At 70.1% G+C, this 54,954-nt stretch carries 59 protein-coding genes, 1 tRNA gene and 3 pseudogenes (1 of these 63 only partly in view); 45 read left to right on the top strand and 18 right to left on the bottom strand.

The genetic code is table 11. The annotated features are described in order from the left end of the window. The 6 genes from ACFYY2_RS32435 to ACFYY2_RS32410 all read left to right on the top strand — a co-directional run. Position 1 carries a 1-nt sliver of a hypothetical protein gene (locus tag ACFYY2_RS32435; protein WP_388749685.1) on the top strand. 1,313 nt of this gene lie to the left of the window's left edge, so only 1 of the gene's 1,314 nt is visible here; its start codon lies beyond the left edge, outside the window; its stop codon straddles the left edge of the window (only 1 of its three bases is visible, at position 1). Between the two features lie 154 nt (positions 2-155). Beyond that, positions 156-851: a DUF2993 domain-containing protein gene (locus tag ACFYY2_RS32430; protein WP_388749683.1), complete on the top strand. Its 696-nt coding sequence runs from the start codon at positions 156-158 to the stop codon at positions 849-851. Between the two features lie 251 nt (positions 852-1,102). Further along, positions 1,103-1,183: a putative leader peptide gene (locus tag ACFYY2_RS32425; protein ID WP_350310325.1), complete on the top strand. Its 81-nt coding sequence runs from the start codon at positions 1,103-1,105 to the stop codon at positions 1,181-1,183. 141 nt (positions 1,184-1,324) lie between these two features. Next, a complete protein-coding gene (locus tag ACFYY2_RS32420; RefSeq protein WP_388749681.1) occupies positions 1,325-2,164 on the top strand; it encodes a sulfurtransferase in 840 nt (279 codons plus the stop codon). Between the two features lie 48 nt (positions 2,165-2,212). Continuing rightward, positions 2,213-2,500 (top strand): DUF1416 domain-containing protein, encoded by a 288-nt coding sequence (locus ACFYY2_RS32415; protein WP_014154938.1) that lies wholly within the window; start codon positions 2,213-2,215, stop codon positions 2,498-2,500. Between the two features lie 118 nt (positions 2,501-2,618). After that, a complete protein-coding gene (locus ACFYY2_RS32410; protein WP_388749679.1) occupies positions 2,619-2,879 on the top strand; it encodes a DUF3099 domain-containing protein in 261 nt (86 codons plus the stop codon). A gap of 19 nt (positions 2,880-2,898) precedes the next feature. On the opposite strand, the gene ACFYY2_RS32405 is transcribed toward ACFYY2_RS32410, so the two are convergent. Further along, a complete protein-coding gene (locus tag ACFYY2_RS32405) occupies positions 2,899-3,261 on the bottom strand; it encodes a DsrE family protein (protein ID WP_327116260.1) in 363 nt (120 codons plus the stop codon). 107 nt (positions 3,262-3,368) lie between these two features. Between ACFYY2_RS32405 and ACFYY2_RS32400 the strand changes: the two genes are divergently transcribed. The 6 genes from ACFYY2_RS32400 (at position 3,369) to ACFYY2_RS32375 (ending at position 8,249) form a co-directional block, all read left to right on the top strand. Further along, the gene (locus ACFYY2_RS32400) at positions 3,369-4,160 is read left to right on the top strand and encodes a hypothetical protein (protein WP_388749677.1); all 792 of its coding nucleotides are present in this window, start codon (positions 3,369-3,371) and stop codon (positions 4,158-4,160) included. Beyond that, positions 4,157-4,990 carry a hypothetical protein gene (locus ACFYY2_RS32395; protein ID WP_388749675.1) on the top strand — a complete coding sequence of 278 codons (834 nt, stop codon included), beginning with the start codon at positions 4,157-4,159 and terminating at the stop codon, positions 4,988-4,990. Before ACFYY2_RS32400 ends, ACFYY2_RS32395 begins: the two co-directional genes overlap by 4 nt. Further along, positions 4,987-5,895, top strand: coding sequence for a hypothetical protein (locus tag ACFYY2_RS32390; protein ID WP_388749674.1), 909 nt, complete (start codon positions 4,987-4,989; stop codon positions 5,893-5,895). Before ACFYY2_RS32395 ends, ACFYY2_RS32390 begins: the two co-directional genes overlap by 4 nt. 252 nt (positions 5,896-6,147) lie before the next feature. Further along, a complete protein-coding gene (locus tag ACFYY2_RS32385) occupies positions 6,148-6,720 on the top strand; it encodes an FABP family protein (protein WP_327116252.1) in 573 nt (190 codons plus the stop codon). Between the two features lie 65 nt (positions 6,721-6,785). After that, the gene (locus ACFYY2_RS32380) at positions 6,786-7,253 is read left to right on the top strand and encodes a Fur family transcriptional regulator (RefSeq protein WP_388749671.1); all 468 of its coding nucleotides are present in this window, start codon (positions 6,786-6,788) and stop codon (positions 7,251-7,253) included. Positions 7,254-7,283: 30 nt separating this feature from the next. Further along, a complete protein-coding gene (locus ACFYY2_RS32375; protein ID WP_388749669.1) occupies positions 7,284-8,249 on the top strand; it encodes a YgfZ/GcvT domain-containing protein in 966 nt (321 codons plus the stop codon). Positions 8,250-8,288: 39 nt separating this feature from the next. Here the strand turns inward: ACFYY2_RS32375 and dtd are convergent, their stop codons facing one another. After that, positions 8,289-8,738 (bottom strand): D-aminoacyl-tRNA deacylase, encoded by a 450-nt coding sequence (gene dtd, locus ACFYY2_RS32370; RefSeq protein ID WP_388749667.1) that lies wholly within the window; start codon positions 8,736-8,738, stop codon positions 8,289-8,291. Positions 8,739-8,853: 115 nt separating this feature from the next. On the opposite strand from dtd, the gene ACFYY2_RS32365 reads away from it, so the two are divergent. From ACFYY2_RS32365 to ACFYY2_RS32355, 3 genes are all read left to right on the top strand, one after another. Then, positions 8,854-9,522, top strand: coding sequence for an ABC transporter substrate-binding protein (locus tag ACFYY2_RS32365; protein ID WP_388749665.1), 669 nt, complete (start codon positions 8,854-8,856; stop codon positions 9,520-9,522). 53 nt (positions 9,523-9,575) lie between these two features. Further along, positions 9,576-10,553 carry an asparaginase gene (locus ACFYY2_RS32360; protein ID WP_388749663.1) on the top strand — a complete coding sequence of 326 codons (978 nt, stop codon included), beginning with the start codon at positions 9,576-9,578 and terminating at the stop codon, positions 10,551-10,553. Positions 10,554-10,662: 109 nt separating this feature from the next. Continuing rightward, entirely contained in the window at positions 10,663-11,916 is a 1,254-nt protein-coding gene (locus ACFYY2_RS32355; protein ID WP_388749661.1) for a GNAT family N-acetyltransferase, read from the top strand. A gap of 25 nt (positions 11,917-11,941) precedes the next feature. On the opposite strand, the gene ACFYY2_RS32350 is transcribed toward ACFYY2_RS32355, so the two are convergent. The 4 genes from ACFYY2_RS32350 to ACFYY2_RS32335 all read right to left on the bottom strand — a co-directional run bounded on the left by ACFYY2_RS32350 (position 11,942) and on the right by ACFYY2_RS32335 (position 14,100). After that, positions 11,942-12,211, bottom strand: coding sequence for a DUF6510 family protein (locus ACFYY2_RS32350; protein ID WP_388749659.1), 270 nt, complete (start codon positions 12,209-12,211; stop codon positions 11,942-11,944). A 61-nt stretch (positions 12,212-12,272) separates the two neighbouring features. Continuing rightward, positions 12,273-12,977, bottom strand: coding sequence for an FAD-binding oxidoreductase (locus ACFYY2_RS32345; protein ID WP_388749657.1), 705 nt, complete (start codon positions 12,975-12,977; stop codon positions 12,273-12,275). A gap of 3 nt (positions 12,978-12,980) precedes the next feature. After that, complete coding sequence (locus ACFYY2_RS32340) at positions 12,981-13,580, bottom strand: molybdopterin-dependent oxidoreductase (RefSeq protein WP_388749655.1); 600 nt, start codon at positions 13,578-13,580, stop codon at positions 12,981-12,983. 355 nt (positions 13,581-13,935) lie between these two features. Beyond that, positions 13,936-14,100, bottom strand: coding sequence for a hypothetical protein (locus tag ACFYY2_RS32335; protein ID WP_388749653.1), 165 nt, complete (start codon positions 14,098-14,100; stop codon positions 13,936-13,938). 259 nt (positions 14,101-14,359) lie between these two features. On the opposite strand from ACFYY2_RS32335, the gene ACFYY2_RS32330 reads away from it, so the two are divergent. The 4 genes from ACFYY2_RS32330 (at position 14,360) to ACFYY2_RS32315 (ending at position 18,134) form a co-directional block, all read left to right on the top strand. Next, on the top strand, positions 14,360-15,289 hold the full coding sequence (locus ACFYY2_RS32330) for a GntR family transcriptional regulator (protein WP_388749651.1): 930 nt from the start codon (positions 14,360-14,362) through the stop codon (positions 15,287-15,289). 51 nt (positions 15,290-15,340) lie between these two features. Beyond that, positions 15,341-16,120 (top strand): HAD family hydrolase, encoded by a 780-nt coding sequence (locus ACFYY2_RS32325; RefSeq protein WP_388749649.1) that lies wholly within the window; start codon positions 15,341-15,343, stop codon positions 16,118-16,120. A 66-nt stretch (positions 16,121-16,186) separates the two neighbouring features. Next, positions 16,187-17,287 (top strand): phosphotransferase, encoded by a 1,101-nt coding sequence (locus tag ACFYY2_RS32320; RefSeq protein WP_388749647.1) that lies wholly within the window; start codon positions 16,187-16,189, stop codon positions 17,285-17,287. 217 nt (positions 17,288-17,504) lie between these two features. Next, positions 17,505-18,134, top strand: a complete 630-nt coding sequence (locus ACFYY2_RS32315) for a TetR/AcrR family transcriptional regulator (RefSeq protein WP_388749645.1) — start codon at positions 17,505-17,507, stop codon at positions 18,132-18,134. A 52-nt stretch (positions 18,135-18,186) separates the two neighbouring features. On the opposite strand, the gene ACFYY2_RS32310 is transcribed toward ACFYY2_RS32315, so the two are convergent. Further along, positions 18,187-18,780, bottom strand: a complete 594-nt coding sequence (locus ACFYY2_RS32310) for a DinB family protein (RefSeq protein ID WP_388749643.1) — start codon at positions 18,778-18,780, stop codon at positions 18,187-18,189. A 171-nt stretch (positions 18,781-18,951) separates the two neighbouring features. Here ACFYY2_RS32310 and ACFYY2_RS32305 point away from each other — a divergent pair, with 171 nt between their 5' ends. The 4 genes from ACFYY2_RS32305 (at position 18,952) to ACFYY2_RS32290 (ending at position 21,909) form a co-directional block, all read left to right on the top strand. Then, positions 18,952-19,488, top strand: a complete 537-nt coding sequence (locus tag ACFYY2_RS32305; RefSeq protein ID WP_388749641.1) for a hypothetical protein — start codon at positions 18,952-18,954, stop codon at positions 19,486-19,488. A 110-nt stretch (positions 19,489-19,598) separates the two neighbouring features. Further along, complete coding sequence (locus ACFYY2_RS32300; RefSeq protein WP_388749639.1) at positions 19,599-19,940, top strand: PadR family transcriptional regulator; 342 nt, start codon at positions 19,599-19,601, stop codon at positions 19,938-19,940. Further along, positions 19,937-20,896: a hypothetical protein gene (locus tag ACFYY2_RS32295; protein WP_388749637.1), complete on the top strand. Its 960-nt coding sequence runs from the start codon at positions 19,937-19,939 to the stop codon at positions 20,894-20,896. The genes ACFYY2_RS32300 and ACFYY2_RS32295 overlap by 4 nt, the downstream gene beginning before the upstream one ends. Positions 20,897-20,997: 101 nt before the next feature. Beyond that, positions 20,998-21,909 carry a phosphatase PAP2 family protein gene (locus ACFYY2_RS32290; RefSeq protein WP_388749635.1) on the top strand — a complete coding sequence of 304 codons (912 nt, stop codon included), beginning with the start codon at positions 20,998-21,000 and terminating at the stop codon, positions 21,907-21,909. Between the two features lie 142 nt (positions 21,910-22,051). Here the strand turns inward: ACFYY2_RS32290 and ACFYY2_RS32285 are convergent, their stop codons facing one another. After that, complete coding sequence (locus tag ACFYY2_RS32285; protein WP_388749633.1) at positions 22,052-23,131, bottom strand: protein phosphatase 2C domain-containing protein; 1,080 nt, start codon at positions 23,129-23,131, stop codon at positions 22,052-22,054. 436 nt (positions 23,132-23,567) lie between these two features. On the opposite strand from ACFYY2_RS32285, the gene ACFYY2_RS32280 reads away from it, so the two are divergent. The 5 genes and pseudogenes from ACFYY2_RS32280 (at position 23,568) to ACFYY2_RS32260 (ending at position 29,205) form a co-directional block, all read left to right on the top strand. Next, a complete protein-coding gene (locus tag ACFYY2_RS32280; RefSeq protein ID WP_388749771.1) occupies positions 23,568-24,362 on the top strand; it encodes a TnsA-like heteromeric transposase endonuclease subunit in 795 nt (264 codons plus the stop codon). Then, positions 24,359-26,629, top strand: coding sequence for a transposase (locus ACFYY2_RS32275; RefSeq protein WP_388749631.1), 2,271 nt, complete (start codon positions 24,359-24,361; stop codon positions 26,627-26,629). Before ACFYY2_RS32280 ends, ACFYY2_RS32275 begins: the two co-directional genes overlap by 4 nt. A gap of 1 nt (position 26,630) precedes the next feature. Continuing rightward, positions 26,631-27,896 (top strand): hypothetical protein, encoded by a 1,266-nt coding sequence (locus tag ACFYY2_RS32270; protein WP_388749629.1) that lies wholly within the window; start codon positions 26,631-26,633, stop codon positions 27,894-27,896. Next, a pseudogene (locus ACFYY2_RS32265) lies at positions 27,889-28,335 on the top strand (TniQ family protein); the annotation flags it as partial. The gene ACFYY2_RS32270 and the pseudogene ACFYY2_RS32265, both read left to right, overlap by 8 nt. Before the next feature lie 255 nt (positions 28,336-28,590). Then, positions 28,591-29,205, top strand: a complete 615-nt coding sequence (locus tag ACFYY2_RS32260; RefSeq protein WP_388749777.1) for a hypothetical protein — start codon at positions 28,591-28,593, stop codon at positions 29,203-29,205. A gap of 110 nt (positions 29,206-29,315) precedes the next feature. Here ACFYY2_RS32260 and ACFYY2_RS32255 read toward each other — a convergent pair whose 3' ends face one another. Next, positions 29,316-30,998: a hypothetical protein gene (locus ACFYY2_RS32255; RefSeq protein ID WP_388749627.1), complete on the bottom strand. Its 1,683-nt coding sequence runs from the start codon at positions 30,996-30,998 to the stop codon at positions 29,316-29,318. A 213-nt stretch (positions 30,999-31,211) separates the two neighbouring features. After that, positions 31,212-32,477, bottom strand: coding sequence for a DNA sulfur modification protein DndB (locus tag ACFYY2_RS32250; protein ID WP_388749625.1), 1,266 nt, complete (start codon positions 32,475-32,477; stop codon positions 31,212-31,214). 249 nt (positions 32,478-32,726) lie between these two features. Between ACFYY2_RS32250 and ACFYY2_RS32245 the strand changes: the two genes are divergently transcribed. The 3 genes from ACFYY2_RS32245 to ACFYY2_RS32235 all read left to right on the top strand — a co-directional run bounded on the left by ACFYY2_RS32245 (position 32,727) and on the right by ACFYY2_RS32235 (position 35,330). Continuing rightward, positions 32,727-33,053 (top strand): hypothetical protein, encoded by a 327-nt coding sequence (locus ACFYY2_RS32245; protein WP_388749623.1) that lies wholly within the window; start codon positions 32,727-32,729, stop codon positions 33,051-33,053. Positions 33,054-33,270: 217 nt separating this feature from the next. Further along, positions 33,271-34,584 carry a TniQ family protein gene (locus ACFYY2_RS32240; RefSeq protein WP_388749621.1) on the top strand — a complete coding sequence of 438 codons (1,314 nt, stop codon included), beginning with the start codon at positions 33,271-33,273 and terminating at the stop codon, positions 34,582-34,584. Continuing rightward, the gene (locus ACFYY2_RS32235; RefSeq protein WP_388749619.1) at positions 34,581-35,330 is read left to right on the top strand and encodes a hypothetical protein; all 750 of its coding nucleotides are present in this window, start codon (positions 34,581-34,583) and stop codon (positions 35,328-35,330) included. Before ACFYY2_RS32240 ends, ACFYY2_RS32235 begins: the two co-directional genes overlap by 4 nt. Positions 35,331-35,333: 3 nt before the next feature. Here the strand turns inward: ACFYY2_RS32235 and ACFYY2_RS32230 are convergent, their stop codons facing one another. Beyond that, positions 35,334-35,651 carry a hypothetical protein gene (locus tag ACFYY2_RS32230; protein ID WP_388749617.1) on the bottom strand — a complete coding sequence of 106 codons (318 nt, stop codon included), beginning with the start codon at positions 35,649-35,651 and terminating at the stop codon, positions 35,334-35,336. An 84-nt stretch (positions 35,652-35,735) separates the two neighbouring features. Next, the gene (locus ACFYY2_RS32225; protein ID WP_388749615.1) at positions 35,736-36,833 is read right to left on the bottom strand and encodes a barstar family protein; all 1,098 of its coding nucleotides are present in this window, start codon (positions 36,831-36,833) and stop codon (positions 35,736-35,738) included. Positions 36,834-37,086: 253 nt separating this feature from the next. Here ACFYY2_RS32225 and ACFYY2_RS32220 point away from each other — a divergent pair, with 253 nt between their 5' ends. The 3 genes from ACFYY2_RS32220 (at position 37,087) to ACFYY2_RS32210 (ending at position 38,847) form a co-directional block, all read left to right on the top strand. Beyond that, positions 37,087-37,590, top strand: a complete 504-nt coding sequence (locus tag ACFYY2_RS32220) for a helix-turn-helix domain-containing protein (protein ID WP_388749613.1) — start codon at positions 37,087-37,089, stop codon at positions 37,588-37,590. Between the two features lie 27 nt (positions 37,591-37,617). Continuing rightward, complete coding sequence (locus ACFYY2_RS32215) at positions 37,618-38,292, top strand: hypothetical protein (protein ID WP_388749611.1); 675 nt, start codon at positions 37,618-37,620, stop codon at positions 38,290-38,292. Positions 38,293-38,511: 219 nt separating this feature from the next. Further along, positions 38,512-38,847: a DUF2516 family protein gene (locus ACFYY2_RS32210; protein ID WP_388749609.1), complete on the top strand. Its 336-nt coding sequence runs from the start codon at positions 38,512-38,514 to the stop codon at positions 38,845-38,847. On the opposite strand, the gene ACFYY2_RS32205 is transcribed toward ACFYY2_RS32210, so the two are convergent. The 3 genes from ACFYY2_RS32205 to ACFYY2_RS32195 all read right to left on the bottom strand — a co-directional run bounded on the left by ACFYY2_RS32205 (position 38,829) and on the right by ACFYY2_RS32195 (position 42,664). Continuing rightward, positions 38,829-40,166 carry a PP2C family protein-serine/threonine phosphatase gene (locus tag ACFYY2_RS32205; protein ID WP_388749607.1) on the bottom strand — a complete coding sequence of 446 codons (1,338 nt, stop codon included), beginning with the start codon at positions 40,164-40,166 and terminating at the stop codon, positions 38,829-38,831. The two genes, ACFYY2_RS32210 and ACFYY2_RS32205, sit on opposite strands and share 19 nt — an antisense overlap. Before the next feature lie 310 nt (positions 40,167-40,476). After that, positions 40,477-41,544 (bottom strand): NlpC/P60 family protein, encoded by a 1,068-nt coding sequence (locus tag ACFYY2_RS32200; RefSeq protein WP_388749605.1) that lies wholly within the window; start codon positions 41,542-41,544, stop codon positions 40,477-40,479. 334 nt (positions 41,545-41,878) lie between these two features. Beyond that, complete coding sequence (locus ACFYY2_RS32195; RefSeq protein WP_388749603.1) at positions 41,879-42,664, bottom strand: class I SAM-dependent methyltransferase; 786 nt, start codon at positions 42,662-42,664, stop codon at positions 41,879-41,881. 188 nt (positions 42,665-42,852) lie between these two features. Between ACFYY2_RS32195 and mshA the strand changes: the two genes are divergently transcribed. Both mshA and ACFYY2_RS32185 read left to right on the top strand, forming a co-directional pair. Continuing rightward, positions 42,853-44,202, top strand: coding sequence for a D-inositol-3-phosphate glycosyltransferase (gene mshA, locus ACFYY2_RS32190; RefSeq protein WP_388749601.1), 1,350 nt, complete (start codon positions 42,853-42,855; stop codon positions 44,200-44,202). 136 nt (positions 44,203-44,338) lie between these two features. After that, entirely contained in the window at positions 44,339-44,845 is a 507-nt protein-coding gene (locus ACFYY2_RS32185) for a YbjN domain-containing protein (protein WP_388749599.1), read from the top strand. A 167-nt stretch (positions 44,846-45,012) separates the two neighbouring features. Here the strand turns inward: ACFYY2_RS32185 and ACFYY2_RS32180 are convergent. Then, positions 45,013-45,192: pseudogene (locus ACFYY2_RS32180) on the bottom strand (aminoglycoside phosphotransferase family protein); the annotation flags it as partial. 244 nt (positions 45,193-45,436) lie between these two features. On the opposite strand from ACFYY2_RS32180, the gene ACFYY2_RS32175 reads away from it, so the two are divergent. Beyond that, on the top strand, positions 45,437-46,216 hold the full coding sequence (locus tag ACFYY2_RS32175; protein ID WP_388749595.1) for a hypothetical protein: 780 nt from the start codon (positions 45,437-45,439) through the stop codon (positions 46,214-46,216). Between the two features lie 225 nt (positions 46,217-46,441). On the opposite strand, the gene ACFYY2_RS32170 is transcribed toward ACFYY2_RS32175, so the two are convergent. Next, positions 46,442-46,684, bottom strand: coding sequence for a hypothetical protein (locus tag ACFYY2_RS32170; RefSeq protein WP_327116199.1), 243 nt, complete (start codon positions 46,682-46,684; stop codon positions 46,442-46,444). Beyond that, a complete protein-coding gene (locus ACFYY2_RS32165; protein WP_388749593.1) occupies positions 46,681-46,929 on the bottom strand; it encodes a hypothetical protein in 249 nt (82 codons plus the stop codon). Before ACFYY2_RS32165 ends, ACFYY2_RS32170 begins: the two co-directional genes overlap by 4 nt. A gap of 580 nt (positions 46,930-47,509) precedes the next feature. On the opposite strand from ACFYY2_RS32165, the gene ACFYY2_RS32160 reads away from it, so the two are divergent. The 8 genes and pseudogenes from ACFYY2_RS32160 to ACFYY2_RS32125 all read left to right on the top strand — a co-directional run bounded on the left by ACFYY2_RS32160 (position 47,510) and on the right by ACFYY2_RS32125 (position 54,778). Further along, positions 47,510-49,699, top strand: a complete 2,190-nt coding sequence (locus ACFYY2_RS32160) for a tetratricopeptide repeat protein (protein WP_388749591.1) — start codon at positions 47,510-47,512, stop codon at positions 49,697-49,699. 119 nt (positions 49,700-49,818) lie between these two features. Beyond that, positions 49,819-50,265 carry a hypothetical protein gene (locus tag ACFYY2_RS32155; RefSeq protein ID WP_388749589.1) on the top strand — a complete coding sequence of 149 codons (447 nt, stop codon included), beginning with the start codon at positions 49,819-49,821 and terminating at the stop codon, positions 50,263-50,265. A gap of 337 nt (positions 50,266-50,602) precedes the next feature. Then, on the top strand, positions 50,603-50,902 hold the full coding sequence (locus ACFYY2_RS32150; RefSeq protein WP_388749587.1) for a hypothetical protein: 300 nt from the start codon (positions 50,603-50,605) through the stop codon (positions 50,900-50,902). A 280-nt stretch (positions 50,903-51,182) separates the two neighbouring features. Further along, positions 51,183-51,256: transfer RNA gene (locus ACFYY2_RS32145), tRNA-Ala, on the top strand. Positions 51,257-51,389: 133 nt separating this feature from the next. Further along, positions 51,390-51,764, top strand: coding sequence for a hypothetical protein (locus ACFYY2_RS32140; protein WP_388749585.1), 375 nt, complete (start codon positions 51,390-51,392; stop codon positions 51,762-51,764). 503 nt (positions 51,765-52,267) lie between these two features. Continuing rightward, the gene (locus tag ACFYY2_RS32135) at positions 52,268-52,543 is read left to right on the top strand and encodes a ribosomal protein L7/L12 (protein WP_388749583.1); all 276 of its coding nucleotides are present in this window, start codon (positions 52,268-52,270) and stop codon (positions 52,541-52,543) included. Positions 52,544-53,672: 1,129 nt separating this feature from the next. Continuing rightward, a pseudogene (locus ACFYY2_RS32130) lies at positions 53,673-54,489 on the top strand (IS5 family transposase). Between the two features lie 67 nt (positions 54,490-54,556). Beyond that, positions 54,557-54,778, top strand: coding sequence for a hypothetical protein (locus ACFYY2_RS32125; RefSeq protein WP_388749581.1), 222 nt, complete (start codon positions 54,557-54,559; stop codon positions 54,776-54,778). The last annotated feature ends 176 nt before the right edge of the window (positions 54,779-54,954 follow it).

Raw genomic sequence — 54,954 nt, 5'->3', positions numbered from 1 at the left:
ACCCGGCGGTCATTTTCGGCCGTCTCCCGGCCGGGCCCGCCCTCGGCGGGAACCGGCCGGGCACCCCGCTCGTCGATCACCTCGGGTGTGCCGTCCGCGGAAGTACGCTCACGTGCTGCAGAGGTCCGGTCGGTCCGAGTGGGGGAGCAACAGGCATGCGCGCACTGCGAATACTGCTGATCATCGCCGTCGTCCTCGGCGGTGTCTTCGTCGCCGCGGACCGTGTCGCCGTGCACTTCGCGGAGTCCGAGGCCGCGGACCGGATCGGTTTCGCCGGTGCCGAGGCGGGCTCGACCGACGTGTCGATCAAGGGCTTCCCCTTCCTGACCCAGGTGGCCGACTCCCGGCTCGACGAGGTCGACGTGAAGGTCGAGGACATCCGGGCCAGTGCGGCGGGCCGGGACATCCGGATCAGCGAGATCCGCGCCCGGCTGCGCGACGTGACGCTGGGCGCCGGCTACACGAGCGCCACGGCCGCCCGGGCGACCGGGACGGCCGTCCTCTCGTACGCCGCCCTCACCGAGGCCGCCGACGAGGGCGTCACCGTCGCCTACGGCGGCGACGGCAAGGTCAAGGTCACGGGAAGCGTCCGGATCCCCCTGGTGGAACGCACGGTCACGCGCACGGTGCTGTCCACCGTCACCCTGGTCGACGGGGACACGGTCCGGGTGCGCGCGGACGAGGTACCGGGTGAGGGCATCCCCGGTCTGGAGGGCCTGGTCAGGAGGAAGACCGACTTCGAGCGCGGCATCGGCGGCCTGCCGGACGGCCTGCGACTGGAGAGGATCGAGGTCGCGCCCGGCGGTCTGGAGGTCTCGGTGAGCGGCGCCGACATCGCACTCGCCGGCTGACGGCTCCCCGGGGCCGTGCGTGCGGATGGAAGGCGGCGGGCCGGGGTAGGGGTCCGTGGAGGCGGGCCGGACAGTCGATCCGGATGATGAGACGTACGCGTCCGTTCCTCAGATCACCGGAGGGCCGCGAGGGCCTGTGACGCATGCGGGGTGCGGCCCGACCCCTCCCGCATCTCATCCAGCGGACGATCGCGTCTCATCATCCGACACGGCGGTGACATCTCCGCCCGTACCTCCCTACGATCGGACGTATGAAGCGACAGGCGGACCTCACGAAGCGGCGGGCAGTAGACCTGTGCCGCGTCGCCGCCATGCTCTGTCGCACCTTCTGAGCGGGACCTCTCCCGTTTCCCCCGGCCCTTCGACTTCGTCAGGGCCACACCGTGCCTCCCGTACGCGCCCCGCCGCAGGCACTCCGCGTACCTCTCGCACACCGCACCATGCCGCCGCAGACTGCCCCGGAGGAGAAACGCATGAGCCGCGCAGACGTTCTGGTCGACGCCGACTGGGTCGAGGCCCACATCGACGACCCGCAGGTCGCCATCGTCGAGGTCGACGAGGACACCTCGGCGTACGAGAAGAACCACATCAGGAACGCGATCCGGATCGACTGGACCAAGGACCTCCAGGACCCGGTCCGCCGTGACTTCATCGACCAGGCCGGCTTCGAGAAGCTCCTGTCGGAGAAGGGCATCGGGAACGACACCACGGTCGTCCTCTACGGCGGCAACAACAACTGGTTCGCCTCCTACGCGTTCTGGTACTTCAAGCTCTACGGTCACCAGGACGTCCGCCTCCTCGACGGCGGCCGCAAGAAGTGGGAGCTCGACTCCCGCGACCTGACCGACGCCGTCCCGGCCCGCCCGGCCGCGCAGTACGAGGCCAAGGCGCAGGACGAGTCGATCCGCGCCTACCGCGACGACGTCGTGAAGGCCATCGGCAGCCTGAACCTCGTCGACGTGCGCTCGCCCGACGAGTTCAGCGGCAAGCTGCTCGCCCCCGCGCACCTCCCGCAGGAGCAGTCGCAGCGCCCCGGCCACGTGCCGAGCGCCCGCAACATCCCGTGGTCGAAGAACGCCAACGACGACGGCACCTTCAAGTCGGACGACGAGCTCAGGGCCCTCTACGAGGACGAGCAGGTCGACCTGGCCAAGGACACCATCGCGTACTGCCGCATCGGTGAGCGCTCCGCGCTCACCTGGTTCGTCCTGCACGAGCTGCTCGGCCAGGAGAACGTCAAGAACTACGACGGTTCGTGGACCGAGTACGGCTCCCTCGTGGGCGTGCCGATCGAGCTCGGCGCCAACAAGTAACCCCGCAGGACCCGATCAGCAGGACCCCGACCAGAAGGACTGAACACCATGTGTGGAGCACAGGCCGGCGGCCCCGACGCTTCGACGATCAAGCCGGGCGAGACGACCATCCAGGGCAGCGTGACCCGCGACGGCGAGCCGGTCACCGGCTACGTCCGTCTGCTGGACTCGACCGGTGAGTTCACCGCGGAGGTCCCGACCTCGGCGACCGGTCAGTTCCGCTTCTACGCGGCCGAGGGCACCTGGACGCTCCGTGCCCTGGTTCCCGGCGGCACCGCCGACCGCACGGTCGTCGCGCAGACCGGTGGCCTCGCCGAGGTCGCCATCGCCGTGTAGTTCGCGCGCGAATCCGGCCGGAGGGCCGCACCCCAGGGGGTTGGACGCCACCTGGACAGGGGTGCGGCCCTTCGCGCCGTCCGCGGACGTTCCGCGCCCCGGGTCCTACGCTGGAGTCATGTACGCGCGGCGCAAGCGCACCTATTTCCTGATGATGGGCGGCTGCATCGTCCTCTTCGTGTCCGCCTGGGCCTTCGTGCGCCTGTGGTCGGTGCCCGCCGCCGTGGCGATGTGCGTGGTCGCCGCCGTCATCCCGCCCGCCGCGGCGGTGATCGCCAACCGCCGGGGCCCGGAGGACCGTTGGTGGGACGATCCCTCGGGCGACCCGGAGTCGGACGAGTGGTGGGACGAGCTGGACGGCAGGAAGCGCCGCGGGTGACGGCCCCGGGCCGGGCGCGTCAGTAGACGAGCGCCTGCGTGCCGTCGGCCATGGCCTCCTGCACGAAGACCTGGGCCCCCGCGATCCGCACGCCGTCCAGGACGTCCTTCTCCGTGATGTCCCGGCGTGCCGCGCACTGGGTGCAGAGCGTGATCCGCCCGCCCGCCAGGATCGAGTCGACCAGGTCGGGCAGGGGCGCGGCGTGCGGGAGTTCGAACTCCGCGGCGCGCCCCGGCAGGGCGAACCAGGCGGACTCGCCGGTCAGCCAGAGCGACACCTCGACCCCGCTGGCGACGGCGACGGCCGCCACGGTGAAGGCCTGTGAGCAGCGCTCGGGGGAGTCGGCGCCTGCAGTCACCTTGATCACGAGCTTCTTCGACATGTATCGAACTGTAATCCTCCGGTGTGCAACCTCCCCGGTGATCTGTGGGTCAGCTGTGTGCACGGATGAACGAACACCTGTGCCTCAGGTCTCATGGGGGGACCCTTTTGGAACAGAACGACACCATGGGCGACATGCCGGCCGGTCCGCCGGCCGTCGTGGTGCAGCCGCGCCGGCGCGGACGTACGGCCCTGCTGATCGCGACGGCCGCTCTGCTCGGCGTCTCCGCCGGCACGGCCGTCGGTTACGGAGTCCAGGCCGGGCGGCCGCCGACACCGCTGCCCGCACTGTCGCAGGCGCAACTCGCCTATCCGGCGAAGGCGCTTCCGGCGGACAAGGCCCCGGCGCCGCTTCCCGCTTCGCAGGACCACCAGGTGCGGACGGACGGGGATCTGCGCGATCTGATCATGAAGCGTCCGGCCGGCTGGAGCGACGACGAGGACGCGGGCGCGCTGAACGACGGCTGGATGAGCGTGGACGGTTACGCGCGCGAGTTCGACGAACCGGACTCCCACCTCGAATACCTCCTGGAGTCCGACATCCGCCGGGTCGCGGGCGCCGCCTGGAAGAAGGGCGCACACCGCGAGGCCAACGTGCGGCTCGTCCAGTTCCGCTCCGGGCCGCTCGCCGAGGCGGAGGGGTACGCCGAAGGCCAGCGGTCGTACATGCCCTGGAAGGAGCACGGAGCCGGCAACGAGGGCGATCCGGTGAAGGGCAGCGGCAGTGGCCGCTACTACCTGTACCCGGTCGTCACGAAGGCCGGATACATGCCGCTGTACCGGGCCAGGGCCGTCATGCACCGCGGCGACATCATGGTCGAGGTCAACGTGTTCGACACCGTGCCGATCGGCAAGAAGGACATCCGCACGCTGGCCGAGCGACAGCTGGAGCTCCTGTGAACGACATCAGCCCGCCCGCCGCCGACGCACCCGCGGCTCCCGGGACGCCCGACGTGTCCCCGCTCCCCGCCGACGCCCCGGCGCGCCCGGGGAAGGTCCGACGGATCCTGCTCACCGCGCTTCCCGCGGTCCTCGTTGTCGGCTGCGTCGGGGGCGCGGCCGCGTTCACGGCGATCACGGTCGACGGTGCGGACCGGACCGTGGCGACGACGGTCTGGGGCGGAGCCGGGCACGGGGCCGGCAAGGACCCGGCCGGCGACTCCACCCGGGGCCGGACCGACACGGAACTCGGCAAGCTGCTGCTGCCCGTTCCCGCCGACTACCGGCTGGGGCCCGACATCGAGGAACTCGGCAACGACGGCGAGGTCACCGGCAGGGAGGCGGCCGCCGCGATGAAGCAGTCCAACCGGGGGCTCGCCGGGAAGCAGCGCCGGGAGTTCGACAAGCGGGTGGACAAGCTCCGCGTGCAGGGCCTCGCCGCCCGTTCGTACGTGTCGGACACCAACGACCTGGTCGTGAACACCCAGATCGTGCGGATGAAGGACAAGAAGGCCGTCAGGGATCTCCACACCTTCCGGGCGGAGCTGTTCGACGCCGTCGGCGTCCTCCGCGAGGGGCCGAAGATCAAGGGCCAGACGCGCAAGGCCAAGTGCTTCCTGTTGCCCAAGGACAGCAAGAGCGGGATCGAGAACATGTTCTGCACCGCCTACGACGGCGAGCTGGTCATCAGCGTCTCGGCGGCCGGCGCCAAGCCCTTCGACAAGGCCGCCGTCGCCGAGCTGCTGAAGGACCAGCTGGAGCACATCACGTCCCCGGGGGAGTACGTATGACCGAGAAGACGGCCGAACCGGCAGGCGGGGCCGCCCTCGTCGGGGACCTCCCCCCGCTGCCCCCGCCCCCCGTGCCGCAGGACCCGCCGCAGCAGGAGGACCCGCCGCGGGAACCCGGGCACGACGATCTCCCGCCGACCCCGCCCCGGCCGCCCCGCAGGGCCCTGCGGGCCGTCGCCCGGTGGACGGCGGCCGTGCTGGTCCTCGGCGGTCTCGGCGCGGGCACGGTCGCGGGCATCACCTCGATGTCGCGCACCGACGTGCCCGGGCTGGCCACCGAGGACGACGGCCGCTGGGACTACCCCCGGCTGACCCTGCCGGCCCTCCCGGCCGGCGCGCCCCGCCCGTTCGGCGACGCCAACGCCGCGGAGGTCCACCACGCCGACCTGCGGCGCCTCCTGCTGCCGGCCCCGGCCGGGGCGAAGACGGATGCCAAGGCCGACGGCTGGGTCACCACCGCGCAGTACGTCTCCGAGTACCCGAAGGGCGACCGGGCGGCTCTCACCCAGCGGCTGAAGGACTCGGCGCTCCGGCACATCGCGGCCCGCTCCTGGACCATGCCGGACGGGACGTCCTCCCGGGTCTACCTGCTCCAGTTCAACTCGGTGGCGTTCTCCACCGAGTTCCAGGACCAGCTGTTCGGCACCGGGTCGTACCCGCAGCCGCTCGCCGGGATCACGGACATCGCCACCGACGACGACTGGCCGGCGACGGGCGGCGTGGAGTACACCACGCCCCGCGTGTACACGGAGGCGAAGCCGTACGGCGGGGAGCAGGTCCGGCACGCGTACGTGCTGGCCGGGGACACCGTCGCGCTCGTGATCCACGCGCGGAAGGGCGCGGCGGGCACGGACACCGTTCCGTTCCACCAGACGCTGATCCTGCAGAACCAGCTGCTGGGCTGACCGCGCCCGGGAAACCCCCGGACGCCGTGCCGGGCCCCCACCCATTAGGCTGGGGGCCCGGACGCGTACTGCCGTCGTGTCGTTCGTTTCGAGGAGCTCCCGTGCTTGAGGCTTTCTTCTCCGCCCTGCTGGTCCTGGTCTGCGTCGGCGTTCTCGCCTTCGCGGCGGTGACCGTGAAGAAGCTGTACCAGGGCCAGCGCTGACCCTCGCCGAACTCCTTCCGTACACCCTCACAGATCGTCTGAGCCGCTCATGATCGAGATTCCGTCCGACCTCCACCCGGACCTCGTGCCGCTGGCCTTCCTCCTCGGGAACTGGGCGGGCGCCGGCGTGTCCGACTTCCCCGGCGCCGAGAAGTGCAACTTCGGGCAGGAGGTCACCTTCAGCCACGACGGCCGTGACTTCCTGGAGTACGTCTCGCACTCCTGGGTCCTGGACGCCGAGGGCAACCAGGTCAAGCCGCTGGAGACCGAGTCCGGCTACTGGCGCATCGACAAGGACCGCAACGTCGAGATCGTCATGGTCCGCGACCAGGGTGTCGTCGAGGTCTGGTACGGCGAGCTGGCGAAGCAGAAGCCGCAGATCGACGTGGTCACCGACGCGGTGGCCCGCACCGCGGCCTCCGGCCCCTACAGCGGCGGCAAGCGGCTCTACGGCTATGTGAACAGCGACCTGATGTGGGTCGGCGAGAAGTCCACCCCCGACGTGGAGATGCGGCCGTACATGTCCGCGCACCTGAAGAAGGTCGTCACCCCGGAGGAGGTCGCCGAGATGGCCAGGGGCCTCGGGGACCTGCCGGACGACGGCATCGCCTTCTTCAAGTAGCCGGTCCCGGGCCCCGTTCCGCGAGGAACCGCGGGCCCGTGCCCGCCCCGCCCTACACTGGGGCTGTGGTGAGCACCGACTGGAAGACGGATCTTCGGCAGCGCGGCTACCGGCTGACGCCTCAGCGACAGCTCGTCCTGGAGGCGGTCGACAAGCTGGAGCACGCGACTCCCGATGACATCCTCGGCGAGGTGCGCAGGACCGCGGCCGGGGTGAACATCTCCACCGTCTACCGGACCCTGGAGCTCCTGGAGGAGCTGGGTCTGGTCAGCCACGCCCACCTGGGGCACGGCGCCCCGACGTACCACCTGGCCGACCGCCACCACCACATCCACCTGGTCTGCCGGGACTGCACGGACGTCATCGAGGCCGACGTCGGCGTCGTCGAGGACTTCACCGCCAAGCTGCGGGACACGTTCGGCTTCGAGACCGACATGAAGCACTTCGCGATCTTCGGCCGCTGTGCCGCGTGCGCGGCGAAGGCGGCCCGGGGCGCCGGCGGTCCGGCGGAGGACGCCCACGGCGAGCGGTAGTCCGGTCCGTACGAGTCGTACGCTGGTCGCATGAAGAGCCCCCTGCTGTCCCTGCCCGGCGCCGTCCCCGCCGAGGGGCGCGACGAAGGCGTCGCCGCGCATTACGGCGACCTGTTCCGTGAGCAACGCGCACTCGCCGACGGCAGCGGCCTCGTCGACCTCTCGCACCGCGGTGTCGTCACCGTCACGGGCGAGGACCGGCTGGCCTGGCTGCACCTGCTGCTCACCCAGCACGTCAGCGACCTCGCGCCGAACCAGGCCACCGAGTCGCTGATCCTCTCCGCGAACGGGCACATCGAGCACGCCCTGTACCTGGTCGACGACGGCACGACGGTGTGGACGCACGTCGAGCCGGGGACCCAGGGCGATCTGATCGCGTACCTGGACTCGATGAAGTTCTTCTACCGCGTCGACGTCGCGGACCGCACCGGGGACTTCGCCGTCGTCCACCTCCCGGCCGGTTCGATCGCCGAGGCCCCGGAGGGCACCGCCGTGCGCGAGACGGCGCACGGCCGCGACCTGTTCCTGCCCCGGGCGGACCTGGAGGCGTTCGCGGACGCCCACGGCCCGGCCGTGGGCATCCTGGCGTACGAGGCGCTGCGCATCGAGGCGCACCGGCCGCGCGTGGGCTTCGAGACCGACCACCGGACCATCCCGCACGAGCTGGGCTGGATCGGCACCGCCGTGCATCTCCAGAAGGGCTGCTACCGGGGTCAAGAGACGGTCGCCCGCGTCCACAACCTGGGGAAGCCGCCGCGCCGCCTCGTCTTCCTGCACCTGGACGGCAGCGAGGTCCACCTGCCGGGGCACGGGACGCCGGTCCGGCTCGCCGCCGACGGTGAGGAGGGCCGCCAGCTCGGCTTCATCACGACGTCCGCCCGCCACCACGAGCTGGGCCCGATCGCCCTGGCGCTGGTGAAGCGGAACGTCGCCGTGGACGCGGAACTGATCGCGGGTGACACCGCGGCGGCACAGGAGACGGTCGTCGAGCCGTAGAAGTCCTACGCGCGGCCGTCCAGCCGGAGCGGCCGCGCGCTACACCTCGACCAGCACGGTGAACGGGCCGTGATTCGTGAGCGTGACGCGCATGTCCGCTCCGAACCGGCCCGTCTCCACCCGGGCGCCGAGCGCCCGCAATTGCGTCACCACCTCGTCGACCAGCGGTTCGGCGACCTCGCCGGGTGCGGCGGCGTTCCACGTGGGCCTGCGGCCCTTCCTGGCGTCCCCGTAGAGAGTGAACTGCGAAATGACCAAAAGCGGTGCATTCACGTCCGAGCAGGACTTCTCGCCCTCAAGGATCCGCAGGGTCCACAGCTTGCGGGCGAGCTGCGCCGCCTTCTCCGCGGTGTCCCCGTGAGTGACTCCGACCAGCACACACAGTCCCTCGCCGACGATCTCGCCGACCGTCCCCGGCCCCGGAGCGCCGTCCGGGCCGCCCGCCACGGCGACGCTCGCGCCGTCCACCCTCTGTATCACTGCACGCATACAGACCAACCTATCTTGGGCTGAACGGGTACAGAGCACCTGCATGAACACCGTGCGTAGTGGCACCATGCACGATGTCGGTGTGCCGACGCACCGGTCGAGGGGACGGAACATCATGACCACACAGGGAACCGGGCCGTCGCCCGGTGCCGCACCGGTGCCGTGCACGGCCGGCAGCCTGCGGCCACCGGTCCAGCGGAACGGTACTTCGCCCGCCCACCCGCCCGTGACGCCTCCCGCGCGGCTGCCGGGCGCGGTGTCCGTGCCGGGGCAGACGGCGGGGGCGGGACTCGCCTCCGTGCGCCCGCAGGCCGAGTTCGGCGGGCTGCGGCTGCCGGATCTGCGCACGCTGCGCCGTGACGCCCAGCGCGACGAGGCGGACCTCAGTTACGTACGCCGTCTGGTCCAGGGCCGGATCGACATCCTGCGGGCCGAGCTGGCCCGCCGTTCCGGCCCCGAGTCGCCCGTCGTGGACCGGCTGTCGGAGATCCTCGCCGACACCCCGTCCGTCCACCGCTCCTCGGCCCGGCACGTCACCCTGACCACTCCGCGCAGCGACGAGTACCGGCAGCTGGCGGCGGACACGCTCGCGGAGGTCGAGCTGTCCGACCTCGATGCCCGGACGGACGAAGAGCTGCTCACGGCCATGGGACGGCTCGTGCGCTACGAGCAGCGGGTCTCCCGGCGGCGTCACCGGCTCCAGCGGACCGTCGACGATTGCAGCGCGGAGATCGCCCGCAGGTACCGTGACGGAGAAGCACAAGTAGAGGACCTGCTCGCCTGAAGCGACCCTTCCGGGGGCGGGTCACGCCCCGCCCCCGGAAGGCCACCCGCCCCATGACCTCCTTCATAGCCCCGTCGACGTCCCCGTCCCCCGCGCACCCGGTACTCGCCGAGGTCGTGCGGTCCGGGTTCACCGAGGGCCATCACCGGGGATCCCTGGTCGTCCTGGCCGCGGACGGGAGCGTGGAGCTCGCACTCGGCGACCCGGCGGCCCCGGTCTTCCCGCGCTCGTCGAACAAGCCGATGCAGGCCGCCGCGATCCTGCGTGCCGGGCTGGATCTCTCGGGCGAGCGGCTGGCGCTGGCCGCCGCGAGCCACTCGGGGGAGGACTTCCACCTCGACCTGGTGCGCACGATGCTCGCCGAGCACGGGCTGAAGCCGGACGACCTCCAGACCCCGCCGGACCTTCCGCTGGACCCCGTCCAGGCGGAGGCCTACCTGGCGGCGGGCGGGGTGCGGGAACCGCTCACCATGAACTGCTCGGGCAAGCACGCGGCGATGCTCGCGGTCTGCGTCCGCAACGGCTGGGACACCGCCACGTACCTCGACCCGGCCCATCCGCTGCAGCGCCTGGTCGGCGAGGTCGTCGCGGAGTCGGCGGGCGAGCCCGTCGCGGCGCTCGGCACGGACGGCTGCGGGGCCCCGCTGATGGCGATCGGCCTGGTGGGGCTGGCCCGCGCCTTCCGGACGTTCGTGCTGGCGGAGCCCGGTTCGGCGGAGCGCAGGGTCGCGGACGCGATGCGGGCGCACCCCGAGTACGTCGCGGGCACCCGGCGCCCGGACACCTGGCTGATGCGGGAGGTGCCGGGCACGCTCTCCAAGATGGGTGCCGAGGCGGTGCAGGCGGTCGCGCTCCCCGACGGCAGGGCACTGGCCTTCAAGATCGACGACGGTTCCACGCGGGCCCTGGGTCCGGTGCTGGCCCGCGCTCTCGGCCTCCTCGGCGTCGACGCACCCGTGGTGGCCCGCATCGGCAGCGCGCCGCTGCTGGGCGGCGCGGCCGAGGTGGGGGAGATCCGGGCGGCATTCTGAGCCCGGCGGCCCGGCCGCCGGGCTCAGAACGCCCGGCGGCCGGGCCGCGGCCGCGTGGCCGCGGAAATGCGGGCGACACGGCGAGCTGCTTCTGCCTAGCGTGGCGGGCATGAACCATGATCCGCGTACCGTGACCGCCGCCGAGTACCCCGACTGGCTGCGCGCCGTGGGAACCGGATTCCTCCGGGCGCCGTCGGTGCCCGGGGACGAGGAGGTCGCCTGGCGCCTCGCCCAGACCGATCTCACCCGCACCCAGGGTGTGTTCGACGCGGGGCGCTGCGTGGCCACCTTCCGGTCTTTCGCGCAGGAGCTGACCGTCGTCGGCGGTGCCACGGTGCGGGCCGACGCGATCACGGCCGTCACGGTGACCGCCACGCACCGGCGGCGCGGGCTGCTCAGCCGGATGATGGCCGCGGACCTCGCGGCGGCCAAGGAACGCGGCGACGTGGTCGCCTCACTGATCGCCGCCGAGTACCCGATCTACGGGCGGTACGGATTCGGGCCGGCCGCCTGGGCCGCCGAATGGGAGATCGACGTCCCGCGGGCCGGATTCGACCCGCGGCGGCGGGTGCCGTCCGGGGCGGACGGCGGCCGGATCGAGCTGGCCGACGGCGCCGAGGTGCGCGCGCTGGGCCCCGGTCTCCACGCGCGTCTCGCCGGCAGGCAACAGGGGGTGGTGTCCCGTGACGAGCGCTGGTGGAAGCGGAACACCGGCATGGACGTACCCGCGTTCGAGAAGTGGACGGAGCCGTTCCATGCGGTGTACCGGTCCGCGGACGGGGAGACCGACGGGGTGATGACGTATCGCGCCGACGACCGCTGGGGCGACGGGAAGCAGCCGCTCAACAAGGCGACCGTGGCCGGCATGATCGCCGCGACCCCGGCGGCGGAGCGGGCCCTGTGGGAGTTCGTCTGCTCCATCGACTGGATCACCACCGTGCGCTCGGGCCACCGCGCCCCGGACGACCTGCTGCCCCTGTTCCTCCCCGATCCCCGCGCCGCCCGGCTCGTGACGCTGGCCGACTTCCTGTGGCTGCGCGTCCTGGACGTCCCGCGCGCGCTGGAGGCGCGTACGTACGGTCGCGAGGGCGCCCTGGTCCTGGAGGTGCGTGATGCCGCGGGCCTCGCGGGCGGCCGCTTCCTGCTGGAGGGCTCACCGTCGGGTGCCTCCTGCACCCCCACGACGCGGGAGGCCGACCTGACGCTGGACGTGGCGGAGCTGGGCACCCTCTACCTCGGCGACGAGTCGCCGGTGCGGCTGGCGGCACTCGGGCGGCTGGACGAACACCGGGCCGGTGCGGCGCTCTCGGCGGACGCGTTGTTCCGGGCACCGCGACGGGCCTGGTGCCCGGACGTGTTCTGACCGGCGGCCGTCCGGCGGCGCCCCGTCAGAGGCGCGGGAAGCGGAACGCCCCGCCGCCGTTGCCCATCTGCAGCCAGAGGTGACCCGGCTGCTCGACCAGGCGCAGGGCCATGGCGTCGCACCCCGGGCACCGGCCGGTCAGGCCCGGTTCCGGGCCGTAGACGCGGAGCTGGGCCAGCGAGCCCGTCAGCCCGCAGTCGGGGCAGCGCCGCCAGGCGGCGGTCGGGTCCGTCGTGAAGATCTCCGACAGCGGGCCCGCCAGGGCGTTGCCGTCGCGGTACGAGGGGGTGTTCATACGTGCCTCCGGATCGGGTGGTGACGCGGGGAACGGACCGGGTGCGCCGGGTGCGGCGGCCTCACCCGAAGCGCTCGGTGCGGATGCGTCCGGGCGCGTGGCCGGCGCCGACGAGCAGCCCCGCGGCGTGCTCCACGAAGCCGGTCGGCCCGCACACGAAGCACAGGGTCCCGCCACCGGCGGCCGCCGGTGGCGGCAGGTCCCGGGCGCCCACGCGGCCCGGCGGCCGGGGGGAGTCCGGCGGAGCCTCGCGGGTGTGGACCAGGTGGACGGTGGTCCCCAGGTCCCGGGGGGCGGCGAGCTCCTCGCGGTACCAGACCTGCGCGGGGTCGCGGACGGAGTAGACCAGATGCATGGGGGCCGCGGAGTGTTCCCGGTGGTCGCGGATCATCGCCATCAAGGGGGCGATTCCGCAGCCGCCCGCGACCAGCAGGACGGGATCCTCCTGCTCGGGGCGCCAGACGAACCAGCCGCCGAGCGGCCCCTTGACCTCGACCTCGGCGCCCACGGGCAGGTCCCCGGCGAGGTAGGGGGACACCTCGCCCCCTGCCGCGGCCTGAACGCCCAGTTCGATACGGGTGCCTCTGCCCGGCGCGGCCAGCGAGTAGCTGCGTACCGCCTGATAGCCGTCGTCCGCGCTCAGGCGGACGTCCACGTGCTGTCCCGCCAGGTGGCCGGGCCAGTGGGGCACGTCGAAGTGGAGCGACCGCCCCGTCGTGGACAGCTCCCGGCGCTCGACGAGCCGGGCCCTCCTCCAGGAACTCATCGCTCAGTCGCTCCAGGTGCGCTGCTCGCGCCAGGGGTCGCCGTAGTCGTGGTAGCCGACGGACTCCCAGAATCCGGGCTCGTTCTGCGGCGTGAGGGAGATGCCCTTGACCCACTTCGCGGACTTCCACAGGTAGTGCGCCGGCACGAGCAGGCGTACGGGGCCGCCGTGTTCGGGGGACAGGTCGTACCCGTCGTAGGTGTGCACGAGCCACGCCTTGCCGTCCTGGAGGTCCTCCAGCGGGAGGTTGGTGGTGTACCCGCCCTCGCTGTGCACCAGCGCGAAGTCCGCCGAGGTCTCGACGTCCTCCAGGAAGGCGTCGAGGGAGACCCCGCGCCAGGACGTGTCGAACTTCGACCACCGCGTCACGCAGTGGATGTCGACCGTCAGGTCCTCCTGGGGCAGCGCCATCATCCGGTCCCAGTCCCAGTAGTGGCGCTGTCCGGTCTCCGTGGTGATGCCGAAGTCCCAGGTCTCCGTGAGCACCTCGGGGGTCGGTCCGGCGGAGAGGACCGGGAAGGACTCGGTGGGGTACTGGCCCGGGGGCAGCCGCCCCTCGAAGCGGTGCGTGCGCCCGTGAAATCCCGGGGAGAAGTTGTCCACGATCTGCTCACCCTCGCGTCGAAGCCCCCCTGCCGACCGGACCTCGTGACCGGCCCGGACCGTGGGCCCGCCGTCTGCCGGAAGCCCGCCGGTGCGCGGCCGGTGCGCGGTGACGCCGTCCGGCCCTCACCTGCTTCCATCTTCCACTCCTGCGGACCACGCGCATCTCGGCGCCGGGCCGGGGCGTCCGGGAGCCGGAGGGGGCACGAGGGCAGGGAGCCGGCCGCGACGGGGGCCCCGCGTCGTGAGCGGCACCCGGGGTCGGGCCGCCGCCGCACCAGTTCCGCCGCACCCGTTCCACGGCACCAGTTCCGCCGCGCCCGTTCCGCCGGCGTGGACCGCCGGCGGAAGGGTGTCAGTCGGTCGGCGCGAACAGCAGGGCCAGGATGAGGGCACCCGCACAGGCGACGTTGGGGTTGCCGACTTTGAGGCCGAAGCTCAGCAGGGTGACTCCGAAGGTCCCCATGACGCCGTACTTCCACTGGATGATCTGCTCGAGGCCCAAGGTGAACAGGGGCATGGCGCTCACTCCTTCCCGGATGCGGGATCGGCGCGAACGCGCCGCTGGTGGGGGAGGCCCGGCTGCTGTGCGCGACGCTGCGCAGGAACCTGACAAGTGCCGTACAAGTCCCCCGTGTTGACGTATCGTACGTATGCCCTGTCGAGGTAACATCGCAAACTTGTCTGGTTGTTCGGTTAGTTGTAGGTCTTGTGGATATTCTGAGTGCCGCGCCGCGTGGCATCTCAACGCGCACGGGCGGAAGTTGTAGGGTTGCAGCGTGACAAGTCATGGATCTGCCCCGCGTGACACCAAGTTCCAGTACAGGTGGGTCGCCGACGAGCTGCGCAAGGAGATCAACAGCGAGTCCCGCCAGCCGGGCGAGCGCCTGCCGACGCAGGAGGAGCTGGCCACGCGCTTCGGCGTATCGCGGGCGACGGTCAACCAGGCCTTGTCCCTCCTGCGCAAGGAGGAGCTGATCGTGACCCGGCAGGGCAGCGGCTCCTTCGTGGCGTCGGAGACCGGGGACACCCGTCACGTGCCGAGGCCCACCGCCCATCCCGACAGCGACGTATGGGCCGTCGTCTCCGAGCGTGTGCCGCCCGTACTGCTCAAGCCGTACCTCGTGGAGGCGTTCGAGGCCAACGTCGTCCGGCTCGACGTCTTCTCGATGACGACGGAGTCCCTGGCCGCCCGGGTCGTCGACCAGAAGGACCGGATCGTCGCGGGCGAGATCAGCCCGCCCCGCAGCATCACCGCCCGCCTGCTCCTCCCGAACGCCGAGTCGACGTCCCTGGCGATCCCCCGCCAGGTGACCGGTGAGGACGACCCGCGGGTGCGCGCCCGGCTCGGCGGAATCCTGCACAGCCACGTCACGATGCTGCGCTCCGCGCTCTACGAACTCCGCCGGCTCAAGCTGGTGGAGGAGGTCGACGTGCAGGTGCGCCTCGTCCCCTTCTCGCCGCAGATGAAGCTGTACATCCTGAACAACCGGGTGGTGCTCCAGGGCTTCTACATCCCGGAGGAGGGCACCGCGACCCTGCCCGACGGGGAGGACGTCGCGACGTACGACGCCTACGGCACGGGGGCCACGCTGTACCCCTTCCGGGCCTCGGCCGACTCCACCCCCGAACAGGCCGGAGTGGTGCGGGCGGCGCGTAAGTTCTTCGACGCCACGTGGGACAACCTGGCCACGAAGGCGCCCTTCTGACCGTGCCCGGCACGACGACCCGGTGACGGCCCTGGTGAACGGATCGACTGCATGAGTGTTCGGCGCGCTGCCACCCCTGACGGTGCCTCGGCGTCCGGCCCCGCCGCCCTCCTCGCGGCGGCGGAATGTGTCCTCTTCGACTTCGACGGCCCGCTGTGCGACCTGTTCGCCGCCCGCCCGGCGACCGGGGTGGCGACACGGCTCGCGGCGGAGCTGCGCAGGACCGGCTGCGACCCGGAGGTCGCCGCGTCCGGCGGGGGCGACCCGCTGGCTCTGCTCCAGGCGGTCGGCGCGCACTACGGAGCCGGAGAGCGGACCGCGCGCGCCGAGCGCTGTCTCGCCGCGGAGGAGATCGAGGCGGCCACGGGTGCCACGCCGACCCAGCACGCGCTGGAGCTCATCGGGGCTCTGGACGCCGGTGGCTGGAGGCAGGCGGTCACGACGAACAACTCACCCGCCGCGGTGGCCCGCTTCTTCGACCGGCACGAGTCCGCGGCACTGACGGACGAGCACATCCACGGACGTACACCCGATCTCGCACTCCTGAAACCCGATCCGCACTGCCTGCTCCGGGCCCTGGAGTCGACCGGCTGCCCGGATCCGGCGGCCGCCGTGATGATCGGGGACTCCCCCGCGGACTGGCTTGCGGCGAGGGCGGTAGGTGTACCGTTCATTGGCTACGCGGTGAACGACCGCAAGCGCCGTGCCCTCGAGGACGCCGGGAGCCGGTGGGCCGTGCGTTCACTGCGGGGGCTCGTGGAAACGGCACGCGGGCGCGTGCCGTCCGGCGCGCCGGGCATGGGACGACTGACGGCCGGCGTCCGCGGGTAGAGGCAGGCGCCCGCAAGGGAGCCGCTCGGCGGTCGCCCGGGCCCCCCACGGTCGAAGGAGCGGGCGGTGACGGTCGACACCACGGTGGACGTGCGCGGACTTCCGGCGGGCCGCCGGGGCCCCGGTGGTGACGCGACCGTGATCGAAGGGCCGTTCAGAGGCCACTACCGAGAGACGTACGTCTTCGCGCTGCCGGACGGGCCGCTGCGCTGCAAGGTGCACGAACCGCGCTCCGAGCTGTTCAGCTTCGACCGCAGGTGCTTCCTCTCCGAGGACCGGCTGCTGCTGGACCTGCGGGGCCGGGTGAGCCGGATACCGGGCATCCTGGTCCTCGACGAGCACGTCCTCCTCCAGGGGTTCATCGAGGGGCGCACGCTCGGACGCGGAGCGGCGGGTGCCCTGTCGGCGCGGCACGCCGCGCAACTGGGCCGGCTCTTCGGCGAACTCGTCGCGCTGGACCCCGCCTCCATCGGTGCGCCGCGGCTCTGCGCCCCGGCGGACCACCCGGGCGACGGTGACTCCGCGGCCTTCCTGGAGAGCCTGATCGACTTCACCGAGCACGAGGTCCACGGCCGGCACGCGGGCAGGTTCGGCTCGCTGCTGCACGAACTCGGGGTGCGCGACGGCGCGCTGGACGGCATCAGAAGCCGGGCACGGGGGCTGACGGACCGGCCCTTCACGCTCGTCCACGGCGACCTGCACCGGCTGAACTTCATCGTGGACGAGGCCGACGACCTCTGGACCATCGACTGGGAGCTGTCCATGATCGGTGATCCGCTCTACGACCTCGCCACGCACCTGCACCTGATGCGGTACTCCGCCCGGGAGACCGCGCGGACCGCCCGCCTGTGGGCGGCGGCGGTGCGGGCCGTGCGGCCCGAGTGCGCGAAGGGGTGGCGTGAGGACCTCGACGTGCTCCTGGCGTACAAGCGCGCCCAGTCGGTCTACACCGACGTGATCCGCGGGGCCATCGCGCTGGTGCACCCGGGTGCGGGACCCGCCCGCGGCGGGCTGCCGGTGACCGCGTACCGCGTACGGGAGGTGCTGGACCGGGCGCGCGAACCCCTCGGTCTCGACGCCGTACCGTCCCTGCGCGAGGTCATGGTGGCCTACGCGAGGTGGCTCCGGGGCCGGGAGGCCGCCGGCGTCGCCGCGCCGGTGTCCTGACCCTCCCCGGGGCGCGGGCCGGACGGCCGGCTTCTGCGGGGCACGGCCGGGCGGCGGGCCACGGGCGCGACGCCACGGCGGAGCCCTTCTGCGTATGTTGTAGGCGCGAGCCGGACGGACCCGGCCACCCGTACGTGCCGGGATGCGAACAGCCGGCGGACGGACTCGGGGCACTCATCGGCGGGCACGGAGTCGTGAGCACAGTGGAAGCGGAGTCATGAGCACGGAGCAGCCCGGACTGCGCGAGCGCAAGAAGCGGCAGACCTACCAGGCCGTCTCCGACGCGGCGATCTCGATGTTCCTGGAGCGCGGTTTCGACAAGGTCTCGGTCGCCGAGGTGGCCGCCGCGGCGGACATCTCGAAGCCGACGCTGTTCCGCTACTTCCCGGCCAAGGAGGACCTGGTCCTGCACCGGTTCGCGGACCACGAGGACGAACCGGCCCGCGTCGTCTCCGGCCGGCCGGCCGGCACGACCCCGCTGGACGCCCTGCGCCGCCACCACCTGGAAGGCCTGGAGCGCCGCGACCCGGTGACCGGGCTGTGCGACGTCCCCGCCGTGCTGGACTTCCACCGGCTGCTGTACGGCACGCCGTCGCTCGTCGCCCGGCTGTACGGATACCAGAGCCGGTCCGAGGCGGCGCTCGCCCGTGCGCTGGACCCGTCGACCCCGGTGGCGGCGCGGCTCGCGGCGGGTCAGATCGTCGCCGTACTGCGGATCCTCGCCGAGGAGAACTGGCGCCGGATCGACGCGGGGGAGAGCGCCGCGCAGGTGTACGACGACGCGGTGACGGCAGCCGGGGCCGCCTTCGTGCAGCTGGCGGACGGCCTCAGCGGACCCGGGTCCTGACGGGGGCTGTGCGGTCCGGCCTCCCCGCCGGCACTACACCCGCACGCCTGCGCTACGCCTCCCCGCCCGCCTCCCGGGCTGCGCGTTCCAGGCGGTCCCGGTGCTTCTCCCAGTAGGCGGGGCCGCCCGGGGCCATGCTGTCGTTGCCCTCGCCCATTCCCACCGAGCCGTCCAGGAGTTCGCGGACGATGTCCGCGTGGCCGGCGTGCCGGTGCGTATCGGCGATCACCCGGACCACGGCATGATGCACCGTCACCTCGGCCCGGTGGCTCGGCCACCACGGCACCCGGCCGACCGTGTCCAGGGAGAGCGCGTCGATCGTCGCGTCGGCGTGCGCCCATGCCCGGCGGTAGAGCCCCACGATCTGCTCCCGTGACTCGTCCGGGGTGACCCACATGTCCGCGTTGGCATCGGCGCCCGGCTCGAGCCAGGGCATGGCCTCACCGGACGGGCGTCCGAAGGTGTCTCCCAGGTAACCGAGTTCGATGCTCGCCGTGTGTTTCACCAGCCCGAGGAGGTTCGTCCCGGTGGGCGTCAGGGGGCGGCGGACGTCGTACTCCGACAGGCCGTCGAGCTTCCACAGCAGCGCGTCGCGCGCCGACTGCAGGTAGAAGTGGAGGTCGGCCTTGGCATCCGGTGAGGTCATGCGAACCAGTCTGCCGCCCGCGCGCTCTCCGGGCGTGGGTTTTTCCGCGCCGTTCCGACGCCCCGTGCGCGACCGTACGGCCACCGTTCGGGCGGACCGGCGACCCGACAGGTTTCACGGGCGCCCCTCAGGGCGGGGGGAGTCCGGACGGAAGGGGGCTACCGTGCACGCGTGACCGGTCCGAACCAGCGCCCTCTTCTCTTCCTCGACGTCGACGGCCCCCTCATCCCGTTCGGCGCGACGCCCATGCAACGGCCCCAGGGATACCCGACGTATGGCCCGGCCTCCGGCAGGGCAGCGGGGTCGGGGAATCCGCTGGTCGCCAGGATCGATCCGGCGCTCGGGCCGAAGCTGGCGGCGCTGGGCTGCGAGCTGGTGTGGGCGACGACGTGGCTCGACAGCGCGAACGAGTGCGTCGCACCGTGGCTCGGGCTGCCGGCTCTCGCGGTGGTGGAGTGGCCGGAGGACCCGGACGACCTGATCCACGGCCTGCACTGGAAGACGCCTCCCCTCGTCGAGCGTGCGGCCGGACGTCCGTTCGTCTGGGCGGACGACGAGATCTCCGCCACCGACCGGGCCTGGGTGGCCCGCAGGCACCTGGGCAGGGCGCTTCTCCATCGGGTCGACCCTCGCATCGGCCTCACGGACGCGGACTTCGCGTGCATCCGGGCGTGGCTGCGTGCGGGGGAGAGCCACGCGAACGGATGAGGCCGGGCACCCCGTTCACAGGTGCGGTGCGGTGCGGGGTGCGGTGCGGTACGCGCCGCGACGTTCCCGCAGCCGGACCTATACTTCGTAGCTCGATATATGCTTGGTGAATGACACGGCAGAGTGCGTCCTTGACGGAACCGCAGTACTTCATCCTTGCCGCACTCATGGACGGACCGTTGCACGGCTACGGCATCATCAAGGCCGCCGAGCAGGTCACCGGTGGGCGGCTCCGCATCGCCGTCGGCACGCTCTACGGCGCGTTGGAGCGGTTGGAGCGGGCCGGGCTGGTGGCCGCCGGGCATGAGGAGATCGTGGACGGGCGGGCGCGGCGCTACTACCGGCTCACCGAGGACGGCAACGCGGCGCTCGGCCGGGAGGCGCTGCGGATGCAGCAGGCGGCGGCCGTCGTCATCGGACGCTCGGGGGAAGTCGGAGCGGCCCCGGCGTGAACCGTCTGCTGCTTGCGGCCTATCCCGAGCCCTACCGTTCCCGCCAGGGAGAGGAGTTGCTGGCGTGCCTGGCCGAGGCGTACCCCGGCCGCTCCTGGCCCCCGCCGCGGGAGGCCGTCGCCCTGGTGGGAGCCGGAGTGCAGGCCCGTGCCCGCGCCGTCGTCGACGACAGGGCCCGGCCATGGTGGCTGGACGGCATCCACCTGACCGCGCTCGCCCTCGCCGCACTGTCGCTGGTGCCGTATCTGCAGGACGTGTGGCACTGGGCGTTGCACATCGATCCCGGACGGCACGCCATCGCCTTCCACTTCTCCGGCTGGTACCCGTGGGCACAAGGGCCCGGCACGCGGACACGACTCCTGCCCTACGGGCTGCTTCCGCTGGTCTGCCTGATCGCCCTGCTTCGCGGCAAGGCGTGGATCGCCCTGCCCGCCGCAGCGGCGATGGTCTACGCCGGCGCCACCTTCAACAGCGGTACGTTCTTCGGTGACGAGGGCAAACAGGGCCTGGCCTACTACGGGTTGGGCACCCCGATCACGGCCCGTGACCTGGTGCTGTCGGGAGCGCTCTGCACCGCGAGCGCCGTGCTCGCGGTCTGCCGTCCTGGGCGGTTGCGGCGCCACTCGTACCGCCGGCTGGTGCCCGTCGTGCTCGCCATGTTCGTCGCCGGGAGCCTGCACGTCACCTCCGTCAGCCCGGCCTTCCAACGCGGCCTGTTCGCCCTCGAAGCCGTCGCGTTGATCGCCGCATGGGCGGCGACGGCCGCGACCGGAGACCACCGGTGGCTGATTCCCGTCGCAGCGGTCGCGATGATCCGCACGCAGGCGATCGTCATCCGGCCGAACGGGTTCATGAACTCTCTGCCGGACCTGGTCGTCTTCCTCCTCCTGATCGCGCCCCTTCCGGCCCTGGCGATCGCCGCCCAGCGCCGGGGGAGCCGGGCGCTCCTCGAATAGGAGCACCCGGCTCCCCCGGTGGCCGGCTGGGCCTGTCGGTATTCCTCGCGGGCCCGGGCGGCCCGCTAGGTGCTGCTCCCTCACGAAGAACAGAGAAAGCGATGACTCGACAAGATCCCTCGTCCCTGTGCGTGCACGCGGACCCCGGTCAGGTCCCGGGAGCCACGGCCGAAACCGGCCCCGTGCGGACGGCACGACCGCTGCTCCGGGCTCTGTTATGCCTGCTGGGGCTCCTGGCGGTCTACCTGATCGCCGTCTGCACCCCGTCCGGGCAGCGGGCGGAGAACGCCCTGTTCAACGACAACGGTGCCAAACCGGCGTGGATCTACGACTGGTCGGGGATGGCTTACGGCTCGGCGGCCCTGCCGCCGCTGGACGACACCGCCATGACCACCCTGGCCGTGGGCATGGCGGTCATCGCGGTCGTCACCCTGGTGCGCAGGTGCTGGTGGCACGGCTGCGCGGCGACCGGGGTCGCCGTGGTCACGCTCGGGGGCACCGAGATGCTCAGCAAAGTGCTCCTGCCCCGTCCCGACCTGATAGACGCGCCCGATGTGCTCATCGATCCGAGCTTCCCCAGCGGGCACGCGGCCATCCCGGCGGGGCTGGCCCTCGGCGCCGTACTCGTCGCTTCTCCTCGTGTCCGCCCCTACGCCACCGTGGCCGGCATGCTGTGGCTCGCCGTTGCCGCCGGCGCCGTCCAGGCCACCTACCAGCACCGCCCCAGCGACGTGCTGGGGGCCGCGCTGCTGGCCTGTGCCTGCTACTGCCTCGCGGCCGGGCTGCTGCCACCCGCCGCCGCACCGGGCATCACGCGTGGCCCTCGTGCGCTCCCGGCCGTAGCCCTGGCACTGTCAGCGGCCGGCGCGCTCGCCGCCGGCGCGCGGGAGGACTCCGTCACGCAATCGCTCGTCTTCGCGGCGGCGGCCTTCCTGTGCGCGGCGTTGTTCTGGTTCATCGCAGGGGCGGGGACGGCACCCACCGCACGCCGCACCCGCCCCGCACCGGACTGACCGCGCGGCCGGCTCCCACCGGCGCATCCGGGCCCGGCGGCGGCCCGGCGCCACCGTCGTCCCCGGGCGAGTCGGTGCTCGTCGGCTCCATGGGTGAGTTCCAGGGAGCGGATCCGGTGCGCCCGAAGTGCGTGCCGCGCCCCTAATGCCGGAGCTCCATGACGTCGGCGACCACGCAGCTGACGTTGTCGGGGCCGCCCGAGCCGTTGGCCAGGGCGATGAGTTCGCGGACGGCCTGATCGGGCTCCCCGGTCTCGGAGAGCACTCGTCGGATCTCGTCGGTCGACACGACGCTCGACAGACCGTCGGAGCAGAGCAGGTACCGGTCCCCCTGCCGAGCGTCGTGAAGGCGCATGTCGGGGCTGCCCTGCCCTCCTTGGCCGAGGGCTCGTACCAGCAGCGACCGCTGGGGATGGGAAGCGGCTTCCTCCGGGGTGAGGCGCCCCTCGTCGACCATCGACTGCACCATGGTGTGGTCCTGCGTGATCTGGAACAGCTCTCCGTCGCGCAGGAGGTGGACGCGCGAGTCACCGATGTGGACGAGGGCCAGTTGTGATCCGGTCCAGAGCATCGCGGTGAGTGTCGTGCCTGCCTCTTCCGGTGAGGAGCCGGTCCCGGTGACGCCGTGCACGGCCCGCTCGGCCTCCTCGACGGCGTCTTCGAGGACGTCGAGGAGGTTGCCCGCCGGGATGCCTTCGGTATCGAGGCGCCTGAGCGCCTCGACGGCGGCGGCGCCGGCCGGGGCTCCCGCGCTGCCGAATCCGTCGGCGACGGCAAGCAGGCGCGATCCGGCGTAGACGGTGTCCTGATTGCTCTCGCGGACAAGGCCCCGGTCGGAGAGGGCGGCGTAGCGGATTTCCAGGGGCTCGGTGGTGGGAGACATGACGGGGTCCTTCCCGGACAGATGGTCGATGAGGAAGGAAGCAAGGTCCCGCCGCGCGGCGGTGTCGGCCTCGACCTGGGCCCAGTAGGCGCGGATCTCCTGCGCCGCCGCGGCTGACTCCAGCACGCCGACGTGCTGGATGCGGGCCAGGGGCATCCCCAGTCGCCGGAGCCAGGCGATGAGCCGAGCCTGCTCCAGTTGTTCCGGTGCGTAGCGGCGATAGCCGCTCACCGGGTCGACACGGGCGGGGGTCAGCAGTCCGACCTCGTCGTAGAGGCGCAGCGCCTTGCGCGACAGGCGGGACGCCTTCGCGAACGCCCCGATGGTCAGCAACCCCATGCTCGCTCCTCCTCATGCCGAGCACATCGCCCGGCCCAACCGATGCTGTGGTCTCCCCCAAGGTGAAGGTCAACCGAGTACGTGCCTGCGGGTGCCCGGGACGGTGGTCCTCCTGCCCGCGGAAGTGCGGGACCGCACGCACACTGCTGGGACGGGACAGGCGGGAAGTCCGGCCCGCCGAGTCCGGTGTGACTGAGCACGGAAGTTGTCACCTGTGAGCTGCCCCGACCTTGCTCTCCGGGCCGATGTGAGCACGATTGTTGTCACCGAAGGTGCATTGTTCTTGTCACCTTGAGATCGTTTGCGGTCTTGTTGTCACCAGTACCGGAGATCGCCTACGCCATACGCCGGGCTTCGCTTCTCTGAAGGGGTGGCGGAGCTTCAAGGATCCGGCGGGGTACATGCCGGGGTGGTCGACGGCGCGGGGTACAGGCCCTTGTGGTCGCATTCGTGCCGGTGGGACGACCTGCTGGTCCCTGTCTCGCTCGACGGGCGGGATGGGCTCGACCTGGCAGAGGGCTGGACGCGCCGGTGGACGGCCACCTGGCGTCACGCCGGGGGCGATGTCATTTGTCCGGTGGCCGACCTAGCAACCACCCCAGTCACCAGGCTGGGCCCGATGCGCGGCTTCACCTGGAGGAGGGACCAGCGGCATCGTCCCGGGCTGGAGTACATGGTCAGTACGGGGCGTCTGCATGGGTTCGAAAGCTTGGAGGAAGCCAGGCTGCTGCTAGCCCTGGACTTCGCCGGCGATGTGACCGAAGTTCTCTCGCAGCCGCTGCGGCTGAAGTTCCGTACGGCTGCCGGTTGGCGCAAGCACACCCCGGACTTCCTCGCGATCAGCCGCCTGGGCATCTGGCTGATCGACGTCCGCCCCGCCGACTTGATCCAGGAGGAGGACCGGGAGGCCTTCGCGGCGACGGCCGAGGCAGCGCTGACCTGCGGCTGGCACTACATGGTGGCTGCGGGGTGGAGGCCGCATGTGCTGATGGCGGTGGACGAGATGTCGTCGCGGCGGCGGCCGCTGGTGGACCCGCTGGGTGTTCAGCCGGGCCTGTTCGCCGGGGCCGGCGAGGGCTTGACCTTTGGGGAGATCGCGGCGGGCAGCGCGTTCGAACCGGTCGCGCGGGCGCATCTCCTCCATCTGCTCTGGCACCGCCGTCTTGGTGTCGATCTGAACCAGCCGCTCGCGGACCGCTCGACGGTTGTACTCGGATCGGAGCGTTCATGAGCACCGTTCGCGCACTGGATCTGTCCGTCGGTGCCGGGCTGGTGCTCGACGATGTGGAGTGGACCGTTGAACTGCGTGAACCGCATCTCGGGCGGGTGCAACTGGTGGGGCCGGACGGTTCCCGGCAACGACTGACCTTCCACTTCCTCGCCAACCACAGGCATTGCCGTTCCTCTTCACGCACCTCGGCGTCGGGGGCGAGTCGGGGCCGACAGCCCGCGTCGGCAGAGGACTTGGAACCTGGCAAGCGCCGACTGGCCGAGCTACGCGCGGCCCACTTGCTGGAAGTGAAGACGGGGTTCCGCAGTGGGGATCCGCTGCGGCCGGGGCCGGGCGAACCGAAGCCCGAGTACGACCCCGAGGTGACCACGCTGACGCAGCGGCGGATGGCGAAGGTCGCTGAGCTCAAGGCCCTGGCCAGTCAGGAGGCGAGGATGCTCGGCCTCGCCGAAGTGGGCTACCGCACCTTGATCCGCTGGGAGAAGAGCCGCAGCCGCTTCGGGCTGGTCGGCTGCGCGGACGACCGCTGGCTGCGCAAGAGCGGCGGGCATCCGAGCATCAGCGAGGAGGTCCGGGAGGCGATCTTTGCGGTGAGGGCCGAAACCCTGCACCGTTCGCGGGTGGACGGCCGCACTCGGGAGGCCATGGTTCATCAGTACGTACGCGAGACCTTCGGGCCGGATGTGGCGGTCCCGGGCTATCACACGCTGCTGAGGGTCTGGAAGGAGTGGTTCGGCCCGGGCGGGGCCCGCCAGCGCTATGCGCGGTCGGCAGAGCTGCCCACGAAAACGGGGCATGTGGTGGTCCACCGTCCCGGGCAGGTGGTGGCGCTGGACACCACGGTGCTACCGGTCATGGTCCGTGAGAGCGTGTTCGGCGACCCGGTGAAGGTCCATCTCACCCTCGCCATGGACGTCTACACGCACTCGCTTTGCGCGTTCCGGCTCACGCTGGTCTCAGACACCTCGGTGGACGTGGCGATGCTGCTGCGGGACGTGATGCTTCCGCTGCCGATGCGGGCGGACTGGGGCGAAGAGATGGAATGGCCCTATCCCGGACTGCCCGCCGCAGTGGTGGCGGAGTTCGCCGGCCACAAGGTCGCCGGGCTGCCGTTCTTCGCTCCGGAGACAGTGACGACCGACCACGGGTCGGTCTACCGAAACCATCACCTCGTCGATGTCCAGCGCGTGCTCGGCTGCAACATCCTTCCCTCCCGAGTCTTGCGTCCCACGGACAAGCAGGTCGTGGAGAGGGCCTTTGGCAGTATCCGGTCCCTGCTGTTCGAGCATCTGCTGGGCTACACCGGGGTGGACGTCGCCGACCGCGGAGCCGACCCGGAGGGCGATGCGATGTGGACCACCGAGGAGATGGAACACCTGATCGCGACCTGGATCGTTCAGGTGTGGCAACAGCGCCGCCTGGGCGAGCACTCACCGAGCTGGGACCCGGGCGGGGAGCACAGCCCGAACTCGCTGTTCGCTGCCTCCTTCGCCCAAGGCGGCTTCGCGATGGAGATCCCCTCGCCTGAGCTCTACTACCAGCTGCTGCCCGAACACTCGGTGACGAGGATCCACGGCCGGCGCGGGGTGAAAGTCCGCGGACTTTGGTACGACGGCCCGGCCCTGGGCCCCTACCGTGACCAGAGGTCCACCCGAGGCGGCAAACGTAAGTGGCAGTGGATCGTCCACCGGGAACCACGCGACCGCCGCACGGTGTTCTTCCAGGACCCGCTCTCCCACGAGTGGCATCCGCTGAGCTGGACGGGGCTGCCACCGGAGGGAAAGGTGCCGGCCTTCGGCGACGCACGGGTACGTGACCTCTTGCAGCGTGCGGAGAAAGCCGGTCTGAAGCCGAAGACTGATGACGAACTCCTGCCACTGCTTCTGGACTTGATCGGCGTGCGGACGCCGGTCAGCCAGTGGCCCACCCGCCTGAAGAAGTCCCAGCGCACCGAGTACGCCCGTGATGTCACACAGGCCAAGGCGGCAGCTGCCGACCGGCCCGCCGCCGCACGAAGCGAGGAGAAACCCGCCGTCCGCGCGGCGGGCGACAGGGTCGTCCATCTGCACTGGCCGGATCAGGCACGGCAGGCCGCCGAGAGTCTGGACGCAGAGCGCCGTCGGCGCCGGGAGCAGGCCGGGCCGTCCCGGCCCGCACTGCCGCCCCCGCTGGGGGCCAGCTACCGCAAGGGAAACCTATTCATCCTCCCCAATGAGGACGAGAGCGACACGGCCGAGCCGGGCCCGGTTCCGGAAGGAGAGGACTGAGATGGCAGACGGTCAAACCGGACCACAGGACGGTGTCGTCCCGTTCCTCCGGTTCGGCCCCTCGCCGAACCGCGTGACTCATGAGGGATTCCAGCGGTGGCGCCAGACGCGAGGAACGTTCATCCCGGCCCCGAGACTCTCGCTGGACCAGTACCGGGCCATGAGCCCGCGCAAGCGGGGTCTGCACGACCTGCACCGCGCGGCCACTCACGTGAACATGCGGATGCAGGAGACGCCGATGAGCGCGCAGGTCACCGCGCTGATGAGGTCGCGGATCCAGAACAACGCGCTGAAGCAGACTCCCGGCACACGAGACGGCCTGATGATCAACGGCGGTGGCTATCAGGGCAAGACGGAGACGGCTTGCGAGACGGCTGCCGAGTTCGAGGACTTCTGGCGCGACCTGCACCACCAGCTCAACCCGAACGCGATCCCCGGCACCCGAGACCTGTTCCTGCCGGTGGCCTACTGCCAGACGCCGGTCAAGGCCACTCCGAAGGGACTGTGTGAAGCCATCCTGGACTTCTACGGCGCCCCGCACGCCAAGACCCTGCGCGGGCTGATCCGCAACGTCCGTGAATCCCTGCACGCACACTGCACGACCGCGCTTCTGCTTGACGACATCACGCGTCTGAAAATGCACCGCGAGGACGACCAAGACACCCTCGATCTCATCCGCGACCTGATGAGCCTGAACGTCACTCTCATTCTCATCGGCGTCAACATCCCCGGCTCCGGGCTCCTACGGGAGGGACGCCACGACCCGCGCACCGGGCAGATGGTGATGTCTCCTGCCAGGCGCGGAAAGAGCTACAACGACGAGGCGGCCACCCAGACCGAGCGTCGCTTCGACATGATCAACCTCAACCCGTTCCACTACGACACCCCCCACGGCATCGCCGCCTGGGTCAACCACCTCGCCGGAGTCGAGGACCAGCTGCGGCTCTTCCACGCTGCGTCGGGCATGCTCACCGACGGGACGATGCCCGAGTACCTGTTCCGCCGTACCGAAGGCATCGTTGGGCTGCTGAAGCGGCTCATCGAAGACGGCTGCACCAAGGCCATGGAGAACGGTCAGGAGAACCTGACCGTCAACCTGCTCGACGAGATCCCCATCAACCTCGGCAACATCCCCGGACGGGACGCGGCCTCCGGCGAGATCCCCGTGTTGAGGGGTGAGGAAGAGGACGCCGCGCCCAAGCGCCGCAAGCGCGGCCGGAACACCGTCTTCGACGACCAGGGCGGCCGCCCGGCGGCCGATGCCTGACACCCCTGGTGTCGGCCTCCGGGCCTTGCCACGGAGCCTTGATCCGCTGGAGGACGAGTCACTTCGCGGCTATCTGCTCCGGCTCGCCCATCGGTCCGGCGCTGCCCCCTCGGAGATCGCAGTTTGCACGGGGCTGGTCTCTCCGACCTCGACCCGCCGCACGGTTCGCATTCCCATGCGCTTTCTGCACGACCTGGACGAGCAGCGACTCAACACGTTTGCCCGTACCACTCACCTCACGTCCGACGAGGCCCGGCGGTTGCTGACTGCTCCGCTGGGCACTCGCTACGGTCCGTTGAACGCGCGTCTGCTGGCCGAGACCCGCACTCCCGCGGGAATGCTCCACAACAACAGCTGGATCCACACCAGGACGACCCGGTACTGCCCCCGATGCCTTTCGGGTGACGGTTCCGCGATCCAGGAGCGTCATGGCGGATCTTGGCGGCGGTCTTGGCGGCTTCCTCCCGTCTTCGCCTGTCTGCGGCACCAGCGCCTGCTTCTGCACCGTTGTCCCCGCTGCGGGCAGGACATCAATGCCACACGTACGGGGAGCTTGATCGCCCGCGGCTCCGAAGCCGGGCTTCACCCCGCTCGGTGCCGGGCCACCCTCCCCGGCACGCGGACGGTCTGCGGCACCGGATTGGCCGGCGACGGGGTGGACCGGGCTCCTCAAGCTCCCGCCACGGTCGCTGCGTTGCTGAGACTCCAGTACCACTTTGACGGACTGCTGGCACCGGACGGACCGAAGTCGGTGGGCAGCTTCGGTTGGATGATTCCTGCGGCCCAGTACTTCATCGATCTTCGTGCCCTGAGCGGGCTGATCTTCATGACCTGGCCGCACGCCAGGGAACTGGCTGACACGGAGGCCCTGGCGGTACTGGTTGACCGGGAAGCCGAGCGACGGCACGCCGAGTTCGCCAAGTCCCGGGCCCCGATCGGAAAGCAGCGTCGGGCCTCGCACCACTACAGTGATCCATCCGCGGACCCGGTCTCCGGCGGCGCGGTGTTCGGCATCGCCGCCCGGCTGCTGTCGGTCTCCGACGAGATTGCGGCCCACGAGGCGATGGCACCGATTATCGATGGAGCCAAGGTCCGAGACTTCTCTGTGGGGTATCAGCTCCGGCGCCTCAGCGGGATCTCCTACCCGCTCAGAGTGGTCCTCCGTACTTCACGCCAGGACAGAAGCGCGTTCCAGCGCATGGGGCAGCGGATCGAAGACCAGGGGTTCAGCCGGATCACTTCTCAACGGATCGGGGACTTCAAATGGGCGCCGTGCCGATCCTCTACTCCCGAAGCGATGGCGAAGTGACGAGTACTGAGCGTGAGCCTCCAGGGCCTTCTCGGCGACAAGGGCGCTGGCCTGTTTGCGTGTGCGCTGCCCGGTGATCGGTCGCCGGCCACCGGGTGTGGCCGGAACGGTCAGTTTGTCTTCGTATTGGTCAGATGGGGGCCGACATAGCCCACGATCACCTGGCCCGTGGCGCCTTTTGTGTCGTCCATGAAGTAGACCCGCGGCGAGGTGCTGCCCTTCGAGTCCAACTTGAGATGGGCCTGCATCTCCATCCGCTCTGAGGAGTCCACCTCCCTAGGAACTGGGAAGATCCGCTCTGAGCCCCACATGTTCATCGTCGTATCGGACTCCGTCATGGCCAACTGTTTGAGCGGCCAGTTCACTGCCCCCGACCGGTCCGAGGTGCAGTGCTGGTAGAAGCCGCCGTTGAAGCCCTCCTTGGCTGCCTGTGAGTAGGAGTCCAGCGCCCGAAGCGCGTTCCAGGCCTTGGCTGCCCACACCCGGGCTCGGTCCGTCTCGTCCAGTTCCAGGGCCTTGCTTTTGTCGGCCGTGACCAGGACCCCGTCGAGCGCATCCAGCCGCTCCCACAGGTCTTCGAACGAGTCCGGCACGCCCTGGGGCTGCTCGACGACCACGGTGTCCTCAAAGCGCCCTGCGTCGCGAAGCCGGCCCCGCAACACGCCCGCTTCGGCCCGCGCCCGCTCCACATCGTCCAGAGCACGCACGGCTTCCTCCATGTCCCCGTCCGCGCGCTCCACAGCCGAATGAAGCTGCTCCTCCAGGGAGGCCACCGTACGAACCGACAGCTCTGCAGTACGCCCCGCCTCCTTCAAATCTTCGTCTGCCTGTGCGAGAAGCGCCTTCAGCTCTGCGACGTCGTTGCGCATGGTTTCCAGCTCGTCGGAGTGCCGGACCACCGCTAGGGCGGCCTGACGCTCTACGCGGTGGTGCTGGCCTGCGTCCGGGAACGAGAGGCTACGCAGCGCCTCCGGCAGCGCGGCCTCGGTGGAGATTCGCTGGACTGTGCGCGCGAGACCGAACCATGCCCCATCCGCGGGGTCGCTCATCCGGGCCATGGTCAGGAACCGGTGCCGTGGCCCGTCTTGCGGCCACGCAGGATCTACGTCTGTCAGAAATGTGCGTGCCGCGCCCGGGGCGACCCGGTGGTACTCGCCGATCGAGTCACGGAACGCGTCGACCGCATCGGTGTCCTCAAGCAGGTACAGCGAAGCGGCACCGGCGCACTGCGGCATGGCCCTTCTCATCCGGTCCGACCACACGGGATCGGGGCGCACCGGCCGGGCCGCCACGATCACCGGCATGCGGCGAGCCGGGTCGCACAGTACGTCGACCAGGGCTTCGACACCCTGTGCGCCCACGCTCAGCGTGTCCAGAGTCAGCGGGGCCAAGCCGTCCGTGGGTTTCAGGTCGCGGACCATGTCGCGGACCAGGCCGGGTCGGCCAGGGGAGAGCGGCGCGTTGCCGTTGGGGAACACCTCCAGACCAACCGAGACCAGCGCGGAGTCGTCCTCGAACGCGACAGCGGTGATGGCGGTGCGCCAGGTGGCATCGGGTTTGTCCTCGCGCAGTTGCAGGCGTATCGCATGCTCAGCACCGTCGGCGAGATAGGCAGCCTGGTTAGTGAGTACCGAGACCTCATCGAGGTGATGGTGGCCAGAGGTGAAGGGGGCGCTGCCGAACTTCTTGGTCAGCCACTGGGCGCTGATTCGGCGAACATCCTGAAAGACGTTCTCAGCGTGCGGGACCGTGAGAGTGGTCCGGTGGGCGAGTGGATTGCTGTTCAGGTCCATGACGGCTCTTCACGTGAGTGCTCGGCAAGGGGCGCTGGGATGGCCTATATGACGTGGCGGTCTTCTCGTTCGGTAGTCCTGCAAGACCAGGACCCCTGCGTACAGCAACGCCCTGATGCTCCAGGACGTCGTCGCCGAACCGGCCAGCGACCGCACATCACGAGGGGCGCCGTTCGCAGGGCAGGAAGGCGCCGCTCGTGGTCGTGCGATCGGCTACAGAGCGGCGGGAGCCTTCTTGTACCAGCCGGTGATGACGCCCACCAGGTGGACGATGTTCTGGGTCCGCATGATCGGTGCGGCGGCGTTCGGCTCGAAGTCCGCGTTCGCCTCAGTGGTGCGCCAGATGCTGTTCTCGGTGACGGGCGCGGCCATGTGCGGGTCGAGACGCTTGAAGAACTCGGTGATGTCGTCGATCTCCGCCGGGTTGTCGCCCGCGCGCAGCTCGCGGAACACCCCGCCCAGGACGCGCAGCATGCCCACCGAGCCGAGCAGCGAGGTCCTGCGGAGCTTCTGCGACGTGGTCAACTCATCGGCCTGGCGATCCGCCTCAGGGTCGTCCTCGGTGATGGCGGCAAGGTCAGTGAAGGCGTTGGAGATGACGTCGAGGAAGTCCTTGACCTGCTCGATGACCTCGCCGTCGGTCAGGGTCTGCTCGGCCTTTTTGCTGATCCGGCCGCCAGCGCCGGCGATGACGGCGCGGGTGATGTCGGCAACGTGCTTGGCGCCCATCAGGTTGGGGTTCTTCAGGGTCATGCGGTCCTGCTCGGCGTCGACCCGGCCCTTGAGCAGCGGGTGGTCGATGACGTCGGACAGCGTGCGGTTGGCGACCTTGTAGCTGTCGAAGCGGGCGCGGACGGCGCTGCTGATGCCCTTGGCATTGTCGGCAACGTCAACGAACATCTGCTGGGCCTTGATCGGGTCCGGTTCCACATAGATGTCCAGGCCGACGTACTCGGCTTTCAGTCGGTTCATCTGGCCGATGAGCCGCTCACGTTCAGCCTCAAGCTTGGCGGACTTCTCCGGACTGACCTTGCGCGCCATCTCACGGTCGATGCCGGAGATGGCGTCGGTGATGCGCTGCTTTTCGATGGAGACACCGAGCACGCGGTGCTGGCCGTCGATGGTGCGCAGAGAGGAGATGCCGCCGATGGCCCACGGAACCGTGAGGTAGCCGACTGCACCGTGCTCGTCCACCTTCTCGAACGTGCAGCCTCCGCCGTCGCGGGCCAAGAGGGCGGGGGCGACCCAGTCCTTCTTGGTGTCGAGGTACTCGCCGAACTGCTTGGCGTGAAGGCGGTCGACCTTGCGGTTGTCCTTGTCGACGTTGTTCGGGTCGGGGACGGGCAGGATGGTGGGGAGGTCGAGGAGGGGAACGCGCGTGCTGTATACGTCGCGGCCTCCCTGGGGCGTCCTGATCGCCAGATACGTGCTGGAGTCCTGCGGCTTGGACAGGCGCAGCGGGTCGACATTAATGGTCACTACAAGCCCCTATTGAGTCGCTCACCGATTTGTGTCGCACTTCAGTCCGTAGAGACTAGCACGCAGCGCACTGTCTGGCGGAATAAGTTCTTAATCATGCTCTTAAGTTGAAGGTGAGCCTCTTTTGGGTCTAGCCTCCAGTCGGGGGTGCCCGCTCTGCTCCCCTGGTGGGCATCCGGGCGAAAGTACCTCGGCGCGGCGGCCTCACCTCTACCGATCAGGCAGATCGCGATGAAAGAGGACATCTCCATGTCGAACCAGGCACTCGCGGCGGTCAGCGATGTCCCGGCCGCCGAGAACGTCGTGACGGTTCCCGCGCAGGGGTCCGCCGAGTGTCAGGCTCCCCCGGAGGGGGTGGCGGGCGAGGCTGGATCGGACCCCTGGAAGAGCCCCGGGTACAGGTGGCGCTGGCCCTCGCCCCTGGAGGTGTCCCGCTGCGCGGCGGGGCTCACCGTCGCCGCGACCGTGAGCGGCTTCGTGCCGGACGGCCCCTCCACGGTCGCGGCGGCGGTGGGGATCGCCGCGCACTCGGCGGCCGAACTGGTCGCTGCCTGCTTCCGCCGTACCCGCCGCTAACCCGACTTCAGCCCGCGGTCCCGTGTCGGGCGACACGGGACCGCCGGCTGCGTTGCGTTGCGCTATCGATCTCTGGGGTGCATGCGAGTGCCAACAGCACAACACGGACACCACCGCGGCGGGAGACGACGGTGTAGGGAAGTCCTCGTAGTGGGCGTCTCCCCATAGACCATCCGTTCCGCCACGGCTCGGCCCGCCGCCGAAGCATCATGAGGCTATGCGCCCGCTGCCCCGCAGCCTCGACCCACTGACCGATGAGACGCTGGCCGGCTACATCCTCCGTCTCGCACACCTGCTCGGAACTTCCCCCGGAGCGGTCGCCATCCGTACAGGACTGGCTGGCCACCGCAAGGAGAACGTGCTCTTCCGCGTTCCCATGCGGCTTCTGCACCACCTGGAACCGGAGCAGATCCAGACCTTCGCCCGAGCGACCCGACTCGCCCCGGAGGAGATCGGCTGTCTTCTGACCTCTTCGCTTGCCGAGCGATATGGACCGCTGAGCGAGAAGTTCACTCCGCGCAAGAGCGCCGCGAGAATGGTCAACGACAACGCCTGGCTCCTGACCCGCACCCCTCGTTACTGCCCGCAGTGTCTCGTGGGGGACGGAAGCCACGTCCAGCAACTCCACGGCGGATCCTGGCAACGCGCCTGGCGCCTCCCACCAGTCTTCGCCTGCACCAAGCACCGCCGCTTACTGCGAATCGGCTGCCCCACCTGCCGACAGCCCGTCCACGCGGTCGAGATGAACAGCATCATCGCCCGTCCCTGGGACGAAGAGCTGCATCCCACCCAGTGCCGGACAACCACCGCCCCGCGTACCGTTGGGCGCCTCCAACCCGCCTGCGGTGTCCAGCTTGCTGAACCTGACGGCGTGCTCTCCGACGAACTTCCCGACGTACGTACGCTGGACCACCTGCTTGGCCTTCAGCAGCGGCTTCAGGATCTGCTCGATCCCGCCGGCCCCGCAATGACCCCGTGTGTTGGTTGGCTGATCCCCGCCGCCGACTACTTCGCCGACCTAAGAGCCCTGCTCGGTCTCGTGTTCCTGTCCTGGCCGGTGGCCCGGCCCTTCGCCGCAACACCAGCCCTCGCCGAAGCCCTCGACCACGATGCCGAGCAACGCCATGCCCGTGCGACAGTCCTCCGTGGCAGACCCGGGAAGAAGCGCAGTTCCCGCCCCTACACCGACCCTCCGCTGGACCCGTTGCTCATGGGGGCAGTACTCGGGATTGCCGAACGTCTCCTTGACGCGGACGACGAAGAGCAGGCCCGCGAGCGAATGCTGCCGCTCATTCACCAGGCCAGCGCTGTCGACTATGCCCTGTCGTCCTATCTCCGGCGCGAGGCCTGGATCTCGTTTCCGCTGCGGATTGTCGCCATGAACCACGTCAGCCACATGGCTCCGATGCACAAGCTCATCGCCCGTGGCCCGACTCCTAAAGGCGGCCGGGAGCGTTTCCCGGAGCCGTCCCGGGCCAGTGGGTTGATCCGTGCCAGTCGCCAGGAGCCGCGTGATTGGATCTCCGCATGACGGATTGGTCGCAACTGAGCCATGCCTACGGCTCTGCGGAAGGCATACCCGCTCTGCTGGATCGGATCGCATCTGAACCGAACGCCGAGCTCTGGAACGATCTATGGTCGGCGCTGTGCCACCAGGGCAGCGTCTACTCCGCCAGTTTCGCGGCACTGCCCTGGCTGGTCTGCGTAGCCGACGGGGACGACCGAGAGCAGGCAGTGAGCGCTCTCACCCTGGCCGGTGCGATCGTGGCAGGCGCTGGCCAGCCACACGACGCTGGCGATGTCCGCCTGGAGTACGCGGCCGAGATCGCGACCCTGCTGTCGGTGGCGGACAATCGCCTCCGATCGGCCTCCGATCGAACCGAGTACGCGTACCTCTTGGAAGCCGTATTGAGCTTCGACGGCGTACTGGGTTGGAGCGAAGACTTGGCATGGGGTCTTACGAACGAGGAGTACGAGGTCTCCTGCCCCCACTGTGAAGCCAGCTTGTTCATAGTCCTCGGCGAGCGAGGATTCTTTTCCACCAGTGGTGACTACGCGCTGTCTGAGGATGATGTGGAGACGAGGCCCTTGCGCCCTGCGGATCCCGCAGCACTGGACGGTATCGGCCGACGGCTCCACGACATTGCACTCGCTGATGGTCAACGAGAGGTCGCGAACGCGCTGACGTACGTCTTCGGTGCGGCAGCCTGCCCGGACTGCGAAACGAGCTTCTCAGTATCTGATCAGGTCAGCGCCCGCTGGTTGGCCACGCAGTAGGCGCTAGATCTGTTGAGAGTCCGCCCGATCCGTGGTGATGGAACTGATACGCCCGACCCACGAGTCTGGCGTGAGGGGGGACCAGACGATGCCGATCTCGACACCGTGGAAGGTGCGGGTGAGGTCCGCCAGCGGCGTGAAGACCGCCGCCTGCACGTCCTCAAGGGCTGTGTCGGTGGGCATCACGACCTTGCCGCATCCGCCACCCGAATCGTCGGCGATGAACATGTAGGGCCACACGTCCTGCCCCGACAGCAGGATGATCTCCCGCGGTATACCGAAGGGAGGCCGCTTCTTCTTCGTCTTGTGTCGTTTCGCCACGACGCCATCCAACCCGACGGACCGCGAGGTCAGAAGTCAGCATGTCCAGGGTGGTATTCGCCGCGAAGATCCGCCAGCGCGAGCTCATGCCAGGGTGACGTCCATGCCACCCTGGGCCAGGGACTCAAGGACTGCGGAGAACAGGTCGTAACGCTGTCCATCCGGTGTCAGGGCGTGGGACAGGTACTCGCGTGCGGTCGCGGCGTCTCGCCAAAGCAGGGTCGCGGGGGCGGTGTAGCCGAAGGTGCCGCGCAGGCAGTCGTCAAGGGCGGCGAGACAGCCGCCGAAGTAGCCTCCCGGCCCGTTGATTGCCTCGCCGAGTGCCAGGTAGAGGGCTGGTTCGTCAGTGATGTGCCGGCCGTCGAGTTCGTAGGGGTGACCGGTTGGCCGGTCACGGTGGGTGCGCCGGCAGGCCCGCTCCCGGACGAGGTCATGCCAGGCCCCGCGGCGGCGGGTATCGAGGCCGGCCCAGGCGTTCACGGCGTCCGGTGGCCCGGAGAGCCACCGCTCCCAGATGGGCCGGGCGTATTCGGGAAAGGGTGTGAAGCGGCCCCCGTCAAGCTCCAGGTCGATCAGGTCTGCTCCGCAGGCGGACGGGCGCCAGCCAACGACGGTGGCCCACAGCAGCCGATCAGTAAGTAGCTCGCCTTCACCGTCCCGTATCTCCAGAGCGGCCTCCTCCAGATCCAGCGCCCGCCGGGTGCCCTTCATCAGCGCCGCTCTCAGCTGATCACTCGGGGCGAGCCCCCGTAGGACCAGCGGGGGCGGCACCTGCTCGGGCGACAGGACACGGGTGAATTCCCGGCAGGAACCCAGCCAGCGGTGCCCGTCGTGCAGGCGAACGCGCCCTCTGTACCCCTCGGGCGGACCTTCGTAGTCGTCCATGCCGGTGAGCAGCAGACTGTCCGTCCCGGGCAGTTTCCCCAAGCTCTCCGCGTCCTCCAGTAGCCAGGCGTCGAGTGCCTCGTCGTCCGGCACCAGCCACACCCGGCTGCCGACCCAAGCGGGTACGCCGGATTCCTCCGGAACCCAACCGAACAGCTCATACGTCCCGCGCTGGGATTCCCTGAACAGTCCCTCCGCCTCGGCGCAGACGCCCCAGACATGGCCGTGCTCAGTCTCGGTCAGCGTGTACCGCGCGCTCACGCGCTCGTTCTCGTCCTCATGCACAGCGGAAATCATGCCCCGACCACATTCCGACGACGGAGTCGGCTGTCGCTGGCCGGCTGCGGACGTGCTCGGTGTCAGCCGGCACGACTCGGTGTCATCTATCTCGAAAAGTCGCAAGCGCGCAGGAGTCCGCCAAGCCGATCGGTGACAGTTGTCCTGCTCAGGTGACAACTAGCGTGCTCAGGCACATCCGGCCCGCCATGAGGTGGAACACTTTTGCAAGCAGGCGCTTGCAAAAGTTAGCAGGGGTCGGCAGTATCGAGGCATGGCATCACTCAACGTCGGCAATCTCGGCGAGTATCTGCGTGAGCAGCGGCGTACCGCGCAGCTCTCCCTGCGGCAGCTCGCCGACGCCGCCGGAGTGTCCAATCCGTATCTCAGCCAGATCGAGCGAGGCCTGCGCAAGCCGAGTGCCGAGGTGCTGCAGCAGGTCGCCAAGGCCCTGCGGATCTCGGCGGAGACGCTGTACGTGCGGGCCGGGATCCTCGACGAGCGGGAGCGGGAGGAGCTGGAGACGCGGGCGGTCATATTGGCCGATCCGTCGATCAACGAGCGGCAGAAGAACGTACTTCTGCAGATCTACGACTCCTTCCGCCGCGAGAACGGATTCGATGTCGCGTCCGACACCGACGCCGGGAACCACGGTGCCGCCGCCGCGGAGAGCAGAATCGACGCGGAGAGCGGTGCCGGCGAAGCGAACGACGCCGGTACGGACGACCGCGGCCCCCGCACGGCCGGCGGCAGTGATGCAGACCCACCCCTCAACTGACTTCGATGATCCGGGAGGACCACAGTCATGGCCATCACCGATGACCTGCGCAAGACCCTCACCGACCCGACCCCCCTCTACTTCGCCGCCGGCACGGCCGATCTCGCCGTGGAGCAGGCGCGCAAGGTCCCGGCCCTGATCGACCAGCTGCGGGCCGAGGCGCCTGAGCGGATCGAGGCCGTGCGCAACACCGACCCCAAGGCCGTCCAGGAGCGGGTCGCCACGCAGGCCAGGGAGGCGCAGGCCACCGTCAGCGCGAAGGTGAGCGAGGTCTTCGGGTCGCTGGACACCGACCTGAAGAAGTGGGGCGAGAGCGCTCAGGACCTGGCGCTGCGGAGCGTGGGCGTGGCCGCCGAGTACGCGGTCCGGGCCCGTGAGACGTACGAGAAGGTCGCCGAGCGCGGCGAGCTCACCGTGCGCACCTGGCGCGGCGAGACGGCCGACGAGATCGTGGAGATCGCCGCGGTCGTCGAGGCCGAGCCGAAGGCGGTGCCGAAGCAGAAGTCCGAGGCCGCCGTGAAGACGACGCCGGTGAGGGCGACGCCCGTCAAGCCCGCGCCCGCGAAGCCGGTGGCCCCCGCCGCGAAGAAGCCCGCGCCGAAGGCCGCCGAGTCGAAGGCCGCACCCGCCGCGTCCGCGAAGAAGCCCGCGCCCGTGCGCAAGCCCGCGGCCAAGAAGGCCACCCCGCCGTCCGCGAAGTAGCGGAAGCGGTTCCCCGGGCTGCCGACGGACGGCCTGCCGGCAGGCGGGCCGCTGGACGAACCGGTCCCGGCGAAGCGGGTGGCCGGGAGAACGGGTAGCCGAGAGAGAACGGCAGAGCGGGTTGCCGGAAGAACGGGCCGGGCACCTTTGAGGGTGCCCGGGTCGTTGTCCCGGTACCTTGGCCGCGAGGGCTCATCCATTGATTAGGCGGTGCTCACCGTGTTGCTCGAAGCATTCGGCTCGATCCTCCAGATGCTGTACCTGGCCATGCTCGTCCTGGCCGTGGTCGCGCTGGTCTTCGCGGTGACGGCGCGCGAGGACGCCTACCGCGCCGCGGACAAGCAGAAGAAGTCCTTCTGGCTGATCATTCTCGGGATCACCGTGTTCGTGAACCTGGTCATCCCGATCCTCTTCCTGCAGATCGCGGGCGTGGTCGCGTCCATCGTCTTCATGGTGGACGTGCGGCCGGCGATCAAGGCCGTGTCGGGCGGCGGCGGCCGTCGCGGCGGGTCGAGCAGCGACGGGCCGTACGGTCCCTACAACGGCGGGCGCTGAGCGCCCGCGGGCGAAGCCGCACCGGGGCGGGAGCGCACGGCGCTCCTGCCCCTCCGGCGTATCAGGGCCTCGTCGCGTTCCAGCAGCAGGACCGCCACGTCGTCGGTCAGCTCGCCGCCGTTCAGCTCCTGCACCTGACTGACGGCGGCCTCCAGCAAGGCCTCGCCGCCGAGTCCCTGGTCCAGCCGCCCGTTGATCATCGCGACCATGCCGTCCTGGCCGAGCCGCTGGGTCCTTTCGAGCCCGACGCGGCCCTCGATCAGCCCGTCGGTGTACATCATGAGGCTCCAGGAGCCGCCGAGCTCGACCTGCCGGCGGGGCCAGCGGGCGTGCGGCAGCAGCCCGAGCGCGGGGCCGCCGTCCTCGTAGGGGAGCAGGTGGGCCGCCCGGCCCCGGCGGGCGATCAGCGGCGCGGGGTGGCCCGCGATGCACAGTCCGGCGCGGCGGCCGTCGGGGGCGATGTCGACGGTGCAGAGCGTCGCGAAGATCTCCTCGCTCTGCCGCTCGTGCTCCAGGACCTGCTGCAACGTGGACAGCAGGGCGTCGCCGCAGAGTCCGGCCAGGGTGAGCGCACGCCAGGCGATGCGCAGTTCGACGCCGAGCGCCGCCTCGTCGGGGCCGTGCCCGCAGACGTCGCCGATCATCGCGTGGACCGTGCCGTCGGGTGTGCGCACCGTGTCGTAGAAGTCGCCGCCGAGCAGGGCGCGGCTGCGGCCCGGTCGGTAGTGGGCGGCGAAGGAGAGGTCGGAGCCGTCGAGGAGCGGGGTGGGCAGCAGTCCGCGTTCCAGTCGGGCGTTCTCCTGGGCCCGCAGCCGGGACTCGGTCAGCTGGTGCTGCGCGATGTCCGCCCGCTTGCGCTCGACGGCGTAGCGGATGGCGCGGTTGAGGAGGCGGCCGTCGAGCTCGCCGCGGAAGAGGTAGTCCTGGGCGCCGACGCGCACGGCCTCGGCGGCCCGTTCCGCGTCGTCCTCCGCGGTGAGTGCGAGGACGGCGTGGCGGGGTGCGATGCGCAGGACGTGCTTGAGCGTCGCCAGCCCGTCGGGCTGGGTGCCGGCGTCCTCGCGTGCGCCGGAGGGCAGCGTCGCCGACTCCAGCTCCAGGTCCAGCAGGATGCAGTCGACGTCGTCGGTGAGCAGCCGTCCGGCCTCGGTGAGATTGCGGGCGGTCCGGACGCGGACCCGTGCCCCGGTGGTCGACGACAGCTCGGGGACGGTGAAGGTGCCCGCAGGGTCGTCCTCGATCACCAGGAGTGTGAGGTCGGCGCCGTGAGTGGTCTCCGCAGCGGGAACGGCACGTTGCTGCGGTACGGGTACGGGCATCGGTTCGGGTTTCCTTCCCTCCCCCCGAGGGCGCGGCGGGACGACGATCGACGACCCGCCGACGGGGACGATAGCGGTCCGCGGCCGGTGAACGGAATGCCACAGGGCGGTCCCGCCGTGTCATATGCACGGCCATAAGCCGCGTCCCACCACGGATCCGGCGTGATGGGCGCGCAGGAAACGGACATGAAGTCATGACGAACATCACGCCTCGCACACACGATCCCCGCGTCGCCGTCCGGCCGTGATGCGGTGTGCGTCACCCGGTCGCGGGGCGGCGCGGGACCGGCGGGCTCCCGGGCCGGGCGGTCTACTTGTCGGGGCGGACCACGCCGAGGATCTGCATCGAGCCGGCGCCCGCGAGCGTCACGTTCCTGCCGGGCCGCGGGGCGTGCACGATCGATCCGTCGCCGACGTACATCCCGACGTGGCTGGCGTCGCTGTGGTAGATGATCAGGTCGCCCGGGCGCATGTCGTGGATGGGGATGCGGGGCAGCTGGCGCCACTGCTCCTGGGACGTCCGGGGGATCGGCCGCTTGGCCGCCGCCCAGGCCTGCGAGGTCAGCCCCGAGCAGTCGTACGAGCCCGGGCCCTCGGCTCCCCAGACGTACGGCTTGCCGATCTGGGCGGTGGCGAAGGCGAGCGCCGCCTTGCCGCTCGCGCTCGCCTCGCGGTTGATGTCGTCGAGGGCGCCGGAGGAGAGCCAGGCCGCCTGGGCCGTCGACGCGGCGTCCTTCTCCAGCTGGAGGAGCCTGGCCCGCTCCTCCGCGGCGAGCTGCGACTCGATCTTCTTCGCCGCCGCTATCTGCGCGTTGATGCTCTTCTTGGCCTTGGCCTGCTTGACGCGACCGGCTTCGAGCTTCTCCCAGTTGAGGTTCGCGTCCTGGGTGTACGTCTCCAAGTCCTCCTGGGCCTGCTCCAGTTCGGTGAGCATGCCCTTGGTGGCCTGCTGGCCCTGCCTCGCCTGGCTGATGCCGTCCAGGAAGAGGTACGGGTCGCCGCTCAGCACGAGCTGTGCGCCCGGGGGAAGCCCGCCGCTGCGGTACTGCTCGCGGGCCTGCGCGCCCGCCCTGTCCTTCAGCTCGGCGATCTTCGCCCGGCCTTCGGTGATCGACTCGGTCAGCCGGACGATCTCGCCGGACTGCTTCTCGGCCTGCTCCTCGGCGAGGTTGTACGCGTCCGTGGCCGCCCCCGCCTTGCGGTAGAGGGTGTCGATCTCCTGCCGGACCTCTTCGAGGGTCTTCCCTCCGGCGGTGGGTGCCGTGGCGCTCGGCGTGGGCTCGGGTACGGGGGCGGCCATGGCCTGGACCGGCGCGGTCAGCAGGGCCAGTGCGCAGACCAGAGTGATCGCGGCAGTGGCACAGTGGCGTCGGTTCACGAGCTCCCCCTCCGGGCGAACGGCAACGAAAGCCATATCGCGTACATCTGACTTACCGTCAGTAACGTTTGAGTGACGACGCGATCGTGCCATGTTGCCCCGTAAAGCAACAGAGGTCCGCCGCACCGGCCCCGTCACACAGGTGACGAACGGTGATCCACCGGGGTTCCCGGATCCGGGCGTGTTCAGCCTGGCGCCGTCCTTCGTGCGCGCCTGTTCATCCACCCCCGGGCGGGCGTTCCGCCGGTGTTCAGCCGGAGTTCCCCGCCCGCTTTCTCCAGTTCCCCGCCCGGTCTCTCCGCGGGGTTTCTCGGCTTGGTCTCTCGGCCGGAGCTCAGGAGGGTCCGGGGCGCAGCGCGGACCAGAGGACCGTGATCTCGCCCTGCCGCCATCGTCGTGCCCCGTCCGCCAGGGGCCAGTCGGCGGACACGGAGCGGGCGGCCGCGATCCAGCGCTGCCGTGCGCCGAGCGACGCGTAGGGGGACGCCGAGGCCCACGCCCGGTCGAGGTCGCGCAGGAAGGAGTGGACCGGTTCTCCCGGGACGTTGCGGTGGATCAGGGCCTTGGGCAGACGTTCGGCCAGGTCGGAGGGGCGGTCCAGGGAGCCGAGGCGCGTCGCGAAGGTGACCGTGCGCGGCCCCTCGGGTCCGAGCGCGACCCACACGTGGCGGCGGCCGATCTCGTCGCACGTGCCCTCGACCAGCAGGCCGTCCGGGGCGAGCCGGGCGCACAGCCGCCGCCAGACCGCGGCGACCTCGCCCTCGTCGTACTGCCGGAGCACGTTCGCCGCCCGGATGAGCGTGGGGCGGCCGGGCAGGGGGATCTCGAAGCCGCCGTGGACGAAGGTCAGGCCCTCGCACTCGTAGGGGCGCGCCGAGGCGACCCGCTCCGGGTCGATCTCGATGCCGGTGACGGTGGTGCGCGGCTCGGCGGCGCGCAGCCGCTCCAGCAGTTCGACCGCGGTCCAGGGGGCCGCGCCGTATCCGAGGTCGACCGCGGCCGGGGCGTCGCTGCGGCGCAGGGCGGGGCCGTGGGTGGCGGCGATCCAGCGGTCCATGCGGCGCAGCCGATTGGGGTTGGTGGTCCCGCGGGTCGCGGTGCCCACGGGGCGCTGGTGCATGCAAGGGAGCCTATGCGACGCGTCGAAGGGCAGACGTGGGTGTAACGAGCGGCGGGCAGCGCGGCGCGCCGACCGGATCGTAATGATTTGGCAAAGCGGAAATGAACGGGCCGGATCCGCTGTTCTGGTCCTCCGAAGGGGTCGTGGGCCCCGTACGTGTCATGCCCCGAGCGAGGAGGAGCGGACCCGTGAGCCAGTACGTCTCCCGGCTCGGCAGCGGCCGTGCGGCACCCCGGATCCGTTTCCCGGGCGGCTTCGCGGGCGGCCACCGCAAGCCGCGCCGCGTCGCGATGCTCTCCGTCCACACCTCGCCCCTGCACCAGCCCGGCACGGGCGACGCGGGCGGCATGAACGTCTACATCGTCGAGCTGGCCAGGCGTCTCGCCGCCATCGGCATCGAGGTCGAGATCTTCACGCGGGCCACCACCGGCGGGCTGGCGCCGACGGTCGAGATGGCGCCGGGCGTCCTGGTCCGCCACATCGACGCCGGACCGTACGAGGGCCTCGCCAAGGAGGAGCTGCCCGCCCAGCTCTGCGCCTTCACCCATGGCGTGATGCAGGCCTGGGCCGGCCAGCGCCCCGGCTACTACGACCTCGTCCACTCGCACTACTGGCTCTCCGGCCAGGTCGGCTGGCTCGCCGCCCAGCGCTGGGGCGTGCCGCTCGTCCACGCCATGCACACCATGGCGAAGGTCAAGAACGCCGCGCTCGCCGAGGGCGACACCCCCGAGCCCGCCGCACGCGTGATCGGCGAGACCCAGATCGTGCACGCCTCCGACCGCCTCATCGCGAACACGGCGGGGGAGGCGGAGGAACTCATCCGCTTCTACGACGCGGATCCGGCCTCGGTCGCCGTCGTGCACCCCGGGGTGAACCTGGAACGTTTCTCCCCCGCCGACGGCCGCGCCGCCGCCCGGGCCAGGCTGGGGCTGCCGCAGGACGCCCTGATCCCGCTCTTCGCCGGGCGCATCCAGCCGCTGAAGGCGCCGGACGTGCTGCTGCGAGCGGTGGCCGTACTCCTCGACCGCGACCCCTCGCTCCGCTCGCGCATCGTCGTCCCCGTCGTCGGGGGCCCCAGCGGCAGCGGCCTCGCCAAGCCCGAGGGCCTGCAGAAGCTGGCCGCGCGCCTGGGCATCGCGGACGTCGTCCGCTTCCACCCGCCGGTCTGCCAGGACCAGCTCGCCGATTGGTTCAGGGCGGCGTCCGTCCTGGTCATGCCCTCCTACAGCGAATCCTTCGGACTCGTCGCCATCGAGGCACAGGCGACCGGGACGCCGGTGCTCGCGGCGGCCGTCGGCGGCCTCCCGGTGGCGGTCCAGGACGGCACCAGCGGTTTCCTCATCCCGGGCCACGACCCGGAGTCGTACGCCCAGGCCCTGGGCCGGTTCGCCGGAAACCCGGAACTGTCCGGACGGATGGGGGCCGCTGCGGCCGCCCACGCCCAGTCGTTCGGCTGGGACGCGGCGGCGTCGGCCACCGCCGACGTCTACACGGCCGCGATGCAGGACCGGCGGCGCGCCCGCTCGCACCACCACTGAGCAGCCCGCGACCGCGCCGAACCGTCCGGCCGTCGCCTGCGCCGAGCCGCCGATCGCGTGGAAGACCGGCCGGCGGACCGTCCGGCCGTCGCACCGCGGCCGGGGCTCCCGGCGCGGCCTGTCGTACGCTCGGACCATGGCTGACGTATCCGGTGGGACAGCAGCGGCGCAGGTCATCGAGGCGACGCTGGACGACGCGGAGCTCGAATGGGAGAGCCCCGAGCCCGGCATGTACGTCGTGAAGCTTCCCGGCACGCGCAAGCTGTCGACGACCTGCTCCCTGCGCGTGGGGCAGCACTCCCTGTCCCTCAACGCCTTCGTCATCCGCCACCCGGACGAGAACGACGCCGCCGTGCACCGCTGGCTGCTGGAACGCAACCTCCGTCTCTTCGGAGTGAGTTACGCGATCGACCAGCTCGGCGACATCTACCTGACCGGCCGGCTCCCGCTGTCCGTCGTCACCTCCGAAGAGCTCGACCGGCTGCTCGGCACGGTCCTCGAAGCGGCGGACGGCGCCTTCAATCCGCTGCTCGAACTGGGCTTCGCGAGCGCGATCCGCAAGGAGTACGCCTGGCGGGTGGAGCGAGGGGAGTCCACCCGCAACCTGGACGCCTTCACGCACCTCACGCAGCGACCCTCCTGAAGGATCGGCGAGCCGGCGTGGGCCTGGCGCCGGACCGCCCGCCCGGTGAACGGCAATGCCGGACGGACAGTCAATCCCCGCTCGACGTGGCCTCGTTCAGCGCCTCGACGAGCCGGGGAGCCACCTCGCGCCACGTCCAGGCGCCCGCGTCGGCGTCCGCACCGCCGCCGTTCGTAGGCGAGTCCGGCGTGACGCGGCGGTATCTTCACCACCCATTCCGTGCCCTCCGTGAGGAGTACGCGGGACACGGTGTTGTAGGTGCCTCCGGTGAGCGACTGCCGGGACGCGATGTCGCGGTCTCCGATCCCGAGGGCCGCGAGTACGGCCGCTGTCGCGACGACGGACATGCACAGTTCCCCTCTTCGGCTCCTGGCACTCGCTCGTGGGCACCTGTACGGCGTCCATGACCCCACAGCGTCTTCACAGGGCGATTACAGCCGAATCACGATCGCGTCCCGCGGTCGCGCGGAACGATCATCGGACAGGTGTCCGATCGTAGAGTGTCCCGTACCGCGACAACCCTCCCGAGAAGGCCCTGAATCCGGGCCCAGGGAGGGGCGTTGCTCCTTCGTACCGAGAGTTGAACGAATCATGCGCGCCACCGCCGTACGCCGTACCGCCCTCGCCGCCTCCGCCGCGTGCCTCGCCCTGCTCGCCACCGCCTGCGGCGGCTCGGACTCCGGCGACAAGGGCGAGAGCGCCGCGCCGGGTTCCAAGGACGACGCGGGCAAGCCCGCGGTCAAGGCCCTCACGTCGGCCGAACTGGAGAAGGTGTCGCTGGAGCAGGGCGACGTCGACGGCTACAAGGTCTCCAAGACGGGGCCGGAGGACATCGCCGCGCCGGAGGCCGTCACCGTGGACAAGAAGGAGTGCGAGCCGATCGGGTTCGCGTTCTACGGAGTGAAGCGAGGCACTCCGGTGGGCAACGCCGGGCGCAAGGTCGTCGAGGAGCCCAAGAAGAAGAAGTCCGCCCCCGGGGACCTGAAGGACGCCATGAACGGCGCGCTCGACATGACGTCGTCCCTGGTCACCCTGGCCTCGTACGACGGTGACGGCGCCGAGGCGAACCTGGCCGAGCTGCGGGAGTCCGCGGTCAAGTGCGCGACGGGCGGCTTCACCCTGTCCATGAAGGACACGAAGCAGACGATCACCTCGATCACCGAGGAGAAGGTGACCGGTGGCGACGAGGCCGTCGCCTGGAGGGTGCAGATGGGGAAGGGCGAGTCCGCGGTCCCCTTCAAGCTCGTGAGCCTCCGCAAGGGCGGCACGGTCGCCACGATCTTCTCCTTCAACCTCGGTGCGACGGGCGAGAAGGCCGACTTCGACAAGCCGACCGCGGTGATCGACGCACAGGCGGGGAAGCTCGGCTGATCCTGCGATCCTCTGAGCTCTGAGGTTCTGAGGCTCTGAGCCCTTGAGGCTCTGAGCCCTTGGCTGAGGGCCGGGGGAGACGGGGCGGGGGCGGGGAGGACGGCTCCCGCCCTTGCGCAGTCCGGGAGGGCGTGCGTCGGAGGAGTGGTGCGTTCCCGGGGAGTGAAGCGCCTCGGGCGAGCCGTGCCTCTCGGAGGAACGGTGCGTCTCGGGAGGGCGGCCTGCTCACGGCAGGGGGACGAGCCTGACGACGGTGACGGTCAACACGGTTCCGGAGACGTAGTACAGGACGATGGCCCCGCCCACGGTCGCCTCGCGCCGGTCGCGTTCGAGCTTGACGGCGCTGGAGGCGTGTCCGTAGGGATCGAGGCCGAGGGTGCGCGCCATCTCGCCGCGGAACGCGTCACCGTCACGCATCTTGGCCAACGTGTCGTCGGCGGGCGGGGCATAGGAGATGCGGAAACTCAAGCGACGTTCCGCCTCTCTGCCTCGTCCTGAGCCAGCCGGTCCAGGATCTTCTCGGCCTCGGGATCGGGCACCGCCTCAAGCATCCAGTGACGCATCACCGCCTGGATCTCGTGCACTCCAGCCTCGTTGATCGCACTGTCGAACTCCTCGCGTCTCTCTTCGGGGAGCGCGGCACGGATCGCCGGGATGCTGTTGGGTACCTCGACCTCGGTCCCGCCGACGAAGGTCTTCAGAGACTCGCCCATGATGGTTCTCCCCGATCTCCTTGCTCTCCGCGCCCCGCCTGCCCGTACGGCGCGGGGTGTGCACCTGGGTAACGGGCAGGTGTGGAGGTCACGTTAGCGGGTGCGGTCCCGGGCGGGGCATACGCAGAACTGCTTCGCATCAGCCGGATCGCCGCGCCCGACACAGCCGCTGTCGCGGGTTGATGAAGCTGGTCCCCCTCGTCCTCGGGGCACCGGTCCGGAGCGGCCCACTCAGGCCGGAACGGCCCTTGAGGTCTTCGCGAACCCCGGATGGGGCAACGTCACGGGGCGGCTTATCCGGGGAACGCGCTGGGTAGGTTCGCGGTGTTCCGGCTGTCCGAGCGGGACCGGTCGCGAGCCATCGGGGTGGGCTTTGAGCGTGGAACTCTTGTGGACGGCAGGGGGCACGTTAACCGGATTCATCGCCCTGTGGGTGGGCGTGTGGCAACTGTGGCTGCAAGTCCGCGAGCGTCGCGACCAGGAGCCCGTGCGGTCCGGCGGGCCGGGTGCTGCCCATTTCCCCGGCGCGCAGGTGCGGCCACCGGCCGGGAGGCTCCCCCCGGAAGTCCGCGGACGTGACGTGCTGCTGGCGCGACTCCTGCGAACCGTCCGGGAGGAAGGCGGTCGGCCCGTGGTCCTCGCGGGCATGGGGGGCGTGGGGAAGTCCACCCTCGCGATGGCTCTGGCGGAACGGGTGCGAGCCGGGGGACGGCACCACGTGTGGTGGGTCTTCTCCACCGAGACCGGCAGCCTGACCGCGGGGATGCTCGCGGTCGCCCGTCAGCTCGGGGCATCGGTATCGGATCAGGAGCTGATCGCCTCTGGCTCGCCCCGGGCACCGGACGTCATGTGGGAGGTGCTTGACCGGACGAAGCGCAAGTGGTTGCTGGTCATCGACAACGCCGACTCGCCGCGTGTGCTCGCCGCCCCCGACGGTCCGGGGTCGAGTCGGGCCCAGGTCGTCGACGGCACGGGCTGGCTGCGCGTTGCTCGACAGGGAACCGTTCTGGTCACGACTCGCCATCTCGACGCCTCGACCTGGGGGAGGGAGGTGCAGTTCCACAAGGTCGCGCCTCTGCCGGCACAGGATGCGGGCCGGATCCTCGTAGACCTCGCGCCCAACGGCGGGACGGCCGATGAGGCAAGGAGCCTGGGCGAGCGCCTCGGCGGGCTTCCGCTCGCGTTGCAACTCGCGGGCAATCACCTGGGGTCCGAATTCGCCCTCATCCGTTCGTTCGCCGTGTACGAACGCCTCCTGGACGAGTCCGCCGGGGCGGTTCGCCTCCTGGGGCCGGACGCGGACGAGGGCGCCGACGCGCGCAGAGCCGTGATGCGTACCTGGGAGATGTCCCTCGACGCTCTCGGCCGTGCGGGCATACCTCAGGCGCGTACGATCATGCGCCTTCTGTCCTGCTATGCGGCCGCCGAGCCGCTGCCCGGTGCCGTACTCGGATCCGGCCGGGCGGCGGCGTTGAGGGAGCCCGCGACGGCTCAGGACCCCGGGGGCGTCGACGACCTCGTCCGGCTGGAGCAGGGAATCCGCGGTCTGGTCGGACTGGGCCTCGTGGAGGCCGGGGCCACACCCGAAGAACCCGGGCAGTTCCCGACACTCCTCGTCCACCCCGTGGTCGCGGACGTGAGCAGGGCGCACCTGCTGGACTCCTTGGGGCGACAGGACGTGGGGTCCGCCGCCCTCGTCCACGGTGCCGTCGAGATCATCGTCGACCACGTCGACGGACTCCGGCCGGACGAGCCCTCGGACTGGCCCGGTTTCCAGGGGGTCGCTCCCCATCTGCGTGCGCTCGTCGGGAACGTCGGACGACTGGTCGACGGGGAGCACCTCCACCGGTTGCTGCGCGCGGTCGGCCGTTTGGCGGACTACTACGAGTGGAGCGGTCCGGCGGCACTGGCGGAGGAGCTGTGCCGGGTGGCACTTGCGGGCGTGGACGACGTCAGCCCCGAGCACCGCGTCCCCGTCCACGGAGTCCGGTACTGGCTCGGCAGGAGCATCTCCCTGCAGGGACGTTGGGCAGAGGCGCGCGATGTGCTGCTCAGCCTGCTCGAAGACCAACTGGTGGTGTGCCGGCCGGACGACCCGGACGTCCTGAGGACCCGGGGCGAGCTCGCCCGGCTCGACGCCGAACTGGGCAGGTACGACGCTGCCGAGGCCGCATTGGGTGACATCCTCGAAATCCACCGGCATGCACGGGGGGATGACGACCGGGAGACGCTGGCGACGCGTCACGCGATCGGAATCGTGGTCTCCCGTCAGAAGCGCTGGCAGGACGCCGAACGGGCCTTCCGCGCTGCCGCCGAGGGCCGTGCGGCGGTCTACGGGCCCGAGCACCCTTTCACCCTCTCCAGCAGGAACCGTCTGGCCTGGGCGCTCGGGGAGCAGGGGCGGACGGAGCAGGCGAGGGGAGAGCTTCGGGAGATCCTTGCCGTCCGGCGACGGCTCTTCGGCGCGGACCATCACGACACACTGGCCACGCGCGAGCGCATCGGCTGGCTGCTCGCACTCGAAGGCCGTCTGGGAGAGGCGGAGGCCGAACTGTCGGAGGTCATCGCCGCCAGGGTCCGCGTGGTCGGACCCGACTATCCGAGCACCCTCAACTCCCGGACTCTCCTGGCACAGGTACTGGTCCGGGCCGGCAGGCAGACCGAGGCGCGCACGTTGTTCGAGGAGGTGCGCGAACGGCAGATCCGCCAGGTCGGCCCCCTCCATCCGAAGGTACGGGAACTGGACCGGATGCTGGCGGACTGCAGCTGACCGGATGGCCGCAGCCGCAGCCGCAGCCCTGCGCATACGCTTGCCGGCACCGGGCACCACGGTGCCGTCGTACGACCGGTGAGGACCGGAGCTTCGCGGCACCGGACGGGGGGAGCGCTGTGCGTGCTGAGATGGGCTACGGGACGCAGCTCGAGGTCGTCGCGCCGCTGATGGCGGCGGTCCGGGGCGGGGCGATGGTGCTCTCGTACGCCGAAAGCCGGGCGTTCGCAGCACTGGGTCTGAACCGCTTCGGGTCCGTGGGTTCGACACGGCTGGACTGGACCGGCGCCGAGATCCTCCGGACCTCCACGGCCTTCGACGGCGAGGGGCTCCGCGAACTCCTGCGTGGGTTGGCCCGCCCGGATGAGTTGGCTGTCGTGTTCTGGGGCAACCTCGCCGTGCCCGTTGTCGCTCTGGAGGCCGGGGCGGTGGCGGTGCACGCCGACGCGGTGCTGGAGTGCGGTTACGAGTGCTGGATTCATCTGGTCGACAGCGAGGTCCTGGTCGAGTTCCAGGACGGTGAGGGGTTCACCGCCGGGAGGGTGCCGGCCTTGCTGACCTCCTGACGGCATCGGTGTCGGCGCGACCACCTCGGGTGTGCACCTCGCGTCCGTTCTGATCTGGTCCCGCAGGTGACCGGGTGCCATGCGGGCCGAACTGATCGAGGCCGATTCGAACGCAAGGTGGAGCCAATTGGGTTGGGCACATCGAATTGCCAGAAGTGCGGACTGAGATTGCCCAGGGGCACACGGGGCCAACTGGGGCAGTGCCCCTGCGTGGACACGAAGTAGAGCACCGCCGTGGGCTTGGCTCACCAGAGCCCCAGAAACGACAGCCGATGTTCACGACTGTGGGAGCCAAGCAGGGCAGCGGTCGTTTCGGGCTGGCGGTACAGTGCGGGCCGTGGATATACCCGACTGGTTCAAGTGGGTCTTTCTCGGCTTGACCTTGCTGCAGGTCCTCGGCCTCGTCCCCGTCATCCACCGACTACGCGAACTCGATTCTGCAGTGCGGATCGCGGCACGTTTCGATCTGCTGGACTCGATCGGCAGCATCGTGTTCCTGGGCGGTGCCTACCTGAGTCTTGAGGCCTCAGAGTCCTGGTTCTGGCTCGCCCTTGCCGGCGTGCTCCTCGTAGGCGCCGGCTACGCCATGAAGGGAGTTCATCTCCTCCGCGCCCGCCGTCGCCGCCGCACAGTCTGATTCAGCTGAGCTAAGAGCGGTTCACGACAACTCAGCGGCATCAAGAGAGTCTTACTCCGGCGATGCCTGGAGGAAGAGGCTTCGGACGATTGCTTCCCGGGGATGCCTTGAAGCGGAAGCCGGTCGAATCCGGGACTCGCTCAAGTCGCTTCCCCATGGGCGAACATCTGTCGGTTCCGAGGCTGAGGCTCACCTCCTGAAACGCGGCCACTCTGAGTGATGCTTCCCCGAAATTTCCCGGCGGCGGAGCGACGGCAGCTCGTATGATCGCGGCAGGGATGGGGCTCGTAGCGCAGCGGTTGTCGCGCCTTCACGGCATGTAGGAGGACGCCGGTTCGAATCCGGCCGGTCCCATCTCACTTCCTCCTTGCGGACCGGGCACTCTTCTCCCTTTATGTAGGACACCGCCCTGCAGGGGCGGTTCCTGAGGGTGTGATACCTGGCCGTAGTACCGCAACATCGTTACGGGGTGGGCGTAGAGCGGCATGTGCTGGAGCTGCTGTTGGCCGGTGATGACGAAGCGTCTGTGGTGGCGCCGGCCACTCTGCACAGCGGGGCCGCCTACTGGGTGGCAGACGGGGCGCAACCTGTAGGCCAACATGCCGGAGTCTTCAACCGTCGGCTCCAGCGCATGCGGAAGCGCGGGCTCGAACCGCTCGGGCTGGAACGAGCAGTGCGGCTCATCCGCGGACATGGTCAGCCCGTGCGCACAGGGCTGATCGATGCCGCCGATCGGACATGCACCACCCTGCTCTTCCTCACCGAGGACGGCAGCGCGCTGGTGGCCTGCGCCGGCTGGCCGCCGCCGTTGGGCGCCAGGAAGTCAACGGTTCAGGAGCGAGGCGGGGCCATCACTGCGTGACAGAGCCACTTGGTAGCTTGCTCGTCAGAGGTCGGTCGGAGAACCCAAGAGGTCCGCGGCCAAGGGGGGTGGGCATAAAGGTCCCCGGGTCCGCCTCGGGACTGTGAGCGTAAGGCCGCGGCATCCACCCCCCTCTCCCTCCGCCTTTCTATAACAACTCCAGCCCCGCCACGCACCCTGAGGGCGCGCCGCTGTGCGGACGACCTTGACGCCCGGGCCTCGACTGCCCTGCTCCGCCCGGGTCGAAGGTGGTCGGGATGAGAGCCCCCAGACGCTCGCCACGCTCCGGCCGGCAGTCGCGAACGGCGCCCCTGCCATCTTGGAGTCCGAGCACCGGTGTCAGGCGCTTGCCGTCGTGGCTTCGAACGTGGGGCCCGTTCCCGTCGAGGTCATCCGGCAGCGTGCACCCCTATGGCCGTGGCCGCTGCCTACGGGTCCACCTATTCGACACGACACGGCGGTTGAAGGTTCGTACGCTCCGAACCCGAGAGAAGGAGAGGGCCATGGCGGACGACTACTCCGTGCTGGTGTGCGACGACGTCCCCCATGACGTCGTGCTCACCGATCCCGGCATCCGCGTGCTGGACGTCGCTCAGGTCGTGCGCCGTCTGACCGGGCTGAGTCTCTGGCGGAGCAAAGTCCTGGCTACGCAGGTTCCCGCTCTGATCCTCGACGGCGTCTATCAGGAGGACGCTGAGGCGGCTGTCACGGCTCTGCGGGCTGCGGGCGCATTGGCACAGGTGAGGGAGCAGCCGGAGCCGGACTTCCTCAAGTCCTGAGGCGAAGAGAGCGACCGGGTGACGGTCCGCACACGGCCCAGCCCACCAAAAAGCCCCCCACCACGCGGAGAACCCGCAGGCGGGGGGCTTCTTCAGCTCTGCTTACTTCTTCTTGCCCTGGGTCTGGCGGGCCCGTTTTCCGGTCCTGGTCAGCAGGGTGCCCGCCGTACCTGACCTGCGGTTGGGCTGTGGTCGTTGGTCGTTGTTGGGCGTTGCTTGTCACCCTCGCAGGGCCCAGAGAGGGCCCGGCGGGGCTGGCCCGGCTGCCGAGTGGCGAAGAGGAGCAGTCACCGCCGACCCACCGACGGCACCGTTCGGCCGGCATGTCCCCCAAGCCTCAGTTCAGGCTGCGTCTACGGCGCCCTCGGCATTCAAGGGTACGGACCTGACCCCACGCAGACCTCTTCGTTCCGAAGCACCTCGGGACGTTCGCCGCCCTTGGGCCTGTGGGCCGTTCACCTGCGCTGATCTTCCGCCAGCGTCCACGGTTGTCCGCGGTTGTCCGTCGCCGTTGTCACGCAGTTAGATACTCACCGCACCTCGTGCGCGGGGCACTGGCCGCGACAGCTGAAGGACGTCCAGCAGCTACAGCCACCGAGACCGGGTATCTGTCTGAGCATGCTTGCTCTGACTTACACCTCACGTAGCGCTGCAACAACGCTGTGGGCCTTCGCGGTTGCCGTCCTTATCGTGCTGGCCGTGGCTTGGTACGCCCGACGACGGAGGTAGGGCGACACTCGCTTTAGGAGTTCGATCTGGGTCTACTCCGGCTTCCACCGCTATCTGACACGACGGCCGGACAAGGACGTTGCGGTGCGCCTCCGTCCGGCACCGTTGATGTCAGCTGTGGATGTCAGAGAGCGCTCGACCCTGGCTTGCTGTGCCTCTCACCTGACACTGCCACGGCCGCATCAGGGCCACCCCTTAGCCCGTGCTACCGCGGGCCGCCTCAGCCGAACCGATGTACGCGGTCACCTCGTCAATGAAGTCGCTGTGGGCCTGAGCCATGATCCCACCCGCATCTCTGACATGGAGTCCGAGCCGACGCCTGGCCAGAGTGCGTCCCTCCTCAGCTCTGTCCCAGTTACTAAGACCGTGTCCTATGTGGGGCTGGCTCGTTGAGTTCGTCATGGGGCGGGGTACGTGGAGTTGGATTGTTCCGGACGGGCTGTGGGAGATCGCGGAGCCGCTGATCCCGCCGTCGAAGGTGCGGCCGCAGGGCGGCGGGACGCAGGACACGCCTGATGAGACGTTGTTCGCCGCGATCATCTATGTCCTGGTCAGCGGATGCGCCTGGCGGTCCTTGCCGCCGTGCTTCGGGATATCGAAGTCGACGGCCCACCGCAGGTTCCTGATCTGGTCGAGAGCTGGTGTCTGGGGCCGGCTCCACGAGGAGATCCTGCACCGCCTGGACGACGCCGGCCTGCTCGACCTCTCCCGCGCGGTTCTGGACTCCGCGCACGTGAGGGCTAAAAAAGGGGCGAACTCACAGGTCCGAGCCCCGTGGACCGGGGCAAGCCGGGTTCCAAGATGCACGTCCTGTCGGACGCGAACGGACTGCCCCTCCTCGTCGGCCTCTCCGCGGCGAACACCCACGACAGCCTCGCGCTGAGCCCATGATCCAGGGTCACCAAACGAGACACGACCCCCACCGCGGCCGGTACTTCAAGCCCCAGCGCCTTCACGCGGACAAGGCATACGACGTCCCTCACCTGCGCAAATGGCTGTGGGGCAAGCACATCGGCGTGCGCATCGCCCGCAAGGGAGTTGAGTCCAGCGAACGGTTAGGCCGCCGCAGATGGGTGATCGAGCGGACCATGTCCTGGCTGACCGGCTACCGCAGACTCAACCACCGTTACGAACGCCATCCCCGCAACTACCTGGCCTTCCTCGGGCTCGCCGCCGCCCTTTGTTGCTACAAGCGCCTCGCCCGCCTCACCACATAGGACACGGTCTAAGGGCATCCGTGTAATCCTCCAGCGCCTCCCGGACAGCTCCCGAAGGATTGCGAAGATGCTCCGGGCCGAAGGCCAGGATGCGAAAGTGCGCCTGCGTTACGCCAAGCTGGGCCGTGCCTATCGATGCGCGGATCTCATCGCGTTCGGTGTCGTTCTCGATAGCGCCATAGTAGGTCGGGGTTGCCCGAGCGAATACGTCATAGGCTTCCATGAAATCCACCAACGCATCTACACGGCGCTGAAAGAGCCAGTCACGCTGAGCATGCTGCGTCTGTAGCTCAAGGTGACGCGTCGCCTCGAATCCAGCCCTTCTTGCACCCTCGATAGCAGCCCGCACTGTTCTATCGCCTGCGTCGCGGGGTCTGATGCACGATCGGGTGACATCTGAACTGGCTTGCCTTGTAGGGCAGGTGGGAAGGATGTCGCTGTGCCCAAGCCTTACCCCCAGGAGTT

It is taken from the genome of Streptomyces sp. NPDC001822 (assembly GCF_042892135.1).
GTDB lineage: Bacteria > Actinomycetota > Actinomycetes > Streptomycetales > Streptomycetaceae > Streptomyces.
Note: the sequence above shows the minus strand (reverse complement) of the source record. Positions and strands in the feature narration are given on the sequence as shown.

Bases quoted from the DNA above. Each gene is read 5' to 3' on its own strand.
- ACFYY2_RS32335 (WP_388749653.1), bottom strand. From the start codon at position 14,100: ATGCCCCTGTTCACCTTGGGCCTCGAGCAGATCATCCAGTGGAAGTAC.
- ACFYY2_RS32360 (WP_388749663.1), top strand. From the start codon at position 9,576: ATGACCTCCTTCATAGCCCCGTCGACGTCCCCGTCCCCCGCGCACCCG.
- ACFYY2_RS32345 (WP_388749657.1), bottom strand. From the start codon at position 12,977: ATGAGTTCCTGGAGGAGGGCCCGGCTCGTCGAGCGCCGGGAGCTGTCC.
- ACFYY2_RS32325 (WP_388749649.1), top strand. From the start codon at position 15,341: ATGAGTGTTCGGCGCGCTGCCACCCCTGACGGTGCCTCGGCGTCCGGC.
- ACFYY2_RS32195 (WP_388749603.1), bottom strand. From the start codon at position 42,664: ATGCACCAGCGCCCCGTGGGCACCGCGACCCGCGGGACCACCAACCCC.
- ACFYY2_RS32125 (WP_388749581.1), top strand. From the start codon at position 54,557: ATGCTCCGGGCCGAAGGCCAGGATGCGAAAGTGCGCCTGCGTTACGCC.
- ACFYY2_RS32415 (WP_014154938.1), top strand. From the start codon at position 2,213: ATGTGTGGAGCACAGGCCGGCGGCCCCGACGCTTCGACGATCAAGCCG.
- ACFYY2_RS32430 (WP_388749683.1), top strand. From the start codon at position 156: ATGCGCGCACTGCGAATACTGCTGATCATCGCCGTCGTCCTCGGCGGT.
- ACFYY2_RS32245 (WP_388749623.1), top strand. From the start codon at position 32,727: ATGTCGAACCAGGCACTCGCGGCGGTCAGCGATGTCCCGGCCGCCGAG.
- ACFYY2_RS32410 (WP_388749679.1), top strand. From the start codon at position 2,619: ATGTACGCGCGGCGCAAGCGCACCTATTTCCTGATGATGGGCGGCTGC.
- ACFYY2_RS32215 (WP_388749611.1), top strand. From the start codon at position 37,618: ATGGCCATCACCGATGACCTGCGCAAGACCCTCACCGACCCGACCCCC.
- ACFYY2_RS32205 (WP_388749607.1), bottom strand. From the start codon at position 40,166: ATGCCCGTACCCGTACCGCAGCAACGTGCCGTTCCCGCTGCGGAGACC.
- ACFYY2_RS32270 (WP_388749629.1), top strand. From the start codon at position 26,631: ATGGCAGACGGTCAAACCGGACCACAGGACGGTGTCGTCCCGTTCCTC.
- ACFYY2_RS32350 (WP_388749659.1), bottom strand. From the start codon at position 12,211: ATGAACACCCCCTCGTACCGCGACGGCAACGCCCTGGCGGGCCCGCTG.
- ACFYY2_RS32235 (WP_388749619.1), top strand. From the start codon at position 34,581: ATGACGGATTGGTCGCAACTGAGCCATGCCTACGGCTCTGCGGAAGGC.
- ACFYY2_RS32285 (WP_388749633.1), bottom strand. From the start codon at position 23,131: ATGGGGTTGCTGACCATCGGGGCGTTCGCGAAGGCGTCCCGCCTGTCG.
- ACFYY2_RS32420 (WP_388749681.1), top strand. From the start codon at position 1,325: ATGAGCCGCGCAGACGTTCTGGTCGACGCCGACTGGGTCGAGGCCCAC.
- ACFYY2_RS32135 (WP_388749583.1), top strand. From the start codon at position 52,268: ATGGCGGACGACTACTCCGTGCTGGTGTGCGACGACGTCCCCCATGAC.
- ACFYY2_RS32275 (WP_388749631.1), top strand. From the start codon at position 24,359: ATGAGCACCGTTCGCGCACTGGATCTGTCCGTCGGTGCCGGGCTGGTG.
- dtd (WP_388749667.1), bottom strand. From the start codon at position 8,738: ATGCGTGCAGTGATACAGAGGGTGGACGGCGCGAGCGTCGCCGTGGCG.
- ACFYY2_RS32390 (WP_388749674.1), top strand. From the start codon at position 4,987: ATGACCGAGAAGACGGCCGAACCGGCAGGCGGGGCCGCCCTCGTCGGG.
- ACFYY2_RS32425 (WP_350310325.1), top strand. From the start codon at position 1,103: ATGAAGCGACAGGCGGACCTCACGAAGCGGCGGGCAGTAGACCTGTGC.
- ACFYY2_RS32220 (WP_388749613.1), top strand. From the start codon at position 37,087: ATGGCATCACTCAACGTCGGCAATCTCGGCGAGTATCTGCGTGAGCAG.
- ACFYY2_RS32225 (WP_388749615.1), bottom strand. From the start codon at position 36,833: ATGATTTCCGCTGTGCATGAGGACGAGAACGAGCGCGTGAGCGCGCGG.
- ACFYY2_RS32185 (WP_388749599.1), top strand. From the start codon at position 44,339: ATGGCTGACGTATCCGGTGGGACAGCAGCGGCGCAGGTCATCGAGGCG.
- ACFYY2_RS32240 (WP_388749621.1), top strand. From the start codon at position 33,271: ATGCGCCCGCTGCCCCGCAGCCTCGACCCACTGACCGATGAGACGCTG.
- ACFYY2_RS32175 (WP_388749595.1), top strand. From the start codon at position 45,437: ATGCGCGCCACCGCCGTACGCCGTACCGCCCTCGCCGCCTCCGCCGCG.
- ACFYY2_RS32365 (WP_388749665.1), top strand. From the start codon at position 8,854: ATGACCACACAGGGAACCGGGCCGTCGCCCGGTGCCGCACCGGTGCCG.
- ACFYY2_RS32300 (WP_388749639.1), top strand. From the start codon at position 19,599: ATGACACGGCAGAGTGCGTCCTTGACGGAACCGCAGTACTTCATCCTT.
- ACFYY2_RS32385 (WP_327116252.1), top strand. From the start codon at position 6,148: ATGATCGAGATTCCGTCCGACCTCCACCCGGACCTCGTGCCGCTGGCC.
- ACFYY2_RS32315 (WP_388749645.1), top strand. From the start codon at position 17,505: ATGAGCACGGAGCAGCCCGGACTGCGCGAGCGCAAGAAGCGGCAGACC.
- ACFYY2_RS32165 (WP_388749593.1), bottom strand. From the start codon at position 46,929: ATGGGCGAGTCTCTGAAGACCTTCGTCGGCGGGACCGAGGTCGAGGTA.
- ACFYY2_RS32255 (WP_388749627.1), bottom strand. From the start codon at position 30,998: ATGGACCTGAACAGCAATCCACTCGCCCACCGGACCACTCTCACGGTC.
- ACFYY2_RS32375 (WP_388749669.1), top strand. From the start codon at position 7,284: ATGAAGAGCCCCCTGCTGTCCCTGCCCGGCGCCGTCCCCGCCGAGGGG.
- ACFYY2_RS32310 (WP_388749643.1), bottom strand. From the start codon at position 18,780: ATGACCTCACCGGATGCCAAGGCCGACCTCCACTTCTACCTGCAGTCG.
- ACFYY2_RS32355 (WP_388749661.1), top strand. From the start codon at position 10,663: ATGAACCATGATCCGCGTACCGTGACCGCCGCCGAGTACCCCGACTGG.
- ACFYY2_RS32405 (WP_327116260.1), bottom strand. From the start codon at position 3,261: ATGTCGAAGAAGCTCGTGATCAAGGTGACTGCAGGCGCCGACTCCCCC.
- ACFYY2_RS32290 (WP_388749635.1), top strand. From the start codon at position 20,998: ATGACTCGACAAGATCCCTCGTCCCTGTGCGTGCACGCGGACCCCGGT.